General features: G+C 70.5%; 54 protein-coding genes, 1 tRNA gene and 1 pseudogene (1 of these 56 cut by a window edge). 35 read left to right on the forward strand and 21 right to left on the reverse strand.

Annotation, left to right across the window (positions count from 1 at the left end; genetic code table 11):
* Positions 1 to 107 precede the first annotated feature (107 nt).
* Both QL985_RS01970 and QL985_RS01975 read right to left on the reverse strand, forming a co-directional pair.
* On the reverse strand, positions 108 to 743 hold the full coding sequence (locus QL985_RS01970) for an endonuclease (RefSeq protein WP_047978507.1): 636 nt from the start codon (positions 741 to 743) through the stop codon (positions 108 to 110).
* A 108-nt stretch (positions 744 to 851) separates the two neighbouring features.
* Positions 852 to 1,124: a hypothetical protein gene (locus QL985_RS01975; protein ID WP_128973300.1), complete on the reverse strand. Its 273-nt coding sequence runs from the start codon at positions 1,122 to 1,124 to the stop codon at positions 852 to 854.
* Between QL985_RS01975 and QL985_RS01980 the strand changes: the two genes are divergently transcribed.
* The 4 genes from QL985_RS01980 (at position 1,123) to QL985_RS01995 (ending at position 4,229) form a co-directional block, all read left to right on the forward strand.
* Entirely contained in the window at positions 1,123 to 1,608 is a 486-nt protein-coding gene (locus tag QL985_RS01980; protein ID WP_102613227.1) for a pyridoxamine 5'-phosphate oxidase family protein, read from the forward strand. The two genes, QL985_RS01975 and QL985_RS01980, sit on opposite strands and share 2 nt — an antisense overlap.
* Positions 1,609 to 1,834: 226 nt before the next feature.
* Positions 1,835 to 2,200 (forward strand): PH domain-containing protein, encoded by a 366-nt coding sequence (locus QL985_RS01985; protein WP_019309538.1) that lies wholly within the window; start codon positions 1,835 to 1,837, stop codon positions 2,198 to 2,200.
* A 62-nt stretch (positions 2,201 to 2,262) separates the two neighbouring features.
* Positions 2,263 to 3,483, forward strand: coding sequence for a type III polyketide synthase (locus tag QL985_RS01990; RefSeq protein WP_039101699.1), 1,221 nt, complete (start codon positions 2,263 to 2,265; stop codon positions 3,481 to 3,483).
* Positions 3,483 to 4,229: a class I SAM-dependent methyltransferase gene (locus tag QL985_RS01995; RefSeq protein ID WP_121566611.1), complete on the forward strand. Its 747-nt coding sequence runs from the start codon at positions 3,483 to 3,485 to the stop codon at positions 4,227 to 4,229. The genes QL985_RS01990 and QL985_RS01995 overlap by 1 nt, the downstream gene beginning before the upstream one ends.
* Positions 4,230 to 4,249: 20 nt before the next feature.
* On the opposite strand, the gene QL985_RS02000 is transcribed toward QL985_RS01995, so the two are convergent.
* On the reverse strand, positions 4,250 to 5,062 hold the full coding sequence (locus tag QL985_RS02000; RefSeq protein ID WP_121566610.1) for a nitroreductase family protein: 813 nt from the start codon (positions 5,060 to 5,062) through the stop codon (positions 4,250 to 4,252).
* 3 nt (positions 5,063 to 5,065) lie between these two features.
* Positions 5,066 to 5,395 carry a hypothetical protein gene (locus QL985_RS02005; RefSeq protein ID WP_019309534.1) on the reverse strand — a complete coding sequence of 110 codons (330 nt, stop codon included), beginning with the start codon at positions 5,393 to 5,395 and terminating at the stop codon, positions 5,066 to 5,068.
* 177 nt (positions 5,396 to 5,572) lie between these two features.
* Between QL985_RS02005 and QL985_RS02010 the strand changes: the two genes are divergently transcribed.
* Together QL985_RS02010 and QL985_RS02015 are read left to right on the forward strand one after the other, a co-directional pair.
* A complete protein-coding gene (locus tag QL985_RS02010) occupies positions 5,573 to 6,352 on the forward strand; it encodes a glycosyltransferase family A protein (protein WP_052239317.1) in 780 nt (259 codons plus the stop codon).
* On the forward strand, positions 6,353 to 7,105 hold the full coding sequence (locus QL985_RS02015) for a glycosyltransferase family 2 protein (protein WP_121566609.1): 753 nt from the start codon (positions 6,353 to 6,355) through the stop codon (positions 7,103 to 7,105).
* Positions 7,106 to 7,228: 123 nt separating this feature from the next.
* On the opposite strand, the gene QL985_RS02020 is transcribed toward QL985_RS02015, so the two are convergent.
* Positions 7,229 to 7,471, reverse strand: a complete 243-nt coding sequence (locus QL985_RS02020; RefSeq protein WP_121566608.1) for an LppP/LprE family lipoprotein — start codon at positions 7,469 to 7,471, stop codon at positions 7,229 to 7,231.
* 92 nt (positions 7,472 to 7,563) lie between these two features.
* Complete coding sequence (locus QL985_RS02025; protein WP_053069398.1) at positions 7,564 to 7,935, reverse strand: LppP/LprE family lipoprotein; 372 nt, start codon at positions 7,933 to 7,935, stop codon at positions 7,564 to 7,566.
* Between the two features lie 556 nt (positions 7,936 to 8,491).
* Here QL985_RS02025 and QL985_RS02030 point away from each other — a divergent pair.
* The 5 genes from QL985_RS02030 to nrfD all read left to right on the forward strand — a co-directional run bounded on the left by QL985_RS02030 (position 8,492) and on the right by nrfD (position 16,450).
* Complete coding sequence (locus QL985_RS02030; protein WP_052239319.1) at positions 8,492 to 10,129, forward strand: UDP-N-acetylmuramoyl-L-alanyl-D-glutamate--2,6-diaminopimelate ligase; 1,638 nt, start codon at positions 8,492 to 8,494, stop codon at positions 10,127 to 10,129.
* 53 nt (positions 10,130 to 10,182) lie between these two features.
* Positions 10,183 to 10,512, forward strand: a complete 330-nt coding sequence (locus tag QL985_RS02035) for a hypothetical protein (protein ID WP_019309529.1) — start codon at positions 10,183 to 10,185, stop codon at positions 10,510 to 10,512.
* Between the two features lie 195 nt (positions 10,513 to 10,707).
* The gene (fdh, locus tag QL985_RS02040) at positions 10,708 to 14,091 is read left to right on the forward strand and encodes a formate dehydrogenase (protein ID WP_290147472.1); all 3,384 of its coding nucleotides are present in this window, start codon (positions 10,708 to 10,710) and stop codon (positions 14,089 to 14,091) included.
* Entirely contained in the window at positions 14,088 to 15,353 is a 1,266-nt protein-coding gene (locus QL985_RS02045) for a 4Fe-4S dicluster domain-containing protein (protein WP_290147474.1), read from the forward strand. Before fdh ends, QL985_RS02045 begins: the two co-directional genes overlap by 4 nt.
* On the forward strand, positions 15,350 to 16,450 hold the full coding sequence (gene nrfD, locus QL985_RS02050; RefSeq protein WP_290147476.1) for an NrfD/PsrC family molybdoenzyme membrane anchor subunit: 1,101 nt from the start codon (positions 15,350 to 15,352) through the stop codon (positions 16,448 to 16,450). The genes QL985_RS02045 and nrfD overlap by 4 nt, the downstream gene beginning before the upstream one ends.
* 78 nt (positions 16,451 to 16,528) lie before the next feature.
* Here nrfD and selD read toward each other — a convergent pair whose 3' ends face one another.
* Positions 16,529 to 17,566 (reverse strand): selenide, water dikinase SelD, encoded by a 1,038-nt coding sequence (selD, locus tag QL985_RS02055; RefSeq protein WP_290147478.1) that lies wholly within the window; start codon positions 17,564 to 17,566, stop codon positions 16,529 to 16,531.
* A 72-nt stretch (positions 17,567 to 17,638) separates the two neighbouring features.
* Here selD and QL985_RS02060 point away from each other — a divergent pair.
* From QL985_RS02060 to QL985_RS02095, 8 genes and pseudogenes are all read left to right on the forward strand, one after another.
* Positions 17,639 to 17,733, forward strand: a tRNA-Sec gene (locus tag QL985_RS02060).
* A gap of 17 nt (positions 17,734 to 17,750) precedes the next feature.
* On the forward strand, positions 17,751 to 19,058 hold the full coding sequence (gene selA / locus QL985_RS02065) for an L-seryl-tRNA(Sec) selenium transferase (RefSeq protein ID WP_290147480.1): 1,308 nt from the start codon (positions 17,751 to 17,753) through the stop codon (positions 19,056 to 19,058).
* Entirely contained in the window at positions 19,058 to 20,860 is a 1,803-nt protein-coding gene (gene selB, locus QL985_RS02070) for a selenocysteine-specific translation elongation factor (RefSeq protein ID WP_290147482.1), read from the forward strand. The genes selA and selB overlap by 1 nt, the downstream gene beginning before the upstream one ends.
* 348 nt (positions 20,861 to 21,208) lie before the next feature.
* Positions 21,209 to 21,409 carry a DUF3072 domain-containing protein gene (locus QL985_RS02075; protein ID WP_081477428.1) on the forward strand — a complete coding sequence of 67 codons (201 nt, stop codon included), beginning with the start codon at positions 21,209 to 21,211 and terminating at the stop codon, positions 21,407 to 21,409.
* 170 nt (positions 21,410 to 21,579) lie between these two features.
* Positions 21,580 to 22,059: a DUF2231 domain-containing protein gene (locus QL985_RS02080; protein WP_290147484.1), complete on the forward strand. Its 480-nt coding sequence runs from the start codon at positions 21,580 to 21,582 to the stop codon at positions 22,057 to 22,059.
* 224 nt (positions 22,060 to 22,283) lie between these two features.
* On the forward strand, positions 22,284 to 23,111 hold the full coding sequence (locus tag QL985_RS02085) for an alpha/beta fold hydrolase (protein ID WP_290147486.1): 828 nt from the start codon (positions 22,284 to 22,286) through the stop codon (positions 23,109 to 23,111).
* 266 nt (positions 23,112 to 23,377) lie between these two features.
* A pseudogene (locus QL985_RS02090) lies at positions 23,378 to 23,944 on the forward strand (EamA family transporter); the annotation flags it as partial.
* 102 nt (positions 23,945 to 24,046) lie between these two features.
* A complete protein-coding gene (locus QL985_RS02095; RefSeq protein ID WP_290147543.1) occupies positions 24,047 to 24,625 on the forward strand; it encodes a mismatch-specific DNA-glycosylase in 579 nt (192 codons plus the stop codon).
* Positions 24,626 to 24,656: 31 nt separating this feature from the next.
* On the opposite strand, the gene QL985_RS02100 is transcribed toward QL985_RS02095, so the two are convergent.
* Positions 24,657 to 26,012 carry a carboxylesterase family protein gene (locus QL985_RS02100; RefSeq protein WP_290147488.1) on the reverse strand — a complete coding sequence of 452 codons (1,356 nt, stop codon included), beginning with the start codon at positions 26,010 to 26,012 and terminating at the stop codon, positions 24,657 to 24,659.
* A complete protein-coding gene (locus QL985_RS02105; protein ID WP_290147490.1) occupies positions 26,005 to 26,226 on the reverse strand; it encodes a hypothetical protein in 222 nt (73 codons plus the stop codon). The genes QL985_RS02100 and QL985_RS02105 overlap by 8 nt, the downstream gene beginning before the upstream one ends.
* A 110-nt stretch (positions 26,227 to 26,336) precedes the next feature.
* Here QL985_RS02105 and QL985_RS02110 point away from each other — a divergent pair, with 110 nt between their 5' ends.
* Positions 26,337 to 27,023, forward strand: coding sequence for a TRIC cation channel family protein (locus QL985_RS02110; RefSeq protein ID WP_290147492.1), 687 nt, complete (start codon positions 26,337 to 26,339; stop codon positions 27,021 to 27,023).
* A gap of 69 nt (positions 27,024 to 27,092) precedes the next feature.
* On the opposite strand, the gene QL985_RS02115 is transcribed toward QL985_RS02110, so the two are convergent.
* Positions 27,093 to 28,169: an acyltransferase gene (locus QL985_RS02115; protein ID WP_290147493.1), complete on the reverse strand. Its 1,077-nt coding sequence runs from the start codon at positions 28,167 to 28,169 to the stop codon at positions 27,093 to 27,095.
* A gap of 42 nt (positions 28,170 to 28,211) precedes the next feature.
* Here QL985_RS02115 and QL985_RS02120 point away from each other — a divergent pair, with 42 nt between their 5' ends.
* The 3 genes from QL985_RS02120 (at position 28,212) to QL985_RS02130 (ending at position 30,786) form a co-directional block, all read left to right on the forward strand.
* On the forward strand, positions 28,212 to 29,102 hold the full coding sequence (locus QL985_RS02120) for a rhodanese-related sulfurtransferase (protein ID WP_290147495.1): 891 nt from the start codon (positions 28,212 to 28,214) through the stop codon (positions 29,100 to 29,102).
* A gap of 64 nt (positions 29,103 to 29,166) precedes the next feature.
* On the forward strand, positions 29,167 to 29,841 hold the full coding sequence (locus QL985_RS02125) for an MOSC domain-containing protein (protein ID WP_290147497.1): 675 nt from the start codon (positions 29,167 to 29,169) through the stop codon (positions 29,839 to 29,841).
* A gap of 96 nt (positions 29,842 to 29,937) precedes the next feature.
* On the forward strand, positions 29,938 to 30,786 hold the full coding sequence (locus QL985_RS02130; protein WP_290147499.1) for a uracil-DNA glycosylase: 849 nt from the start codon (positions 29,938 to 29,940) through the stop codon (positions 30,784 to 30,786).
* Between the two features lie 61 nt (positions 30,787 to 30,847).
* Here QL985_RS02130 and QL985_RS02135 read toward each other — a convergent pair whose 3' ends face one another.
* Entirely contained in the window at positions 30,848 to 32,065 is a 1,218-nt protein-coding gene (locus QL985_RS02135) for an IS110 family transposase (RefSeq protein WP_290147500.1), read from the reverse strand.
* 370 nt (positions 32,066 to 32,435) lie between these two features.
* Between QL985_RS02135 and QL985_RS02140 the strand changes: the two genes are divergently transcribed.
* Both QL985_RS02140 and QL985_RS02145 read left to right on the forward strand, forming a co-directional pair.
* Positions 32,436 to 32,822, forward strand: coding sequence for a YchJ family metal-binding protein (locus QL985_RS02140; RefSeq protein ID WP_290147503.1), 387 nt, complete (start codon positions 32,436 to 32,438; stop codon positions 32,820 to 32,822).
* Positions 32,823 to 32,872: 50 nt separating this feature from the next.
* Positions 32,873 to 33,391, forward strand: a complete 519-nt coding sequence (locus QL985_RS02145) for an O-acetyl-ADP-ribose deacetylase (protein ID WP_290147505.1) — start codon at positions 32,873 to 32,875, stop codon at positions 33,389 to 33,391.
* Between the two features lie 334 nt (positions 33,392 to 33,725).
* Here the strand turns inward: QL985_RS02145 and QL985_RS02150 are convergent, their stop codons facing one another.
* Positions 33,726 to 34,712 carry a malate dehydrogenase gene (locus QL985_RS02150; RefSeq protein ID WP_290147506.1) on the reverse strand — a complete coding sequence of 329 codons (987 nt, stop codon included), beginning with the start codon at positions 34,710 to 34,712 and terminating at the stop codon, positions 33,726 to 33,728.
* 139 nt (positions 34,713 to 34,851) lie between these two features.
* On the opposite strand from QL985_RS02150, the gene tpx reads away from it, so the two are divergent.
* Entirely contained in the window at positions 34,852 to 35,349 is a 498-nt protein-coding gene (tpx, locus tag QL985_RS02155) for a thiol peroxidase (RefSeq protein WP_290147508.1), read from the forward strand.
* Positions 35,350 to 35,433: 84 nt separating this feature from the next.
* Here the strand turns inward: tpx and QL985_RS02160 are convergent, their stop codons facing one another.
* Entirely contained in the window at positions 35,434 to 37,647 is a 2,214-nt protein-coding gene (locus QL985_RS02160; protein ID WP_290147510.1) for an NADP-dependent isocitrate dehydrogenase, read from the reverse strand.
* A gap of 224 nt (positions 37,648 to 37,871) precedes the next feature.
* Positions 37,872 to 38,504: a lipopolysaccharide assembly protein LapA domain-containing protein gene (locus QL985_RS02165; RefSeq protein WP_290147512.1), complete on the reverse strand. Its 633-nt coding sequence runs from the start codon at positions 38,502 to 38,504 to the stop codon at positions 37,872 to 37,874.
* A 271-nt stretch (positions 38,505 to 38,775) separates the two neighbouring features.
* Between QL985_RS02165 and QL985_RS02170 the strand changes: the two genes are divergently transcribed.
* From QL985_RS02170 to QL985_RS02180, 3 genes are all read left to right on the forward strand, one after another.
* Positions 38,776 to 40,557 (forward strand): ABC transporter family substrate-binding protein, encoded by a 1,782-nt coding sequence (locus QL985_RS02170; RefSeq protein ID WP_290147514.1) that lies wholly within the window; start codon positions 38,776 to 38,778, stop codon positions 40,555 to 40,557.
* A 109-nt stretch (positions 40,558 to 40,666) separates the two neighbouring features.
* Positions 40,667 to 42,202, forward strand: coding sequence for an ABC transporter permease (locus QL985_RS02175; protein WP_290147516.1), 1,536 nt, complete (start codon positions 40,667 to 40,669; stop codon positions 42,200 to 42,202).
* On the forward strand, positions 42,199 to 43,272 hold the full coding sequence (locus QL985_RS02180) for an ABC transporter permease (protein ID WP_290147518.1): 1,074 nt from the start codon (positions 42,199 to 42,201) through the stop codon (positions 43,270 to 43,272). Before QL985_RS02175 ends, QL985_RS02180 begins: the two co-directional genes overlap by 4 nt.
* Positions 43,273 to 43,283: 11 nt before the next feature.
* Here the strand turns inward: QL985_RS02180 and QL985_RS02185 are convergent, their stop codons facing one another.
* A complete protein-coding gene (locus QL985_RS02185; RefSeq protein WP_290147520.1) occupies positions 43,284 to 43,916 on the reverse strand; it encodes a PH domain-containing protein in 633 nt (210 codons plus the stop codon).
* 71 nt (positions 43,917 to 43,987) lie between these two features.
* Here QL985_RS02185 and QL985_RS02190 point away from each other — a divergent pair, with 71 nt between their 5' ends.
* Positions 43,988 to 46,099 (forward strand): ABC transporter ATP-binding protein, encoded by a 2,112-nt coding sequence (locus QL985_RS02190; protein ID WP_290147522.1) that lies wholly within the window; start codon positions 43,988 to 43,990, stop codon positions 46,097 to 46,099.
* Between the two features lie 163 nt (positions 46,100 to 46,262).
* Positions 46,263 to 46,961 (forward strand): maleylpyruvate isomerase family mycothiol-dependent enzyme, encoded by a 699-nt coding sequence (locus QL985_RS02195; protein ID WP_290147523.1) that lies wholly within the window; start codon positions 46,263 to 46,265, stop codon positions 46,959 to 46,961.
* A gap of 22 nt (positions 46,962 to 46,983) precedes the next feature.
* On the opposite strand, the gene QL985_RS02200 is transcribed toward QL985_RS02195, so the two are convergent.
* Both QL985_RS02200 and QL985_RS02205 read right to left on the reverse strand, forming a co-directional pair.
* A complete protein-coding gene (locus QL985_RS02200) occupies positions 46,984 to 48,123 on the reverse strand; it encodes a calcium:proton antiporter (protein WP_039101725.1) in 1,140 nt (379 codons plus the stop codon).
* Positions 48,124 to 48,251: 128 nt separating this feature from the next.
* Positions 48,252 to 48,800, reverse strand: a complete 549-nt coding sequence (locus QL985_RS02205) for a hypothetical protein (RefSeq protein ID WP_237573738.1) — start codon at positions 48,798 to 48,800, stop codon at positions 48,252 to 48,254.
* Positions 48,801 to 48,897: 97 nt separating this feature from the next.
* Between QL985_RS02205 and gatC the strand changes: the two genes are divergently transcribed.
* The 3 genes from gatC to gatB are packed head-to-tail and all read left to right on the forward strand — an operon-like array spanning position 48,898 to position 52,303.
* On the forward strand, positions 48,898 to 49,194 hold the full coding sequence (gene gatC, locus QL985_RS02210) for an Asp-tRNA(Asn)/Glu-tRNA(Gln) amidotransferase subunit GatC (protein ID WP_019309493.1): 297 nt from the start codon (positions 48,898 to 48,900) through the stop codon (positions 49,192 to 49,194).
* Positions 49,195 to 49,196: 2 nt separating this feature from the next.
* Positions 49,197 to 50,798 (forward strand): Asp-tRNA(Asn)/Glu-tRNA(Gln) amidotransferase subunit GatA, encoded by a 1,602-nt coding sequence (gene gatA, locus QL985_RS02215; protein ID WP_237573739.1) that lies wholly within the window; start codon positions 49,197 to 49,199, stop codon positions 50,796 to 50,798.
* Positions 50,798 to 52,303: an Asp-tRNA(Asn)/Glu-tRNA(Gln) amidotransferase subunit GatB gene (gene gatB, locus QL985_RS02220; RefSeq protein WP_102613190.1), complete on the forward strand. Its 1,506-nt coding sequence runs from the start codon at positions 50,798 to 50,800 to the stop codon at positions 52,301 to 52,303. Before gatA ends, gatB begins: the two co-directional genes overlap by 1 nt.
* 213 nt (positions 52,304 to 52,516) lie before the next feature.
* Here gatB and QL985_RS02225 read toward each other — a convergent pair whose 3' ends face one another.
* A complete protein-coding gene (locus QL985_RS02225; RefSeq protein ID WP_102613189.1) occupies positions 52,517 to 53,818 on the reverse strand; it encodes a CapA family protein in 1,302 nt (433 codons plus the stop codon).
* A gap of 173 nt (positions 53,819 to 53,991) precedes the next feature.
* Between QL985_RS02225 and QL985_RS02230 the strand changes: the two genes are divergently transcribed.
* Positions 53,992 to 54,834 (forward strand): hypothetical protein, encoded by an 843-nt coding sequence (locus QL985_RS02230; protein WP_223246050.1) that lies wholly within the window; start codon positions 53,992 to 53,994, stop codon positions 54,832 to 54,834.
* 184 nt (positions 54,835 to 55,018) lie between these two features.
* Here the strand turns inward: QL985_RS02230 and QL985_RS02235 are convergent, their stop codons facing one another.
* The 3 genes from QL985_RS02235 to QL985_RS02245 all read right to left on the reverse strand — a co-directional run.
* Positions 55,019 to 55,297 (reverse strand): DUF1540 domain-containing protein, encoded by a 279-nt coding sequence (locus QL985_RS02235; protein WP_039101730.1) that lies wholly within the window; start codon positions 55,295 to 55,297, stop codon positions 55,019 to 55,021.
* 188 nt (positions 55,298 to 55,485) lie between these two features.
* A complete protein-coding gene (locus tag QL985_RS02240; protein WP_019309487.1) occupies positions 55,486 to 55,788 on the reverse strand; it encodes an AzlD domain-containing protein in 303 nt (100 codons plus the stop codon).
* Position 55,789: 1 nt separating this feature from the next.
* A protein-coding gene (locus QL985_RS02245) for an AzlC family ABC transporter permease (RefSeq protein ID WP_102613187.1) crosses the window boundary here: on the reverse strand, positions 55,790 to 56,227 show its 3' portion. It continues 273 nt past the right edge of the window; the window shows 438 of its 711 coding nt (coding positions 274-711); its start codon lies off the right edge, out of view — the gene reads right to left on this strand; its stop codon occupies positions 55,790 to 55,792.

Below are 56,227 nucleotides of genomic sequence, written 5' to 3' on the forward strand. Positions count from 1 at the left end.
CGGCGGTCAGGGCACGCGGGTGCCGGAGCGGTGTGGGGTGAGGAGCAGGACACGGTGCGGTGGCCTTTCGGAGGGATCTGCAGAGGGGCGTGCGAGCAGACCGTGGCCTATCCCAACGGGTCGCCCTTCGTGCGGTCCAGGGCCACTCGCACCAGTGCGGAGGCCAGGACGGGCAGCTGCTCGGGGTCCACGAGGTCCGCCAGCGCGGCGGCGTCTTCCTGCAGGCCGACGCGGCGGGCACCGGCGAGCGCCTTCTTGTCGACGTGCGGAGCCAGCATCGGCCACACGCCCTGTGCTTCACGCGCGAAGATGGACGCGCCGGTGGGCCCGATGCCGGGGAAATCCTGCAGCCGGCGGAGAATCCCCGAGGCGTCGTCGGAGGCGTCCCGCAGCGCTCGCAGGTCACCGCCCCAGGTGTCCAGGATCAGGTCCGCGCCGTTGCCCAGCATGGTGGAGGTGCGCTCGTCGTAGCGCTTGTACCCGCCACGGCCCAGGGCGGCCACCCGCTGGCGCCAGGAGGAGTTTCGCATCGCCTCGGGGGTGCGGAACCCGGCGTCGAACAGCGCGCGGGCAGAGGCCACCGCCGCGGGTGCCCCGATCCGGGCGGAGAGCAGATTGGCCAGCACGAGCAACTGGTAGAGAGGAGCGGGAGCGTCCCGCAGCTCGATCCCCGCCTCCTGCGCGTATGTGCGGCCGTGCCGCTCCAGCAGCGCGTCCACGGTCTGCGCAGGGGTTCGGGCCACGGCGGCGGTCCTCTCGGTGCGGCTCGGCGGGTTCCGGCCCCCGGAGGACGACGACGCCGCGCGGCTCGCGGGGGTCGGCGTCACTGGTCGGCAGGCCGTTCGTCCAGCCTAGAACCGCTGAGCCCGGGAGGTCGAGCGGCCCGTGAGCACGTGCCGTGGGACGCCGTGGGCTGAGCGGGCGGCGGAAAGGCGGCCGATCGGCGTCGTGATGCGGCGGAGGATGGCGAGCAGGTGGGAGAGGATTCCGCTGGCGGCCAACTCCTCGTGGGGAAGGTCACTGATCAATAGACTGATGACCAACGCCGCCCCGTTCTGCGCGAGCAATCGAGCACTTCGAGGGCTGCGGTCGAACTGATTGGTCACGACGAAAGGCAGTGCCATGGCAGAGAGCAACGAGAACATCCAGAAGGTCCGCGACATCATCAAGGGCACGCGCATCGCCATGCTCACCCACGTGGACGAGAACGGCCGCCTGGTCTCCAAGCCCATGGCCACGCAGGAGGTCGATTTCGACGGCACGGTGCGCTTCATCGCGGAGCGCGCCTCCGACCAGGGCATGGACATCCAGAAGAACCCGAACGTGAACGTGGCCTACTCGGGCAACGGTGCCTGGGTGTCGCTGAGCGGCAAGGCACGCATCGTCAACGACACGGACAAGCTGCGTGAGCTGTGGAGCTCCTTCACCGGTTCCTGGCTGGAGGGCGGCCCCGAGAACCCCAACAACGTGCTCATCGAGATCGACGCGGACACCGCCGAGTACTGGGACACCCCGGGTGGCAGCAAGGTCACCCAGGTGGCCAACCTGATCAAGGCCAAGGTCACCGGCAACACCGTGGACGGTGAGAACGAGGTCGTGGACCTCTGATCGCATCGGAGTCGTTGCGGACCTGACCGGGCCGTGCTCGCACCGTGCGGGCGCGGCCCGTTGCCGTTCCACGGTTCGCCGCACCACCAGGTGGCATCCAGCTGGCCACCAGGTGCCGTGGCGGCTCCCGTGGGACGGTTCCTATGAGGGCGAGCCACAGGACCCGCTCACCCCGACCGCACCAGTGACCGGCTCCGAACGGGCCGAGAAGAGGAGCCCGATCACCATGGAGACGACCCCGAACAGTGTGTGGACCTTCCTCTCCCACGTGGAGTTCCCCGCCGAGATGGCCCCGTTCCTGGTGGCCGGTGAGGTCCCCGTGGCCTCTTTCAAGACCGTGCGGGACACCGCCACGTTCACCAACCGCCGTCTGATCGTGCGGGACGCCCAGGGGCTGCGCGGCAAGAAGATCGAGACGGTGTCCATTCCCTACTCCAGCATCAGCATGTGGTCCACGGAGAACGCCGGGACCCTGGACTTCAACGCGGAGATCCAGCTCTGGACGCGCGCCGGCGTCATGAAGATCAACGTGGGCCGCGGCATCGACGTCGTTGCACTGGACCAGCTCATCGCCCACTCCGTCCTCGGCTAGTCAGACCGCCCGCCCGCCCCGGCGGGTGACCGGAACCACGGCCGCGGTGCCTACCATGGGGCATGACCGTTCGCATGCTGTCGATTGAGACCGTGGTCCCCGAGACCGTCATCCGGCAGGAGGACGTCACCCGCCTGTTCGCGGGGCAGCCGGGTATGACGCGCCTGGGCTCGCGGCTCGTGCGCTCCGCGTTCGACGGCGCCGGGGTGGCCACGCGCCACACCGTGCTCCCCGAGCTGGCGGAGGCCACCGCCCGCGCGTCGCACGCTCCCACCGCTGGCCCGGAGGACGACCGGGAGCGGGGGCAGTTGACGCCCCCGCGGACGCCGCACGGGGAACCCCCGGGTGACGACGCCGCGGCGTCGCCGTTCGTGGATCCCGTCACCGGTCACCTGCTCTCACCCGGCACCCACGCCAGGAACCAGATCTACACGCGGAACGCCCGGGAGCTGTTCGTGGCCGCGGGCAGGGCGGCGCTGAGCGGCGTCGGCCCCGGGATCACCGCGGCGGACGTGACCCACGTGGTCACGGTGTCCTGCACCGGGTTCTTCGCGCCGGGCCCGGACGTGCGTGTGGCCAAGGACCTGGGGCTGCCCGCGGACGTCAAACGTGTGCACCTGGGATTCATGGGGTGCAACGCGGCCTTCCCCGCGCTGCAGACGGCGGCGACCGCGTGCCGCGCGGACCCGGACGCCGTGGTGCTCGTGGTGTGCGTGGAACTGTGCACCCTGCACCTGCACGTGCGCAACGATCCCGACACCGTGATGGGCAACGCCCTGTTCGCGGACGGCGCGGCCGCTGCTGTGGTGACCGCGCGCGACGTCGCCGTCCCCGGCGCCGCACTCGAGCTCGTGGACTTCGAGACCACCCTGGCGCCCGTGGGCGAGGACGAGCTCGCGTGGAGCGTGGGGGACGAGGGCTTCGAGATGATCCTGGGGACCTACGTGCCCCGCATCATCGACGACCACGTGACGGACGCCCTCGCGCCCCTGCTCCGGCGCACGGGTCTCGCTGTGGAGGACATCCCGCAGTGGGCCGTTCACCCGGGCGGGCGCAGCATCCTGGACAAGGTGGAGTCCCGGCTGGGGCTGAGCGCCGAGCAGATGGCGCCCTCGCGTGCGGTGCTCCGCGATGCGGGGAACATGAGCAGTGTGACCATCCTCTTCGTCCTGGCCCGCCTGCTGCACACCGGAATGTCCGGGCACGTGGCGGCCATGGCGTTCGGGCCGGGCCTGAGCATCGAGTCCGCCCTGCTCCGGCTGCTCCCCGCCGCGCAGCGCTGATGGATCTCCTCCTGCACCGCCGGTCCGTGGGCGAGCCCGAGCTCATGGACGACCCCGCGTGCGATCCCGTGGCCCTGGACAACACCTACCGGTTGTTTGGGGTGATCAACCCGCTCGTGGCGTCCTGGCGCCCGGTGTACCGCCGGCACCTGCGACCCGCCCTGCGGGCGGCCGCGCGGCAGGGACGCCCGGCCACGGTGCTGGACGTGGGGTGCGGGGGCGGGGACGTCGCCCGGGCCGTTGCGCGCTGGGCTCACCGGGACGGACTCGACGTGCGGGTCACGGGCATCGACCCCGACGAGCGGGCCACCCGGTGGGCCGCGGCCCACGACCGGGGGGCCGAAATCACCTACCGCACGGTGGCCAGCGGCGCGCTGATGGAGGCCGGGGAGAGCTACGACGTGGTGATCTCCAACCACATGCTGCACCACCTCACCCCCGCGGAGCTGGCCGGGGTGCTCTCCGACTCCGAGGCACTGGCCCGCGGGGTGGCGGTGCACAACGACCTGCGCCGCAGCCGCGCGGCGTGGCTCGTCTACTGGGTGGCCACGCTGCCCCTGGCCCGCGCCCGCACCTTCGTGCGCTTCGACGGGCTGCTCTCGATCCGGCGCAGCCACACTCCCGCCGAGCTGGCCACGGCTCTACCCCCTGGCTGGCAGGCCGTGGGGCAGCGGTTCTTCCGGCTGCTCGCGGTGCACCGCGCACCGGAGACGATGCCGCCCCGGACGGGCCGGGGCCGCGCGTAGCCGGTGCCACCGGGCAGGACTCAGGCGGAGCCGGGCCGCGTGTCCTGGTCCCAGCCCTGCTGCGGGGTGTCGCAGGTCTCACGGAACACGAACTGGGAGGGGCGCTTGCGCTCGCGGCTGGACCAGTCGATCGCGGGGCGGTGCGTGTGCTCGGGCACGTAGCCCAGCCGGTACACGGCCATGAGCTCCAGGTCGTCCGGGACGTGCAGCATGTCCACGATCCGCTGCCACTGGTGCGGGGCCTCCATGGGGAAGGACACGAACTGGATGCCCATGCCCAGCTCCACCGTGGTCAGCCACAGGTTCTCCATGGCCGCGCCCATGCTGAACACGGAGTAGAACCCCGAGAGCTCCTCCGGGCGGTACTCGCCGCGTTCGAGCATCACCCCGATCAGCAGGGGTGAGCCCGCCACGAGCTTGCGGTTCTCCTCACCCAGGGTCTGCGGGACGCGCAGCCTGTTCATGAGGGCCTGCCCGGACGGTGTGAACGCCCGGGAGGTGAACGGGCGCAGCAGGGCGGGCAGCTTGTCGAAGAGCATGCCGCTGCGCAGGGTGTCCATCTCCTTCTGGCTGAACCGGAAGTACTTCTTGTACCGGTCGAAGAACGTGCCCGCGCCCATCACCTCGGTCATGCTCTCGCCACTGATGCGGGCGACCGTCTCGATGGTGTCCCGGTCCTCGATCAGCACGAACCGCCACGGCTGGCTGTTGAACTGGGACGGTGCGGCGGCGGCCGCACGGATCAGCAGCTGCTGGTGCTCGGGGCTCACCGGGTCTGGTCGGAACGGACCGTTGGTGGTCCGCCGGTTGAACACGACATCCAGGAATTCCACGATTCACCTCCAGGCCAGCACGAGACCGGCCACGTAGCAGGGGGCCGCCGCGATGGCGTCCCGGGTGTGTCGCCGCAGCGGACGGGCGCCGTGGCGCTGCAGCAGGAACAGGGGAGCCAGGGCAGGGGCCAGCGCGAGCGGCGTCGTCGAACGCGCCCTCAGCCCGGCGGCGCACGCGGCCGCAGTGAGCGACGAGGTGGCGATGTACAGGCCGTGGTGGACCCAGCGCACGTTCGAGGTGTCGAGCAGGCCGAGGGCCACCGAGCCGCCCAGGGCGCAGTTCGCCGTGTACGACGCCGCCGCGGCCGTGACGAGCGTTCTCACCGGGTCCATGGCTCTCCTTCACGACGGCGTGCTCCTTCTGGCCATCGTGTCACAGGTCACGGCGCCGCCCGGGGACGCAGTGACCCGGAGCCCGGGGACTTGGGGCCACCGTGTGGGAGCGGTCGCGGCGCGCCTCACGGCGCTACGAGCCTCGGGGTTGCGGGAAGCAAGCACTACGATCGGGGCGTGGCCCCCGCACAGATCTTCTCCGTGATCATTCCCACCCTGCAGCGTTCGCGAGAGCTGCCCGAGTTGGTGGAGCTGTGCGCCGTGCATCCCACGGTCCTCGAGGTGATCGTGGTCAACAACCACCCGGACCCGCTGGACTTCGGCCGGGAGAATGTGCGCGTGCTGCAGCAGGAACGGAACATCTACGTGAACCCGGCCTGGAACCTGGGGGTGCGGGAAGCGCGGGCGGAGTATCTGGCGATCATCAACGACGATGTCTTGTTCGACCCGGCGCTCCTGGACCTTGCGGCTCGAGCCGTGACAGCGCCGTTCACCGGCCTCGTGGGCATCGATCCACTGCACATGAACCGGGCCGAGTCCCTCCCGCCCAAGATCCGCCTCGCCTCGCACCATCTGATCTGCTCGGGATTTGGCATGTTCATGTGCATGCCCAAGAGCAACTACGTGCCGATCCCGGAGGAGATGAAGATCTGGGGCGGGGACGACGTCCTCTACATGAGTCAGCGCTGGCCGAACAAGGTGATCATGGGCCCGTGGATCCGCTCCGAGGTGGGGACCACATCGTCCGACGCGACCTTTTCGCCGTTCCTGGAGCACGACGGGCGGATCTGTGAGCGCTATCTGCGTGACGAGGTGGGATGGCGGTGGTGGCACCGCCCTGAGGAGTGGGTGCTGGCCATCCGCAGGCTGCGACATCGTCTTGCGGGTCGTGGTGGTCGAGTTCGACACCTGGATCCGGCCGGCGGGGAGCAGGCACCCGGCACTGAGGTGGGATGAGTGGCCCCCGCACAGATCTTCTCCGTGATCATTCCCACCCTGCAGCGTTCGCGAGAGCTGCCCGAGTTGGTGGAGCTGTGCGCCGTGCATCCCACGGTCCTCGAGGTGATCGTGGTCAACAACCACCCGGACCCGCTGGATTTCGGCCGGGAGAATGTGCGCGTGCTGCAGCAGGAACGGAACATCTACGTGAACCCGGCCTGGAACCTGGGGGTGCGGGAAGCGCGGGCGGAGTATCTGGCGATCATCAACGACGATGTCCTGTTCGACCCCGTGGTCCTCGACGTCGCCGCCGAATTCGTGGTGAAGCCGCGCCGGGGGATCCTGGCCCTGGAGGGGACCTTCCTCAACCGCGAGCACGCCACGCGCCCCAGGCTGCGGGTGGCCGGGAGCAACCTGATCGGCAACAGCTTCGGCATGTTCATGTGCCTGCGCAGGGAGAACTACGTGCCCATCCCCGAGGACCTCAAGGTGTGGGGCGGGGACGACTGGCTCTTCTTCCACCAGCCGTGGCCCAACTGGGCGCTCATGGGACCCCGAGTGCGCAGCGAGGTGAGTGTGACCAGCTCTGAGGGGCAGTTCCAGCAGATGCTGGGTGAAGAGAGCTCACGCGCACAGGAGTACGTGCGGGACATGTATGGCTCCCGGTGGTGGCACCGCCCCGTGGACGCTCTGGTGGCCCTGAGGGTGGCGCGAGGGCGCGTGAAGGAAGCCGCAGCCCGTTGGCGAACCCGCACCCGCCCGGGAGGGTGAGCTTCCCTTCCGCACGCGTGCAGGGCCGCCCACCGGTGGGGTGGGTGGCCCTGCACGCGTGAGAGCGGCTCGCCCGTCGCCCCAGGGGGCCCGGGTGCGTGACTGGCACGCGCCTTCTTGGAGTTACTGCGGCGGGAACTCGCCGGTGTGCACCACGCTGCCGGATTCCTCGTCGTAGTAGAACTCGGAGACAGCCTGGCCCCGGGGCGCCGCGTTGGCGTCTCCCTCAAGCGGGTACCGGTAGGTGACCCTGAGGTTGGCGTCGTTAACGCGTTCCACCTTCGCCTCGAAGTCCGCACTGGGAGCTCGGCGCTGGATGTGCAATAGCAAACGCCGATACCGGAGGGATCGTCGTCTGTCCGCCATGGGGCGGGATCTGTCTCGCCGCACGTCAGGCGGCGGTTCCACTCGAGATCACGGTTGGGTCACACTTCTGGACGGTGGCCCGTCACCGGGCGTCAGCCGATGCCCGGGGGCCACTCGCCAGCGTGGTCGATGGACTCGGTGTCCGGGTTCCAGGTGTAGGTGGAGACGGCTCGGCCGCGGGCCTCTGCGTTGCTCTCGTCCCCCTCCACGTACGTGTAGGTGACCTGGATGGAGGAGTCGGTGAGCCGCTGCGTAGCGGGGTGGAAGCCGATGGGCTTGGACGTGGTGGTGCCCAGGTAGTCGCCCTGGTGGAAGAGCATCTGCTGCCGCGGGGACGAGCCCGTTCCGCCGCCGATCAGGGTGATCCAGGAGAGATCTGCGCACGAATCGTAGCCATCGCTGTCCTCAACGGTCCAGGACGAGGGATCGGCGACGCCCGGCACATCCGCCAGATGCGCGCTCACGGCGGCCTCGGCGCCGCTCGCACCGCACGTTTCCTGACCGGCCGGAGCGCTTGCCGAGGCGCTCTTCGCGCCAGACTCCTTGGTCGGCTCTGGCGCGGATTCCGTGGTGCGCTCCGGGGTCGGCTGCCCGGCTGGTTCCGACGACTCCTCGGGTGCTGGCGACGCCGCCTGCGAACGAATGCCCGACGTCGGGCCTGCCACCTGTGCGCTGGTGGCAGCAGACTGCGGCTCGTTCGACGAGTCGGACCCGCACGCGGTGAGTGAACCGACCCCGAGAATCAGCAGCGCCGATGCCGCGGTGAGTGTCCGAAATCGTTGCATGGTGGCCCCTTGAGCAGTCCTGGACCCGTGTTCTCACGGTCAGGATCAGGGTGCCCGCTTTCGTTCGCTTGTGCAATCTCCACATGTCATTGCATGGAATTATGTCGGCCCCGCGGGGTCACCGCGCCGTGCCAGCGCGGTCCTGGAATATCCCGGGGCCCTTCCCGCGCTTCCATCAGTAGTCTGATGATCCGGCGGGTGCCGGGTCCACCACCGTCGAGAGGGGAGCCGTGCCATGGGGACGTGCGGGGTGCACGGCCGGACCGTTGCGGAGCTGACGGCCTGTGCGGGTGCCGAGCTGCGTGCGGGCGACAGTGCCGCGGAGCAGGCCGGGAACGTCAGAATCCTCGGCGTCTCGGAAGTCCACACGGAGGTCCGCCCGGGGGATCTCTTCGTGGCGCTGCAGGGACGCCACCACCACGGGGCAAGCAAGGTCGCGGAGGCAGTGGCCGCAGGAGCGGGCGCGGTGCTCACCGACGCCGCAGGGGCGCGGTCCATCGGCCGCGACCCGGGGGTTCCGCTGCTGGTCGCCGAGCATCCCCGTGCCGTGCTGGGACCACTCGCCTCGCTCCTGAACGGCCACCCCTCCCACCACCTGCCCGTCTTCGGTGTCACGGGAACCAACGGCAAGACCACCACGGCCTACATCCTCGAAGCTGCCCTGCGACGTCTGGAGCAGCATCCCGGGCTCGTGAGCACCCCGGAGACCGTGGTGGGCACGCAGCGAGGGCCCAGTCGCATGACGACACCCTCGGCGCCGCACGTCCAGGACCTGCTGGCCAGGATGCGTGCGGCGGGCAACCGGTCGGCCGTGATGGAGGTCAGCAGCCACGCCCTGGACCAGGAGCGCGTCAACGGCGTGCGCTTCGACACTGTGGCCTTCACCAACCTGACCCATGAGCACCTGGACTACCACGGGGACATGGAGTCCTACTTCAACGCGAAGGCGAGGCTGTTCACGCCGGAGTTCGCGGCACGCGCGGTGATCGTGGTGGACGACGACGCCGGGCGGCGCCTCGACCGCCTGGCCCGCCGGAGAGGACTGCCCACCGTGACCCTGGGTACCCGGCCCGGGGGCGCCGCCACCTGGCACCTCGCCGGCGTCGAGGGCGCGGACGGGTTCGAGCTGCACGGTCCACGGGGCCCCATGCGGCTGCGTGCACCCCTGCCCGGGGAGCACAACCGCGTGAACACCGCGCTGGCCGCGCTGATGCTCCTGGGTGCCGGGCACCCGCTGCAGGAGGTGGCCCGTGCGCTCGACGGACCGGTGAGCGTGCCCGGCCGCATGGAACGGGTGGACCTGGGGCCTGGATGGCCCACGGTGCTGGTGGACTTCGCGCACACGCCCGATGCCACCGCCAAGTCCGTGTCCGCGCTGCGCGCCAGGACCCGGGGCCGCCTCGTGGTCACCGCCAGCAGCGGCGGGGACCGGGACACGTCCAAGCGCGAACTCACCGGGCGAGCGGTGGTCGAGTCCGGCGCGGACGTCGTCGTGGTCACGGACGACAACCCCCGCTCCGAGGATCCCGCAGCGATCCGTGCGGCCGTGATGCGGGGCGTCGACGCCGCAGTGCAACGGCTGCGTGCCGCGGGGCAGCCCGTACCGTACGTCGTGGAGGCGCCCACCCGTCGGGACGCGATTCGGACGGCTCTGGAACTCACGGGCCCGCAGGACACCGTGGCCCTGTACGGGAAGGGCCACGAGCGCTGGATGGAGATCGGCCCGCCCGGTGCACGGGTTCCGTTCGTGGACAGCGACGAGGTCCGGGCGGCTGCCGGGCAGATCGGCCACCGAGCGGCGTCGCCGGCCCAGGCAGGCCCACCCCCGGGGCGGGGCGGCAGCGGGTGGAGCGCGGCCCCGGTGGCGCCGTAGTCTGACGGTGCGCGTGACCGCGCGTCGGACGAGAACCTGGCAAGGAGCACCGCATGACGCAGCCCATCCCGGATCCCAATCCTCTGGACAACCCGGAGGCCGCAGGGGACACGTTCCGCGAGGACGACCTGATCGAGACCACGGGTGCCGAGGACTCCGCATGGGAGGAGGACGACGCCCAGTGGGGTGAGGACGCGGATCCCCTGAAGCACCCCGAAGAGGCGGACATCGAGCAGATCGCCGTGGGGGACTCCGACCCCGGGGCCGCGCTCGGGACGGAAGCCCCGGAGGTCGAGGCCCTCGTGGCGGACCCCCAGGCGGACCGCGAGGTCGAGCGCTCGTTGCAGGACGGTGCCCAGGATCCCACCGATCCCATGGAGTAGATGCCCGCCGGCTCCACCCCGGGAGGACGCCGCCGCGGGCCCCGAACGGGACGGCCGTGGTGGCCGGGACGACCCCCGGCCGCCACGGGTGTGCACCGTGGGACAGGCAGTGGCCGGGGTACGCGCCGGGGGCGTTTTGACCATGGCACACACGTGGTACCTGTGACTGTCGGACCACGGGTCTATCCTGGGCGCATGTCCAGATTCAGCCCGCTGGAGTGGCCGGTCATCCGCCAGCTCCGCACCGGGGACCACACAGGCCGCAGCAGTGCGGTGCAGTCCCGCAGGACCCAGGAGATCACCGCGCGCACCGCCACGGCGGACCGCGTGGTGCAGAGCATCTGCCCGTACTGCGCCGTGGGTTGCGGACAGAAGGTCTACGTCAAGGACGAGCGCGTCATCCAGATCGAGGGTGACCCGGACTCGCCGATCTCGCGTGGTCGCCTGTGCCCCAAGGGCTCCGCGAGTGAGCAGCTCGTGAACTCCCCGGGCCGCCAGACACAGGTCCTCTACCGTGCGCCCGGCGCCGCCGACTGGCAGCCCCTGGACCGGGACACGGCCATCGACATGATCGCCGACCGCTTCCTGGAGTCCCGACGCCGCGGCTGGCAGGACGCGGACGAGCAGGGGCGGCCGTTGCGGCGCACCATGGGCATCGCGTCCCTGGGCGGCGCCACCCTGGACAACGAAGAGAACTACCTGATCAAGAAGCTGTTCACCGCGGCGGGGGCCGTGCAGATCGAGAACCAGGCCCGGATTTGACACTCCGCCACGGTTCCCAGTCTGGGAACCTCCTTCGGGCGCGGCGGCGCCACCCAGTCCCTGCAGGACATGGCCAACGCGGACTGCATCGTCATCCAGGGCTCCAACATGGCCGAGTGCCACCCCGTGGGCTTCCAGTGGGTCACTGAGGCCAAGGCACGCGGCGCCCGCGTGATCCACGTGGACCCGCGGTTCACGCGCACCTCTGCCGTGTCGGACAAGCACCTGCCCATCCGTGCGGGCTCGGACATCGTGCTGCTCGGGGCGCTGATCAACCACGTCCTGAGCAACGACCTCTGGTTCCACGAGTACGTGCTGCACTACACCAACGCCGCCACCCTCGTCAGCGAGGACTTCGAGGACGCCGAGGACCTCGACGGCATCTTCTCGGGCTACGACCCCGAGACCGGCACCTACCACCTGAAGTCCTGGGGCTACGAGACCGAGGGCGAGGACCACGGGGAGCGGGCCGACGAGGAGGGCAACCAGGGGGGTCAGGAGCGCGCGGAGGCCGGCGGTCAGCAGTACGGCAGCGGCGGCGCCCCCGTGGGCTCCGGCACGCCGGTGCGGGACGAGACCCTGCAGCACCCGCGCACGGTGTTCCAGATCCTCAAGCGCCACTTCTCCCGGTACACCCCGGAGATGGTGCGGGAGACCTGCGGCATCTCGGAGGAGGACTTCGACTACCTCGCCCGCTCCGTCACGGAGAACTCCGGGCGGGAGCGCACCACGTGCTTCGCGTACGCGGTGGGCTGGACACAGCACACGCTGGGTGCGCAGTTCATCCGCACGGCCTCGATCCTGCAGCTGCTGCTGGGCAACATGGGCCGCCCGGGCGGCGGCATCATGGCGCTGCGCGGGCACGCGACCATCCAGGGCTCCACGGACATCCCCACCCTGTTCAACCTGCTGCCCGGGTACCTGCCCATGCCCTCGGTCACCGCGCAGAGCTTCTCGGAGTACGTGGACGGCATCCGCACCACCAGCCAGAAGGGCTACTGGGCGAATGCTGAGGCGTACTCGGTCAACCTCCTGAAGGCCTGGTGGGGGGATGCCGCCACCGCCAAGAACGACTGGGCCTACGACTACATTCCGCGGATCAACGGGGCCCACGGCACCTACCAGACGCTGATGTCCATGCTCAAGGACCAGGTGGAGGGGTACTTCCTGCTGGGGCAGAACCCCGCGGTGGGTTCGGCCAACGGGCGGCTGCAACGCATGGGGATGTCCCACCTCAAATGGCTCGTGGTGCGGGACCTCAACATGATCGAGTCCGCCACGTGGTGGAAGGACGGTCCGGAGATCGCCTCGGGCGAGCTGAAGACCGAGGACATCGACACCGAGGTCTTCTTCATGCCCGCGGCCACGCACGTGGAGAAGTCCGGCTCCTTCACCCAGACCCAGCGTCTGGTGCAGTGGCGCCACCAGGCCGTGGCACCGCCGGGGGACGCCCAGAGCGAGCTCGAGTTCTTCTTCGAGCTCGGCAACCGGATCCGCGAACGCCTCGCGGACTCCACGGACCCCCGGGACCGGCCCTTGCTGGACCTCACGTGGGACTACCCGCTGGACGAGCAGGGTGAGGTGGACCCGGTGTCCGTGCTGGCCGAGATCAACGGCCGCTTCGAGACCGGGGAGCAGGCGGGTGAGCCGCTCAGCAACTACGGCCAGATGCGCACGGACGGCTCCACGTCCGGTGGCTGCTGGATCTACACGGGCATCTACGCGGACCGCGTCAACCGGGCGGCCATGCGCGTGCCCGGGTGGCAGCAGGACGAGATCGCCTCGCAGTGGGCGTGGGCGTGGCCCGCGAACCGCCGCATCCTCTACAACCGCGCCTCGGCGGACCCCGAGGGCAAGCCGTGGAGCGAGCGCAAGAAGCTCGTGTGGTGGGACCAGGAGCAGGGGCTGTGGACCGGCAAGGACAATCCGGACTTCCCGCTGGATCGTGAGCCCTCCGCGCGGCCGGGCCCGGAGGCAACCGGGCCGGACGCCCTTGCCGGTGACGACCCCTTCATCATGCAGGCGGACGGCAAGGCCTGGCTCTTCGCGCCCAAGGGCATGATGGACGGGCCCCTGCCCACGCACTACGAGCCGCAGGAGTCCCCGGTGGACAACCCGCTGTACGCGCAGCAGCAGAATCCCGCGCGGATCATGTTCCCGCGGGAGGACAACCTGTCCGCGCCCAGCGGGGAGGCGCCGGGCACCGGGGTCTACCCGTTCGTGTTCACCACCTACCGGCTCACGGAGCACCACACGGCCGGTGGCATGAGCCGGTGGCTGCCGTACCTGTCCGAGCTGCAGCCCGAGATGTTCTGCGAGATCTCCCCGGAGCTCGCTGAGCTCAAGGGGCTGGAACCGTACGGGTGGGCCACCATCATCTCGCCGCGCTCCGCGATCGAGGTCAAGGTGCTGGTCACGGACCGCATGACGCCGCTCACCGTGGCGGGCAGGACCATCCACCAGATCGGTCTGCCGTACCACTGGGGTGCGGGCTCGGACGCGGTGGTCACGGGTGACGGCGCCAACGACCTGCTGGGCATCACGCTGGACCCCAATGTGCAGATCCAGAACTTCAAGACGGGTTCGTGCGACATCGTCCCGGGCCGCCGGCCGCGCGGCGAGGCGCGGCTGGAGCTGGTGCGCGAGTACCAGGAGCGGGCCGGGCTCACCGTGCGCACGGGCATGGAACGCATCACGGATCCGGAGCGGGAGCTCAACCAGGATCCGCTGCGAGGACGCGACAGCGGGGACATCGCGGGACAGTCCACGGCCTGGCGGCCGGACACCCCCGCGACGGACCAGGAAGAAGAGCAGTGAGCACGGACCACCTCACACCCACCCCCAGTTTCGCGGACGACACCTACTGGGAGCATCCGCACCACCGGCGCGGGTTCTTCACGGACACGTCCATCTGCATCGGCTGCAAGGCCTGCGAGGTGGCGTGCAAGGAGTGGAACCGCAACCCGGTGGACTCGGACTACGAGATCCTGGGCTCCTCCTACGACAACACCGGTGGTCTGGGCGCCGACACCTGGCGTCACGTGGCGTTCATCGAGCAGTCCCAGGAGCGTATCGAGCGGGCCCGCGAGTCCGGGCGCGCGCTCGTGGACCTGGGGATGCCGCGCGTGGGTCCGCCGGCGGCGTCGCCCGCCCCTGCCACGGGCGGTTGCGCATGCGGTTCCGTCCCCGCTGCGGCCCACGCCGCGGGGTGCGCGGGCGGTACGGCACCGGCGAACAATGCCGCGGGGCCAGGGTGCGCGTGCGGAGCCGTCCCGGCGGACGACGCCGCTGGGCCCGGTGGCGCGTGCCCGTCCCGGTCCACACCGGGCGTCACCGCGCCGGTGGGCTGCGGATCGGCGGGCGGCTGCGGCTGCTCGCCCGGTGGCGGGGCGGCTCCCGCGGCGGCCACCGGTGGGGACGATTCCCCGGTGCTGGACACCCCCGACTTCCGGTGGCTGATGTCCTCGGACGTGTGCAAGCACTGCACCCACGCCGGATGCCTGGACGTGTGCCCCACGGGGGCGCTGTTCCGCACCGAGTACGGCACCGTGGTGGTGCAGGAGGACATCTGCAACGGCTGCGGAACGTGCGTGGCCGGGTGCCCGTTCGGTGTGATCGAGCGCCGCAACGACGGGCTGGTGGAGCCGAAGACCCAGCGGGGTGCGCCGCCCATGCCGGACACCGTCAAGGTTCCACAGGACGGCATCGCCCAGAAGTGCACGCTGTGCTACGACCGCATGAAGAACGACCAAACCCCGGCGTGCGCGCAGGCGTGCCCCACCACGTCCATCAAGTACGGGGAGCGGGAGAGCATGCTCGCCACGGCCCAGCAGCGGGTGGCCCAGCTGCACGAGCAGGGCAGGACCGAGGCACGGCTGTACGGCGCGAATCCCCAGGACGGTGTGGGTGGAACCGGGTCCATCTTCCTGCTGCTCGACGAGCCGGAGGTCTACGGGCTTCCGCCGGATCCCCAGGTTCCCACCAAGGACCTGCACCGCATGTACAAGCGCGCGGGCGTGGCCGTGATGGGGATGCTGGCCCTCGGAGCGGCGGCGTTCACGGTGGGTGACCGCTCATGAGCATCTCCCCGTACGACAGCTACCGGCCGCCCGAGGAGCCTCGGCGCAAGCGGCGCCGCCGGAACCGTGGACCGGGCGGCGGCGCGTTCCGTCGCGGTGGCGGGGACGGTTCCCGCGAGATGCCCATGGTGCCGGACACCGAGTTCACCTCCTACTACGGCCGCCCGATCGTCAAGGCGCCGCCGTGGGACTCCAAGATCGCCTCCTACCTGTTCCTGGGCGGACTGTCCGGGGGTTCGGCCATCCTCGCCCTCGGCGGGTACCTGACCGATAAGCCCGCGCTGCGCCGCAACGCGCGACTGTCCGCGCTCACGGCCGCTGGTCTCGGCGGGGTTCTCCTGGTGGCGGATCTCGGCCGCCCGGAACGCTTCCTCCACATGATGCGCACGTTCAAGCCCACCTCGCCCATGAGCGTGGGCTCGTGGGTTCTCGCCTCGTTCTCCACGAACGCGGGGGTTGCCGCGGCAGTGGAGGTGGACCGGATAACGGGGGAGCGGCTGCCGCTGGGCCCGCTGCGTCCGGTGCTGCACGCCGCGGAGCTGCCCACGAGCGTGGCCGCAGGCGTGCTCGGGGCCCCGATGGCCACCTACACTGCCATGCTGCTGAGCGACACCGCCGTCCCCACGTGGCACGAGATGCACGGGCACCTGGCCTTTGTGTTCGCCAGCTCGGCGTCCTTGGCGTCAGGGGGACTGGCCATGATGACCACGCCGGTGGCGCAGGCCGGGCCCGCCCGGTTCTTCGCGGTCGCCGGAGTCGCCGGGGAGCTCGTGGCCATGCACGTGATGAAGGACGCCATGGACCCCGTCACGGTGGAGCCGCTGGAGCAGGGCAGGCCCGGACAGTGGATGGAGTGGAGCGAGCGTCTCTCGGTGCTCGGCGGGCTGGGCGCACTGCTCGGCGGACGACGACGCTGGGTCGCCGCGGCCTCGGGGCTCGCCCTCGTCTCGTCCTCCGCACTCACACGCTTCGGTGTGTTCTGGGCCGGCAAGGAGTCCGTGAAGGACCCCAAGTACACGGTGATCCCGCAGCGCAACCGGTTGAACAAGCGCCGCGCGCAGGGCATCACGCACGACTCGATCACCACGGCGGGCTGATCCGCCGGGACACGTGCCGGGGCTGTGACCGGGGTAGCCGCGCACGGCCGCCCCGGTCACGCCGTGCACTGTCCCGGTTCAGCGCACGGTGACCAGGGTTTCCGTGGTCTCCGGGAGCGCCGTGGTCTCGCCGATCACGGGATAGCCCGGGACTTCGCCCACCACGAGCAGCCCGCCCGAGGTCTGGGCGTCCGCGAGCAGCAGCAGGGTGTCCTCCGAGATGCCGTGGCCCGCAGCGAGGTGCGGACGCACCCAGTCGAGATTGCGCCGGGTGCCGCCCGAGACGAACCCGTCCCGCAGGGCGTCGGCGGCGCCGTCCACGAGGGGCACCGCGGCGGCAGCGATCGAGGCGCCCACGCCCGAGGCACGGCACATCTTGTAGAGGTGGCCCAGCAGGCCGAATCCTGTGACGTCCGTGGCCGCCTCGACCCCGGCCGCCAGTGCGGCGCGAGAGGCGTCCCGGTTGAGAGCCGTCATCGTGTCGACCGCCGCGGGGAAGACCTCGCCCGTGGCCTTGTGCCGGTTGTTGAGCAGTCCCACGCCGATCGGCTTGGTCAGGGTGATCGGCAGACCGGGCCGGGCGGCGTCGTTGCGCAGCAGGCGCTGCGGGTCCGCCGTGCCTGTGACGGCCATGCCGTAGGTGGGCTCGGGGGCGTCGATCGAGTGGCCGCCGATCACCGGGCAGCCGGCCTGGGACGCCACGTCCAGACCGCCCTGGAGCACCTCGGACATCAGCTCCATGGGCAGCAGCTCGCGCGGCCAGCCCACCAGGTTGATCGCGACCACGGGTGTGCCGCCCATCGCGTACACGTCCGAGAGGGCGTTGGCCGCGGCGATCCGCCCCCAGTCGTAGGCGCTGTCCACCACGGGCGTGAAGAAGTCCGCCGTGGACACCACCGCGAGGTCGGGGCGCACGAGCACGGCCGCGGCGTCGTCGCCGTCGTCCAGGCCCACCAGGACGTCCGGGGCGTTCTGGCCCGTGAGGCCACGGACTGCGTCCTCGAGCTCGCCCGGCGGGATTTTGCACGCGCAGCCTCCGCCGTGGGCGTAGCTCGTGAGGCGGTCGAGACCCGGTGCGGTGTCCTGGGCGGGGGCCTCCGTGGTGCGTTCACTCATGCGGCCAGTCTAGGAACGGGCGCAGACAGCCGCCGGGAGATGGCCTCCGGGGGCGGTGGTACATTCGGCCGCGGAGGCGTCCGTGTCCTGGTGGGCACCCCGGTCTTCAAAACCGGTGAGACCGAGCACCTCGGTCTGGCGGGTTCGATTCCCGTCCGCCTCCGCCAACCAGCCGAGGAGCACCGTGAGCACAGAGGACCCCCGCCGCCGCATCCCCCGCACGGATCGCGTCCTCGCGGACCCGGCCGTGGTGGCGGCGACCGGACATCTCGGCGACACCGCCGTGCGGGCCGCCGTCGTCCGCGCCCAGGACCGCGCGCGGAACGGGGAGATCGCCCCGGAGGACGTGGTCGACGCCGTGGCCGCCGACCTCGCGTCCCGCCGCACGAGCTCCCTGACACCGGTGCTCAACGCGACGGGAGTGGTGGTGCACACCAACCTGGGCCGCGCGCCCCTGTCCGACGCCGCGCGGCAGGCCCTGCTCGACGCCGCCGGCTACGTGGACGTGGAGCTGGACCTGGACACCGGCCGTCGGTCCGCGCGCGGCGTCCCGGCGCGGCAGGCGCTGCTGGAGGCGTGCCCCGCGGCGGAGGACGCGCTGATCGTCAACAACGGTGCAGGCGCTCTCGTGCTCGCGACCACCGCGCTGGCCGGTGCCCGGGAAGTGGTCATCAGCCGCGGCGAGTTCGTGGAGATCGGCGCGGGTTTCCGGCTCTCGGACCTCATGGAGTCCACGGGGGCCAGGCTGCGCGAGGTGGGCACGACCAACCGCACGCACCTCGGGGACTACCGCGCGGCCCTGGGCCCGGAGACCGGGTGCATCCTCAAGGTCCACCCCAGCAACTTCCGGGTGGACGGGTTCACCTCCTCGCTGCCGCTGCGCGAGCTGCGGTCCCTCGCGGATGCGCACGGCGTCCCTCTCGTGGTGGACGTGGGCAGCGGTCTGCTGAGCCCGGACCCCGCGCTGCCGGACGAGCCGAGCCTCTCGGAGGCGCTGGAGGCCGGAGCGGACGTCGTGATCGCCAGCGGGGACAAGCTCCTCGGCGGTCCGCAGGCCGGTCTGCTGCTCGGCCGGGCGGACGCGGTGCAGCGCCTCGTGCGGTTCCCCCTGGCCCGGGCCGTGCGCGCGGACAAGCTCACGCTCGCGGCCCTCGAGGCAACCCTTCGCGGCGGCACCGCACCGGTGACCGCGGCTCTCCACGCCAACCCCCAGCGGTTGCGGGAGCGGACCGAGGCCCTGGCGGCTTCCGTCGGAGCGGAGACCGTCCCGCACGAGGGACGCGTGGGCGGCGGTGGCGCCCCGGGCGTGCCCCTCCCGGGATGGGCGATCAAGCTGCCCGAGGCGGCGGCCCGCCCCCTGCGCGTGGGCCGTCCCGCCGTGCTTCCCCGGGTGCACGACGGTGCCTGCCTGCTGGACCTGCGCTGCGTGCCCGAGTCGCAGGACGGCGTGCTGGCCGACGCCGTGGTGGCGGCGCTCGCGGAGGCGCACTGATGCACGTGGTGGCGACCGCGGGTCACGTGGACCACGGCAAGAGCACTCTGGTCCGGGCGCTCACGGGCATCGAACCCGACCGCTGGGACGAGGAGAAGCAGCGCGGGCTCACGATCGACCTCGGGTTCGCGTGGACCGAGCTGCCCTCGGGAGCTCACGTGGCGTTCGTGGACGTGCCAGGCCACGAGCGTTTCCTGGGCAACATGCTCGCGGGGGTGGGCCCCGCACCCGTGGTCGTGTTCGTGGTGGCCGCGGACGAGGGGTGGCAGGAGCAGTCCGACGACCACCGGGACGCCGTGGCCGCCCTCGGGATCGCCCACGGCCTGGTCGCGGTCACCAAGGCGGACCGTGCCCCGCAGAACGTGGACGCGGTCCTGGCCCGGGCCCGCGCGGAACTCGCGGCCACGGGACTCGGGGATGCACCCGGCGTCGTCGTCTCCGCGCGGGAGGGCACCGGCCTGGACGCGTTCCGCGAGGCGCTCGACGGCGTGCTGGCCCGTGTCCCTGCGCCGGACCCGGACGCTCGGGTGCGGCTGTGGATCGACCGGGCGTTCACCATCTCCGGCGCGGGCACCGTGGTGACCGGAACGCTCACCGCGGGGACGCTGCGCGTGGGGGACCGGATGACGCTGCGCGGGCCCGCGGGGGAGCAGAGCGTCACCGTGCGGTCCCTGCAGAGCCAGAACTCCTCGGTGGCGCAGATCGGGCCCACCCACCGGGTGGCCGTGAACCTGCGTGGCACCGGCAAGGACCGGATCCACCGTGGTGACGTGCTGCTGAGCCCGGACTCCTGGCCGGCCACCGACGTTCTCGAGGTGCGACGCCACGGCGGAGACCCGTTCACGGAGGTCCCCGAGGAGCTCGTGGTGCACGCGGGCACGGCGGGCGTGGGGGCACGGATCCGACCGCTGGACGAGGACCATGCCCGGCTCCACCTGGACCACCTCCTCACCCTGGTGCCGGGGGATCGACTGGTGCTGCGCCACCCGGGGGCCCGCGTGGCCGTGGGCGGCGCCCGGGTGCTGGACATCGACCCGCCCGCCCTGACCCGCCGCGGTGCGGGCACCCGCGAGGCCGCCCGGCTCGCGGGGATCCCGGACACCGGGGATCCGGTGGCGGAGACGGTCAAGCTCGGTGCCGTCCCGGTCTCCCGGCTGCGGCTGCTGGGGTTCGACGTGTCCGACACCGCTGCCGTCCCGCCCGCCGAGGACGTGGTGGTCGACCAGGGCTGGTGGATCCACGCGCGGCGTCTCGCGCAGTGGGCCGCGGATCTGACCCGGGCCGTGGACGCCGCCCACGAGCGCGACGCCCTCTCCCGGGGACTGCCCCGGGGAGCGGCGGCAACGGTGCTCCCTGGGGCGCCGGGTGCCGAGCTCCTGGACACGGTGGTGCGCGCGGCCGGGCTGGTGGAGCGGGACGGTTTCCTCACCTCCCCGGGACGGGAGAACGGACTGGGCGCCGCAGAGACCGGGGTGACGCGGGTCGAGCAGCGGCTGCGGACCGATCCCTTTGCTGCGCCCGAAGCGTATGAACTGGCAGACCTTCAGCTGGGCCCCCGCGAACTGGCCGCGGCGCAGAGGCTCGGCAGGCTCCTGAGGCTGCCGGGCGACGTCGTGCTGCTGCCCACCGCGCCCGCGCTCGCCATGCGTGAGCTCGCCCGGCTGCCGCAGCCCTTCACCACCAGCCAGGCGCGGCAGGCGTGGGGCACCACGCGCCGCGTGGCCATCCCGCTGCTCGAGCACCTCGACGCGAAGGGGTGGACGCGGCGGGAGGACGGCACCCGCCGGAGCATCGTGCGCTGACCGGTGCGACTCGTCGACCGCGGCCGGGCTGCGCGCCGTGAGCGAAACCCCCTCCCCGGGGCGGCCGCGGAGCACTAGCCTCGGGGACACGACATCGGGCAACGCAGCACCGGACGAGCCCGTGCCACCCCGCGCGGCACCCCGTCCGCGGCGCGTTCCCGTGAGACCGGGGTCGGAGCAGACCGGCCCAGGAGACGATGGAGGAGCACCATGACCGACACCCCCGCCCAGGACCCCCAGATGCAGAACGAGCAGCCTCCCCTCGAGAACGGCACCCCGGACGGCTCGGTGCCCCAGGGCACCGCGCAGAACGGCGCACCCCAGAACGGTGCGCCGCAGGGCGAGACCATCGGCGCCACCGGGGACGCCCAGGACTCCACGCTGGAGAAGGACCCCTCGGACTGGGTCAGTGGCGACGAGCCCATGACCGGCGCGCAGAAGTCCTACCTGGACACCCTCGCCAAGCAAGCCGGTGAGGAGCTGCCCGCGGACCTGACCAAGGCCCAGGCCTCGGAGCACATCGAGCGGCTCAAGGGCTCCTCGAACTGACCCCGCTGCCGGAACCACGCCCCGCGCGCGCCTGACGTCCAGGCCGCCGCGGGGCGTTTCCCATGCCGTGCACAGCTCCACCCGGTGTGCCGGGCCATCCTGGGTGTTTGCCGAGACAGGAAAGCCTCAACTTGCTTGTGGGCAACCGATTCCCGGTCGATGATCATCGCGTGTTCGCATCGATCGCGGGACTGCCCGCCCATCCGCTCCTCGTCCACCTGTCCGTCGTCGCCGCTCCCGTGGGAGCGCTCCTCCTTCTCCTCTGGGCCACCGCGCCGCGCTGGCGCGCACGTCTCGGCACCTTCACGGTGGGGGTCAGCGCCGTGGCCTTCGCCGCCTCCCTGCTCGCCAAGAGCACGGGCGAGGCCCTGCTGCCCGCCATGGGTCTGAGCGAGCACGCCCCCGGTCAGGTGGGTCCGCACGCGCAGTACGCAGACCTGCTGGTGGTGGCCGTGGGGCTGTGCCTCGGGATCTCGGTGCTCCTCTACGCGGCGCAGCGCTGGCTCACCGCAGTCCGCTTCGCCCGCCGGGACACCGTGCTGCTGGCCCTGCGGGTGCTCGCGGTGCTCGCGGCGGTCTTCTCCCTGGTGATGGTCGCGCTCACGGGCCACGCCGGTGCCCAGCTGGTGTGGGGGAACTTCCCCGGCTGACCCGCGCGCGGCACGTCGCCGCGCCGGCGCCGCTGCCGCCCGTTCTGTCTCCGCGCCGCCCACGCCCTGTTCTACGCCGCCCACGCCCTGTTCTACTCCGCTCCGAGCCCCGACCTGGGTGCCGGGGCCCGGGCCCGAGGGGGCCCGGGCGTGCGACGGCGGGGCGGGCCGGGCGGCGTCGGCGGCTTTGGTGCGGGTTGGCGCGGCGCAGTAGATTGACGCCCGTGCCTCAGGATCCCAAACCCACACTGAAGACCACGCTGATCGGCTCCGGGGAGCACCGCGTGGTGTTCCTGCACGGGCTGTTCGGACGCGGCAAGAACTTCACGAACATCGCCAAGGGGCTGCAGCCCGAGTTCAGCTGCCTGCTCGTGGACCTGCCCAACCACGGGGACTCCGCATGGACGGAGTCCTTCGGCTACGCCGCCATGGCGGACACCGTGGCCGAGCAGCTGCGTGCCGACTTCGCCGCAGCCGGCCCCGTGGACGTGGTGGGGCACTCGATGGGCGGGAAGGTCGCCATGGTGCTCGCGCTGCGGCACCCCGAGCTGGTGCACCGGCTCGTGATCGAGGACATCGCTCCCGTGGACTCCCAGGAGGCGGACACCACCTCCTCGCGCGGCAACTTCGAGCACCTGCTCGGTTCCTTGAAGCGCCTGGACCTCTCCGGCATCACCCACCGCTCCCAGGCCGACGCCGCCCTGCGCGCCGACATCCCGGACGACACCGTCCGCGGGTTCCTCCTGCAGAACCTGCGCCACCGGGACGGCGGGTTCGGCTGGCAGCCCAACCTGGACCTGCTGCACTGCGAGCTCGGGGACATCGGGGCGTGGCCCGCGGACGACGTCGCGGGGCGCACCTACACGGGGCCCGTGCTGTGGGTGGCGGGGGAGAACTCGCCCTACATCCAGGCCGAGGACGCGCCCGCCATGCGCGCGCTGTTCCCCAGGACCGTGCGGATCACCGTGCGCGGCGCCAGCCACTGGGTGCACGCGGACCGCCCCGAGGAGTTCATCATGGCCCTGCGGACCTTCCTGCTCAAGGACCGCTAGTCGTGGCCCGTCCGGGCGGCTCCCCCCGTGCCGACGGCACAGCACAGGGGGTGACCCTGGTGGTGGCGGCTGCCTTCGTCACCCAGACGGGTGCGGCCATCGCCGTGGGGCTGTTCGACGAGGTCGGTGCCCTGGGGGCCGTGTTCCTGCGACTCGCGCTGGCCGCGGTGCTGCTGTGCGCCGTCGTCCGCCCTCCGCTGCGTGCCGTGACCCGGCAGAACGTGGGTGTGGTGCTGGGATTCGGGGCGGCGCTGGGCGGGATGAACATGCTCATCTACCAGGCCATCGCCCGGCTGCCGCTGGGGGCGGCGGTCACCATCGAGCTGCTCGGTCCGCTGGTGCTGTCCGTGGTGCTGTCCCGCAGGCTCAGTGGACTGCTGTGGGCCGGGCTCGCGCTCGCGGGGGTGCTGCTGCTCAGCGGTGTGGGCCCGGGGACGGAGATCCCCGATCTGGCGGGGGTGCTGTTCGCGCTCGCCGCGGCGGGGATGTGGGCGTGCTACATCCTGCTGTCCCGACAGGCGGGGCGGTCGTTCCCCGGCATCCAGGGGCTGGCCCTGGCCATGGTGGTCGGGGCGCTGCTCGCGGCCCCGTTCGGGATCGTGAGCGGCGGCGCGGCACTGCTGCAGCCGCACGTGCTGCTCGTGGGCGTGGCCGTGGCGCTCCTGTCCTCGGCGCTGCCGTACGCGCTCGAACTCGCGGCGCTGCGGCGGCTTCCCGCAGAGACCTTCTCGATCCTCGTGAGCATGGCGCCCGCGGTGGCCGCGCTCGTGGGGTGGCTGATCCTCGGGCAGGGCATGGGGCCGGGGGAGATCGCGGGCATGGCGCTCGTGATCGTGGCGAGTGCGGCGGCCGTGCGGTCCGGGCGGAGGCCGCCGTCTCGTCAGCCCGGCAGCCGTCGAGGCTCGAGTCCGCCCCAGGCCCTATCCTCGGGTGCCATGGGCTTCACACGCGCAGAACTGGACTCCTTCAGGGACCGCACTGTTCCGGACCTGATCCCGCACCCGTTGCGGCTGCTGTTCGTGGGGATCAACCCGGGGCTGTGGACCGCGGCCACCGGGGCGCACTTCGCCCGCCCCGGCAACCGCTTCTACCCCGCGCTGCACCGGGCGGGCATCACGAGCGCCCGGATCGACGCCGCGGACGGCTACGACCCCGTGGAGTTGGCGCAGCTGACGGACCGGGGCATCGGGATCAGCAACGTGTGCCCCCGCGCCACCGCCCGGGCGGATGAACTCACCACGGAGGAGCTGCACGAGGGAGCGAAACGACTGGACCGGCTCATCCGGCGGGAACGTCCCGCCGTGGTCGCGGTGCTGGGGATCACCGCCTACCGGGCGGCCTTCGACCGTCCGAAGGCCACAGCCGGGCGGCAGGAGTCACCGTGGCCGGGCACCGAGCTGTTCGTGGCGCCCAACCCGAGCGGACTCAACGCCCACTCGTCCCTGGACGACCTGGCCCGGGTGTACGGGGAGATTGCGCGAGCCGCCGGAGTGGTGGACACCCAGAGCGACTGACCGGGCAGCGGGTGGATCTCCCGCACTGGAATCACCTCAGCGGGAAGACCCTCAGCCCGGCCTGCGCATCGCTCACCGGGGCGTGACCCCGCGCGAAGTCCGCCCACGCGCGGCGCAACCGGGCGCCGTCGTGCACCACCTGGGACCACGTGTGGCCGTCCACCAGCGGCGTGTGCTCCCACACGTCGTGACCGGGGAACAGCAGGGGCAGCTCGGAGATGTGGGCGCCGGCCACGGGGTTGCGGCCCACGCCCCACGAGAACTCGTAGCGTCGTCCCGCGCCACCGGCCTCCGCGTGACGACGGGCAAAGCGCACGGCGCCCTTCCCGTAGAGGCGCTGGGTGAACGGGGTGATGACCAGCCGTTCCACACGCCGGGCCTTGCGCGGATGCTGCATGCGGGTCAGCAGGGGTGGAATGCGAGCCGTGAACAGGGCGGCCTCACGGGTGGTGTTGCCCACCAGGACCTCGACCTCGGGTGCGGCCGCCTGCCACGCGGCGTCGAGCTCGTTCTCCGGGGGCAGGGGATCGTGGCCGTACTGCAGTCCGAAGGGCATCTGGCCCTTGAGGCCGTGACGCACGGCGGCCTTGGCCACCCGCTGCTGCATGGCGCGCACCTCGTACAGCTGGGCGTCGCGCGCCAGGGGTGCCGCCGTGGCGGCCATCAGGGCGCTCATCTTCGCGCGACCGGCCAGCAGCCCGAAGGGCGCGCTCTGGATGATCGCCCGCCGGAACAGGCCGCGGGCCTGCGGGACGAGCATGAGGTGCGCCACGGCGTCGCCGCCGGCGGACTGGCCGAACAGGGTGACGTTCTCGGGATCCCCGCCGAACGCGCTGATGTTCTCCCCGGTCCACCGCAGCGCGGCCACCATGTCCAGCAGGCCGAGGTTTGCCGGGATCTCCTTGCCGTCGCCCAGGAAGCCCAGCAGTCCCAGCCGGTACGTCACCGCCACTACGATCACGTTCTGCTCCGCCACGAGCGCACCAGGATCGTAGAACGGCGCATCCCCGCCGCCGGCCGCGTACGAACCGCCGTGGATCCAGACCATCACGGGCAGCCGCGCGTCCACCGGAGTGCCGGTGGGAACGGTCACCGACACCCGGAGGCAGTCCTCGTCCTGGGGCAGGTCCCCGATGTTGCTGCCCACGATGTCGTCCAGGAACGGCATGGGCGGCTGGGGGCACGCGGGCGCGGGCTCGGTGGACAGGACCGGGGTCGACGCCGCGGCCACCGGTTGCGGCCGCTCGTAGCGGCCCGCACGGGCGTACCGGATGCCGGTGGCCCGGTCCACGGCGCCGTCCTTCCGCCCGATGACCGTTCCGCACGGGGCCTGCCAGCGGGGCGCTCCGGCCGCGGTGGTTCCTGCGGTCCCGAAGCTCTCACCCACGGGGTTCCTCCAGTCTCATGCTCATCCCGATGGTGTGCGGCGCCCTGTCCTGGAACCCGTAGCGGACGTGGACGGCAGCCCACGCTCCGTGGATCCCAGCCTCCGCCTGATCCTCGGTCTTGGGGTGCATGCCGCTGTCCCGGCGCAGGGTCAGGTAGTCGGCCACGGAGGGTGGGGAGTCCACCAGGGTGTATCCCGGACGCACGTCAGTCATGTGACCAGTCTGACGGCTCCGTCCGACACGCGCAGGGGGCTGGCCGGCATCCGCTGACCCTATGCTGGTCCCCGGACTTTCGGCGGACACGGCACAGGAGGAGGCACCCGGTGGACATCGAGGCTGAGGTGGTCTTCGACCTCGTGGACCTGCTGGGGGTGCTCACCAACGGCATCCTGGGCGGCGTGGTGGCCCGGCAGCTGCGCATGGACCTCGTGGGTTTCGTGGTGCTGGCCATCGTCTCCGGCCTGGGCGGGGGCATGCTCCGGGACACGCTCCTGCAGCAGGGCTTCCCCGTGGCGCTGACCAACCCCGCGTACCTCACCACGGCGCTCGCCGGTGCGCTGATCGCCTACCTCCTGGTGTTCGACAGCAAGTGGACCTTCCGGGCGCTGTTCGTCGCGGACTGCCTCTCCGTGGGCTGCTGGGCCGCCACGGGCACCGTCAAGGCGCTGGGAGCGGGCCTCGCGTGGCCCCCGGCCATCCTGCTCGGGGTGGTGACCGCGGTGGGCGGCGGCATGATCCGTGACATCGCCGTGGGACGGCAGCCCGCCATCTTCGGCGGCAACACGCTCTACGCCACGAGCGCCCTGCTGGCCAGCGCGCTGATGGCGCTGCTCTCCGAGCTGGGTCACCCCACGTGGGGCATGGCCGGGGCGATAGTGCTCAGCGCCGTGGTCAGCGTGTCCGCGCGGCGCTTCGGCTGGCGCCTCCCGGGTCCGGCGAACCTCAGCCCCAGCGCCCTGAAGAAGTTGCGTCTGCGTCCTGTCCTGGGCAGGCGCACGCGACGTGAGTGACGCGCTCGTGGCCGGGCACGGCGCCGTCGACGACGCCGCGCAGCCGCCTGACGTCGCCGCTACGGCAGGTCACCGGACCAGGGACTTCCAGCGCATCGCAGGTTTCTCCACCACGGTCCAGGACACCCACGCCGCAGCAAGGGCGCACAGCAGGGACGCGATCGAGTATCCCCAGTACCCCAGCACCGTGTGTGCGCCCATGACAGCCAGGAGCTGCTGGAACGGGAAAGCGTAGATGTATGTCCCATAGGACAGATCCGTTCGAGTTCCCACGCGCGTGGGGAGGACCGCGCCGAGCCAAAGAGTCCCGTAGGCGATGGGCACGGCCATGAGGGCCCAGCTCCACGGGGCCGGAGTCCACTGCAGGGCGATGACCGCCAGACAGGCAGGGACCCCGAGCCACCACCGCACAGGAACCCGGTCGCGCGCGGCCCAAAGGGTCATCCCCGCCAAGAAGAAACCGGCAAGGCGCAGGGCCTGGAGGTAGCGTCCCGTCGAGACATCCAGAGGACCCAGGGCGAGCACCTGCAGGACCAGCACCACCAAGAGCAGACCCGTAAGAAAAGGCAGCGGACGGCGACGCACCAGCCCAAAGCTCAGCAGCACTCCGGCCATCAGGTACGCCATGCCCTCGAACCACAGGGTCCACAGTGACCCGTTCCAGGCACCCGGGTATGGAACGGACTTCAGGAGATCTTCGATGGGCCATTGCCGGATGTAGAGAGTGGCGTTGTTGAGGACATATCCGACAGCACTCTGGGCAACCCAACTCTCACCCCCGATAAGTGCGGCAAGGGGGGCCAAGACGAACGCCGTCGTGATCAGAGCGACCCAAAAACCGGGATAGATGCGAAGGGCGCGCCGCCACAGGAACCCCTGCAGAGACGTGCGAACGCGCGACCCCGCAATCAGGTAGCCGGAGATGGCGAAAAAGCCGTTGACTGCTGTACCGCTGAAGTCGTGCCAGTTGTGAGAGGGGAAGCCTCCCAGCGGGCTGCTGTGGCCGAACACCACCAGCGCGGCAAGAAAAAGCCGCACCAGGTTCAACGCATTGTTGTGTCCGGCCAAAGTCTGACCGAGGACGGGAAATGAGAGGGGGCGCTGTCTGGGGGATCGAGCTGAGGCGCGCGGGGGAGCGGAGGTCACGCGCGAAGCCTAACCGTTCCCAGGCTGTCCTACGCTGGACCCATGTCCCTCCCCAAGATTGTGCTGCTCTACGTGTTCACCCCTCTGGCGGACCCGGAGGCCGTGAAGCTGTGGCAGCTGAACCTCGCGCGGCGCACCGGGGTCAAGGGCCGGATCATCGTCTCGGAGCAGGGCATCAACGCCACCGTGGGCGGGGACATCCAAAACGTGAAGGCGTACGTCCGCGGGCTCAAGGAGTACGCCCCGTTCAAGCACGCGGACGTCAAGTGGTCCGACGGTGCGGGGGACGACTTCCCGCGGCTGAGCGTGAAGGTCCGCCCGGAGCTCGTGACCTTCGACGCCCCGGACGTCATCCGGGTCTCGGAGAACGGCGTGGAGGGCGGAGGCACGCACCTGAAGCCCCACGAGTTGCACGAGCTCGTGGAGCGGCGCGGTGAGGACGTGGTGTTCTTCGACGGCCGCAACCAGCTGGAGGCGGAGATCGGGAGGTTCCGCGGCGCCGTCGTACCCCGCACCGAGACCACGCGGGACTTCCTGCGGGAGCTGGATTCCGGCGCCTACGACCACCTCAAGGGCAAGGCCCTGGTGACCTACTGCACCGGCGGGATCCGCTGCGAGGTGCTGAGCGTGCTGCTGCGCGACCGCGGCTTCCAGGACGTGTACCAGCTGGACGGCGGGATCGTGCGCTACGGGGAGGCCTATGGGGACCGTGGCCTGTGGGACGGCTCCCTCTACGTCTTCGACGAGCGCCGGCACACGGAGTTCTCACCCGGGGCCAGGTCCCTGGGGCGATGCGTGCAGTGCGGGGAGGCCACACCCCGGTACGTGAACTGCGCCAACCAGCAGTGTCGGCAGCTGTTCCTGTGCTGCGGGACGTGCACGGAGACCGGGGCCAGGACCCGGTGCGCGGACTGCGTTCCGGTGGCCGTTTGACCCACCAGCCGGTCGCACGCACCCGTGGCGGCCTCCGGCGCCACCTCGAGATCAGGAGACCACCGTGGAGAATCCTCAACCCACCGTCACCGACGCCGCGGTGACCGCCCTGCACACCGGGGAGGTGCGGGCTCACCGGTGGGACGGCCGGGAGCTGGAGACCGCCGCCGAGAAGTCACCGCGAACGGGGAGGCTCTTCCTGAGCGGAACCGGGTTCATCGGGGACGAGCAGGGCGATCTCAAGAACCACGGCGGCCCGGACAAGGCGGTGTGCTGCTACGCGGCCGAGAACTACGACGCGTGGCGCGCGGAGGGGCGGGACCTCGGCCCCGGTGCGTTCTCGGAGAATCTCACCCTGCGAGGCGCCACGGAGGACCGCGTGTTCCTGGGCGACACCTTCCAGGTGGGCACAGCGCTGGTCCAGGTGACCCAGCCGCGCACCCCCTGCAACACCATTTCCCGCCGCTGGTCGGACTGGGACCTGCCGCGGGACATGGAACGGACCGCCCGCACCGGCTTCTACCTGCGGGTCCTGCGGGAGGGCCACGTGGGCGCCGGGGACGCGTTCGAGTTCGTGAGCCGACCCTCGGGCGCGGTGTCCGTGGGCGACGTCGTACGCATCATGGCCGCCGGGACCGCGGACCGGGAGGCATACCGTGGCCTGGCGTCCGCGCCCGAGTTCCCGCAGCAGTGGCGCCGCAAGATCCTGCGCCGGCTCGGGGAGGATGGTCTGCTGTGAGCACACGACGACGACGCCGCCGGCCGGGCCCGCACGCGACGGCAGCCCGGTGAGCAGCCACCGAGCCGACACACCGAATCCCGAGGACGACGCCACATGATCCAGGACAACGCATCCCAGTTGCCCCACCCCCTCACCCGGCAGCTGTTCCCATCCCCGGTGCCGCCCGGCATGGGGTGGCCGGAGGACCCCGCGCCGGCGGACGCCCCCGTGGCGCACGACGCCGCCGCGGTGCGCCATCTCGCGGCCACCGCCTCGGACGTGGACCAGCTCAACGGAATGGCCAGCGTGTGCCGTGCGTGCGACCGTCTCGTGGAGTGGCGCGAGGACGTGGCAGAGCGCAAACGGGCCTCGTTCGCCGGTGAGCCGTACTGGGGCAGGCCCGTGCCGTCCTACGGGGACCCGCTGGCGCGGGTGGCGATCATCGGGCTGGCCCCCGCTGCCAACGGAGGCAACCGCACCGGGCGCATGTTCACGGGGGACCGGGCGGGCGACTGGATCTACGCGGCGCTGCACCGCGCCGGATTCGCCGAGCACGAGACCGTGAGCACCGCGGGTGACGGTCAGGCCCTGCACGGGGTCCGCATGGTCGCCCCCGTGCGCTGCGCCCCGCCCGCCAACAAGCCCACCCCAGATGAGAAGGCCGCGTGCGGTGGCTGGTTCGACCGCGAGATCGGCCTGCTCACCGAGCTTCACGGCATCCTGGCCCTCGGAGGCATCGCGTGGCAGACGGTCCTCGCCGCGGCCGTGCGCATGGGCTGGGAGGTGCCCCGGCCGCGCCCGAAGTTCGGGCACGGCGTCGTCGTGCCCCTGCGCACCCCGGACGGCCGTGACGTGCGGCTCGTGGGCTGCTACCACGTGAGCCAGCGCAACACCTTCACCGGCCTGCTCACGGAGCAGATGCTCGACGACGCCCTGGCCCTGGCCGGGGAGCCGCCCGCCTAGCACGGGCCCCACCGATGACGCCCACAGCCGGCCCCGAAGGGGGGTGTCCCTATGTTCCGAGTCAAGCCGCGAGAGCGGTTGGCTCGGGGGTTGGGGTGGGTGGTTGGTAGTAGGTGCCGTTGCGGAGCATCGCGAAGATGACGTTGCAACGACGACGGGCCAGGCAGATCACGGCGGCGTTGTGTCGTTTACCTTCGGCTCGTTTGCGATCGTAGTAGGCCTTCGAGATCGGGTCGCGATTCGAGGCGATCCACGCGGAGTAGAACAGTGCGTTCTTCAATCGTTTGTTGCCCGAACGGGCGGGGAACTCACCACGGATCGACGTCCCTGATCGTCGTGTGACCGGGGCGATGCCCGCATACGCGGCCAGGTGGCCCGCGGTCTCGAACCCGGTGCCATCACCGATCGCGAGGAGGATCTGGGCGGCGGTCTTGATGCCGATCCCCGGCATGCTCATCAAGACCGAGGCGAGAGGGAAGTCCTCCAGCATGGCCTCGACTTCGTGGGCGACCGTTTCCCGTTGCGCTTTCAACTCCCTGACCTGCCCGGCCACCCTGGGGATCACGAGCTCGACCGCCGCGGTCGCCGGCACTGTCACGGTCTGCTCGCCCAGCGCCGTGAAGATCTTCTCGACCAGCGCTGAGGGATCGCGGCGAGAATGGGAACGAGCGAACCTCAGAACCCGTCCCCGCCCAGCGGAGGTGAACCCGGTGGGGCCTCCGAACTTCTCTAGCAGCTCCAGCACGAGGTCGGTGGAGAGGGTCCCGCCGGGGAAGACACGTTCTAGTGCGGGGTGGATCTGGGTGAGCAGCGAACGGATCCGGTTCAACGCCCTGGTGGTCTCGTGGGCGAGGTCCTCGTCGAACCCGGCGAGGACTTTCAGCGCGGAGAGGACCTCGTTGTCATGGTCGACCTGCCGCAGCGTGTGGGGCATGGTGCGGGCGGTGTCGGCGATGATGAACGCGTCTCTGGCGTCGGTCTTCGATCTTCCCGGATACAGGTCTGCTGCCTTTCGCATAGCCAGCCCGGGAAGATAAGCCACAGCGCAGCCGGTGTCTCTGGCCACCGCGATCGGCAACGCCCCGATGGTGTTGGGCTGGTCCACGACCATCAGCACCTCACCACGCTCCTGCAAGCTGGTGAACAACTCACGCAGCTGGGTCTCGTCCTGCGGGAGGGGTTTGTCGAACAGTCTGTGCCCGGTCGCATCCAGCGCGCACCCGTGGTGGGCGGTCTTGCCCACATCCAGGCCGATGATCACCGCGAAACGGTTCTCCATGATGAGCCTCCTTGGCACACCATCGCTGGTCGCAGTCTTGACACCCGATGCCGGCACCCACGTTACGAAGAGACCTCGCCACCACGGCGGCGGGCCGTGTCCCTATCAGCGGTCAACGCGTGTCTCTCGACCGGGCGGCAACACCCCCCGGACCATCAATGGCAGGGCAACAAAGCCATACCCGGCCGAGCGACCAGACCCCCGACCATCGGAGGCACTCACAAGGTAACGGGCGTGCTACGGCACGTGGACCCGCCCGAGGCGCGACGACGGGAACTCGACTGCCCGGTGGAGTGCCCGGCCGGCCGGTCCGTGCCCTGCGGCAACGGTCGCTCCGCGCAGGAAGCGGGTGCGGGTACTCTCGGGGACCATGAACGTGTGTCCCTGCGGTGGCCTGCCTGCCGGTGCGTCCCTGAACGAGTGCTGCGGTCCTGCGCTGAGCAACGAGGCGTGGCCGGACACGGCTGAGGCGCTGATGCGCTCGCGGTACACGGCCTACGCCATGGGTGCGGAGGACCACCTGTTCCGCACGTGGCACCCCCTGACCCGCCCGGCGGAGGTCTTTGTCGACCCCGACACCCGGTGGGTCGGCCTGCGGGTGGACAGCACCGTGGACGGCGGTCTCGAGGACGAGCACGGGATCGTGGAGTTCACCGCGGCCCACGTGAGCGAGGGGCGGTCGCTGGAACTGCACGAGGTGTCCGAGTTCGCCAGGCGCGCGAAACGCTGGATGTACGTGGGCCCCGCCTACGAGTGAGCTGCGCCGTGACGGGGAGCCACCGTCGTCGTGCGCAGTAGGGTTGGCTCATGAACATCGAGATCCGCAAGGGCGACATCACCAGGGTCGAGACAGACGCGATCGTCAACGCCGCCAACTCCAAGCTGCTCGGCGGCGGGGGAGTGGACGGTGCGATCCACCGGGCGGCAGGCAAGCAGCTGCTGGCGGAGTGCAGGCAGCTGCGGGAGACCACGCTCAAGGAGGGTCTGCCCGCGGGTCAGGCTGTGGCCACGGACGGCTACGAGCTCCCGGCGCGCTGGGTCATCCACACGGTGGGGCCGGTCTACGCCAAGACCAAGGACAAGAGCGACATCCTCGCGTCCTGCTACCGGGAGTCGTTGCGCGTGGCGGACGAGATCGGTGCAACGTCCGTGGCCTTCCCCGCCATCTCCGCGGGCATCTACGGCTGGCCCATGGACAGCGCCACGCAGATCGCGGTGAACACGGTGCTGGACGCGGACACCCAGGTGGAGACGGTGGTGTTCGTCCCGTTCTCGGCCGACGCGGAAGCCGCCTTCCAGGCAGCCTTCGACGCCGCGCGGGCCTGATCCGGCCCGCCATGGACCCTGGTCGGGATCTCCGCGCAACGCGGCCCCCGACACACCACCACCGTTGCGGCCTCCGGGGAAGACGCTGTCGTGTGGAGCAAATGCAGAAGAGCGAGCGCAAATCTGCATTAGCGGAGTTGTTGCACTGGGAGGACGACGGAGGGAAGCAGCAGGGAACTGCTGCAGGGCCCCCGCGCCCGCACCACCCAGGATTAAGTGCAGCTTCTGCCCAAAATCGACCGAGTTTCGGCAAAAGCTGCACTTTTTCCTGGGGGTGGCCGCGTCCACGAGCGGTGCGGACCCAGCTCCGGTACCTCGGCACCCTCGCGGGCGCTCAGATCAGGCCCAGCTCCTCCACCGCCGCGCGCTCCGACTCCAGCTCCGCCACGGACGCGTCGATGCGCGCACGCGAGAACTCGGAGATCTCCAGGCCCTGCACGATGGACCAGTCTCCGCCGGACGTGGTCACCGGGAAGGAGCTGACCAGTCCCTCCGGCACGCCGTAGGAGCCGTCCGAGACCACGGACATCGAGGTCCAGTCGCCGCGGTGGTTGCCCAGCATGAGGTCCCGGGCATGGTCGATCGTGGCACTCGCCGCGGACGCGGCCGACGACGCCCCGCGGGCCTCCAGGATGGCGGCACCCCGCTTGGCCACAGTGGGGATGAACGTGTCCTCGACCCACTCGCGGGTGACCAGGTCCAGGGCCGGGCGACCAGCCACTCTGGCGTGGTCCAGGTCCGGGTACTGCGTGGCGGAGTGGTTGCCCCACACGGAGAGGTGCTTGACGTCGTTCACCGCCGCCCCGGTCTGCGCCGCGAGCATGGCCACGGCCCGGTTGTGGTCCAGCCGGGTGAGCGCGCTGAACCGGGAGGCGGGGATATCCGGGGCGTTGCGCTGGGCGATCAGCGCGTTCGTGTTGGCGGGGTTGCCGGTGACCACCACACGGATGCCGTGGTCCGCCACCTCGTTCAGGGCCTTCCCCTGTTCGGTGAAGATCGCGCCGTTGGCCTCCAACAGGTCACCGCGTTCCATGCCCTTGGACCGTGGGCGTGCCCCGACGAGCAGGGCCAGCTGCGCGCCGTCGAACACCTTGCGGGGATCCGAGCCGATCTCCACGTCCGCGAGCAGCGGGAACGCGCAGTCCTGCAGCTCCATGACCGTGCCCTCCAGAGCGGGCAGCGCGGACGGGATCTCCAGCAGCCGCAGCCGCACCGGGCGCTCACGACCCAGGAGGTCTCCGTGCGCGATCCGGAAGAGCAGGCTGTAGCCGATCTGGCCGGCAGCGCCGGTGACGGCCACGGTGACGGGTGTGAGGCTCACGGGTTTTCCTCCTGGAACGGGTGACGCCTGTGTGGTGCGTCACACGAGGGTGCGGTGGTTCCGAGGCTATCAACCGCACCTGTTCAGCGCACGGCGGAAGCTCCTGTCGGCGTGTGCCGCGCCCGGTCAGAATGGGGTCATGGCTGAAACCGCATTCCAAGGAAATTCCGTGCACACCGTGGGCGAGTTGCCCGCCGAGGGCACGTCCGTCCGCTCCTTCGACCTGGTCGGCGCCGATCTGGGGCCCGTGGCCTCGGACGAGTTCACCGGTCAGCGCATGGTGCTCAACGTCTTCCCGTCCCTGGACACCGGCGTGTGCGCCCAGTCCGTGCGCGAGTTCAACAAGCGCGCGTCCGAGCTGCAGAACACCGCCGTGCTGTGCGTGTCCAAGGACCTGCCGTTCGCCCAGGCGCGCTTCTGCGGTGCCGAGGGTCTGGACAACGTGGTCACCGCGTCCGCGTTCCGCTCGTCCTTCGGCGAGGACTACGGCGTGACCATGACGGACGGCCCGCTGCAGGGTCTGCTCGCGCGCGCCGTGGTGGTCGTGGACGAGAACGGTCAGGTGGTCCACAGCCAGCTGGTCCCGGAGATCTCGCAGGAGCCGGACTACGACGCCGCCGTGGCCGCGCTCTCCTGACCCGCGCCTCCCACACCGACTGACAAACGACGCCGCCGCGCCCCCGGGAAGGGGACGCGGCGGCGTGGTCGTGCGCGGAGCGGATCAGGCCGTGAGCGAGTCCATGATCCGGTTCAGCGTGGCGGACGGGCGCATGACGCCCGAGACCAGCTCCGGCTTGGGCCAGTAGTAGCCGCCCAGGTCCGCGGGGGAACCCTGAACGCCCAGCAGCTCGGCGTTGATGGTGTCCTCGTTGGCGCGCAGCTCGGAGGCAACCTCCTGGAAGGCCTGGGCCAGCTCGGCGTCCTCGGTCTGCTGGGCGAGTTCCTCGGCCCAGTACATGGCCAGGTAGAAGTGCGATCCGCGGTTGTCCAGCTCGTTGACCTTGCGGGACGGGGACTTGTTCTCGTTCAGGAACGTGCCGGTGGCCCGGTCCAGGGTGTCCGCGAGGACCTGCGCCTTGGCGTTGTCGAAGCGCGTGGCCAGGTGCTCGAAGGACGCCGCGAGGGCCAAGAACTCACCGAGGGAGTCCCAGCGCAGGTGGTTCTCCTCCTGCAGCTGCTGCACGTGCTTGGGGGCAGAGCCGCCGGCGCCGGTCTCGAACAGGCCGCCGCCGTTCATGAGCGGCACGATCGACAGCATCTTCGCGGAGGTGCCCAGTTCCAGGATGGGGAACAGGTCCGTGAGGTAGTCGCGCAGCACGTTGCCGGTCACCGAGATGGTGTCCTCGCCGCGGCGGATGCGCTCGATGGTGAACTGGGTGGCCTCCACGGGGGAGAGGATGCGGATGTCCAGCCCGTCGGTGTCCTCCTGCGCGAGGTAGGTGTTGACCTTCTCGATCAGGTTGCGGTCGTGCGCACGGGACTCGTCCAGCCAGAACACCGCGGGCATCCCGGACTCGCGGGAGCGGCGCACGGCCAGCTGCACCCAGTCCTTGATGGGCGCGTCCTTGGCCTGGCACGCACGCCAGATGTCACCCGGCTGAACGTCGTGGGACATGAGCACGTCCCCGGCGGAGTTGACCACCTGCACGGTGCCTGCCTCGGCGATCTCGAAGGTCTTGTCGTGGGAGCCGTACTCCTCAGCCTTCTGGGCCATGAGACCGACGTTGGGCACGGTGCCCATGGTGGTGGGGTCGTACGCGCCGTTCTCGCGGCAGTCGTCGATCACGGTCTGGTACACACCGGCGTAGGAGGAGTCCGGCAGCACGGCCAGGGTGTCCTTCTGCTCGCCCTCGCGGCCCCACATCTGCCCGGAGGTGCGGATCATCGCGGGCATGGAGGCGTCCACGATCACGTCCGAGGGCACGTGCAGGTTGGTGATGCCCTTGTCCGAGTTCACGTAGGCGAGCTCGGGGCCGTTGTCGATGGCCTCCTGGAACGCAGCCTTGATCTCGGCGCCGTTGTCCAGGGCGTCGAGGCCCGAGAGGATCCCGGCCAGGCCGTCGTTGGGGGAGAGCCCGGCCTTGGCCAGGTCCGCGCCGTAGCGCTCCATGACGTCCTGGAAGAACGCGCTGACCACGTGGCCGAAGATGATGGGGTCCGAGACCTTCATCATGGTGGCCTTGAGGTGGGCGGAGAACAGGATTCCCTCCTCCTTGGTGCGGGCCACCTGGGCCTTCAGGAACTCGTCCAGGGCGGCGGCGCTCATGAACGTGGCGTCCACCACCTCACCGGCGAGCACGGGCACCGACTGCTTGAGCACGGTGGTCCTGCCGCCGCTGACCAGCTGGATGGTGAGGGTGTCGTCCGCCGGCATCACCACGGACTGCTCGTTGGTGCGGAAGTCGTCGTGGCCCAGGGTGGCCACGTTGGTCTTGGAGTCCTTGGACCACGCGCCCATGGTGTGCGGGTGCTTCTTGGCGTACTCCTTGACGGCCTTGGGTGCCCGGCGGTCCGAGTTGCCCTCGCGCAGCACGGGGTTCACGGCGGAGCCCTTGACGCGGTCGTAGCGGGCGCGGATGTCCTTGGCCTCGTCCGTGGAGGCGTCCTCCGGGTAGTCCGGCAGGTCGTAGCCGTCCGCCTGCAGCTCCTTGATGGTGGCCTTGAGCTGCGGGATGGAGGCGGAGATGTTGGGAAGCTTCACGATGTTGGCTTCCGGGGTCTTTGCGAGCTCACCGAGTTCCGCGAGGGTGTCCGGGACGCGCTGCTCCTCCGTGAGCCGGTCCGGGAACTGCGCCAGGATGCGGGCGGCCAGGGAGATGTCCCGGGTCTCGACCTCCACCCCGGCCGTGGACGCGAACGCCTCGACCATGGGCTTGAACGAGTACGTGGCCAGCATGGGCGCTTCGTCGGTCTCGGTGTAGATGATCTTGGGCATGGACAATGACTCCTTGCATCGACGGTCACTGGGGCTACCCTCCAGCCTACCCGCAGTGGGACCCCGCGAACCCTGCCGCTACGGGCCGTGATCGGCCGGCGGGCCCACGCTGCCGGGCGCCGCCGTGCCGCTGCGGTGCCCGCCGCCGGGATGACGACGGCGCACGGCACCGCCCCGGGGGTCGGTCGCCGTGCGCCGTGGTCGGCAGTGGCCGCCGCGCGGGGTCAGCCCTGCAGGGCGTGCTTGATCCGCTCGCGCTCCCTTTCGAGCTTGCGCAGCCGGTGGCTCAGCGTGAACATCCGCACGGAGCCCACGAGCGCCATGATGAGCGCGCCCGCAATGGCCGAGAGCAACATGGCCACCCCCAGGGGCAGGGAGAAGCTCCAGGCGAGGAACTCGAACTGGGTGGCCACGTTGTTCTGGATGATGAAGACCAGCAGCAGGATCAGCACGACCACGCCCACGACCAGCGCGGCCCACACCGTCCCGGAGACGCCGCGCTTGGCGGGGGTGTCCAGAGCGGGGTCCACCACGGGGTCGTAGGTCCCCGCGTACTCGCTCGTTCCCGTCTCCTCACCGCGCGCGGTGCCTCCGGTGGGCGACGCCGCCCGCCCGGCTTCCCCGGACCCGGTTCCGGTGGGTGCGGCGCCCGTGGCGCCGGCGGCTCCGCCCCGGGGTGCGCCGGCTTCCGTGACCGGGTGCCGGTCGAGGGCGCCGTCGGCGTGGTCGTCACGAGCCGGACCGCGGCTTCGCTGGGGCTGACCGCCGGGAACGGGACCGGCGCCGGAGGGTGCGGCAGCGGCGTCGTCGGCGGGGACGCGGGGTGCGGCGGAACGTTCGTGCGGGGTGTTGCTCACTGGGTGCCTCCCGGGGATCGCGTGTCGGTGGGTCCAGCGTAGGCCAGCAGCGCCCCGGGCACAGGGGCGGGGCGGAGCAGCGCGACACGCCCGAGAAATCGCGACACGCTTGCAATCTGCTGACATGTCGCCCGGAATCGGTTATCGCTGGGTAACCTTTCGTTCATTGTGAGACGCACCACAATCAACGGTGACGCCAGTCACGGCTCGGGGTGACCACTTCCGAGGGTGCAACGCACATTCCATGGGCACCACATCAGGAGGAAACGACATGGGCAAGTACACCTTCAAGGGGAAGGCCGCCGTGTCCGTCGCGGCAATCGCAGCACTCACACTGACCGGCTGCGCCAGCGTGGGCGGCGGCGGGGACGAGGGTGGCGGTGAGAGCAGCGCGGCAGGCCAGGAGGGCGGCGTCGTGACCGTCGCGGAGACCAACGCGTTCACCGGCGCCAACCCGAGCTACGTCAAGACCAACCTGGACATCAACAACAAGATCGCCCAGATGACCCGCGAGGGCTTCTACACCGTGGACACGGAGCAGAAGATCCAGCCCAACGAGGGCTTCGGCACCTACAAGAAGATCTCGGACGACCCGCTGACGGTGGAGTACGAGCTCAAGGAGCCGCAGTGGTCGGACGGCAACAAGATCGACAAGGCGGACCTGCTGCTCGAGTGGAGCATGCTCTCCGGCTACGCCAACGACGCCAGCGAGGACGGCAAGACCGGCAAGGACTACTTCTCGATCGCCGGCTCCACGGACATCCTGGGCACTACCGAGATGCCCACCTTCTCCGAGGACGGCAAGAAGATGACCCTCACGTGGGGCAAGCCGAACGCGGACTGGGAGATCGGCTTCGGCGGCGTGACCGAGCCCGCCCACGTGGTGGCCAAGAAGGCCGGCATGACCGAGGACGAGCTGCTCAAGGTGCTCGAGAACCAGAAGAAGGGCGATCCCAAGAAGCCCCAGAAGCAGCCCGAGCTCGAGAAGATCGGCAAGGCCTGGGACACCGCCTTCAACTTCACCTCCATGCCGGACGACAAGGACCTCCTGGTCTCCAGCGGCCCGTTCAAGATCGAGAACATCGTGGAGAACAACTCCGTCACGGTGAAGAAGAACGAGAACTACAAGGGCGAGATGCCCGGCAAGCTGGACGAGATCACGGTGCGCACCATCTCCGATCCCACCGCCCAGATCCAGGCGCTGCGCAACGGCGAAGTGGACATCATGCAGCCGGGCAACGTCAACAAGGACACCCTGGACCAGGTCCAGCAGATCGAGAACGTGAACGTCCAGAAGGGCGACCAGCTCGCGTACGACCACCTGGACCTGAACTTCGGCTCGGACGTGTTCAAGGACCAGAAGGTCCGCGAGGCGTTCCTCAAGACGATCCCGCGCCAGCAGATCGTGGACCAGCTCATCAAGCCGGTCAAGGACGACGCCTCCGTGCTGAACTCCCAGATGTACGTGTCCAGCCAGAAGGACGAGTACGGCAAGGCCGTGGAGAAGAACGAGGCCGAGTCCATGTACGGGGACGTGGACATCGAGGGCGCCAAGGAGCTGCTCGGCGGCAAGACGCCCACCGTGCGGATCCTCTACAACAACCAGAACCCCCAGCGCGTGGACACCTTCCAGCTGATGAAGGAGTCCGCGGAGAAGGCCGGTTTCAAGGTCTCGGACATGGGTGACCCCAACTGGTCCGAGAAGCTCTCCGACGGCGACTACGACGCCTCCCTGTTCGGCTGGGTCGCCCCGGGCGTCGGCACCGAGATGCTGTCCCAGATCTTCAAGACCGGCGGCGGCGGCAACTACAACAAGTACTCCAACGAGGACGTCGACAAGATCGTGGACGAGGCGCGCACCAACCTCGACGACGAGGCCCGTGTGGACCAGATCGTGGAGGTCGACAAGCACACCTTCGAGGACGCGTACGGTCTGCCGCTGTTCCAGTCCGTGGGCTACGTGGCCACCTCGGACGAGATCGCCGGTGTGGACACCTACCAGCCCAACCAGACGGGCGTGTTCTGGAACGTCTCCGAGTGGAGCCGCAAGTAGGACTGCCGAGCTCCTGTTGACCGAGGCACTCCCCTCATGAGCACTGCGCGGGCGCGGATCTGCTGCGCCCGCGCAGTGTCGTGACCACCACTCGTACAGAGGCTGCGACATGATTTCTTACATTCTCAGACGGCTCGTCACCGCCGTCCTCATCCTGCTGGGTGCATCGTTCATCGTGTATCTCATGACGGCGGCGTCCGGAGATCCCCTGTGGGACCTATACGGCAACCCCAACGCCCAGCAGCTGATCCCGGCGCGCGTGGAGGCCCTGCACCTGGACACCCCACCCGTGCTGCGCTACTTCACCTGGCTCGGCGGCGCCGCCGGGTGTCTGGTGCCCTTCGCGGACACCTGCTCCCTGGGCGTGAGCCGTGACGGCCAGGAGGTCACGGACCTGCTGGCCTTCGCCATGACCCAGACCATCATGCTGGTCACGGTGGGCACCATCCTGGCCATCGTGGTGGGCATCACCCTGGGCATCGTCTCCGCCCTGCGCCAGTACTCCGGTCTGGACTACGGCATCACGTTCTTCACCTTCCTGTGCTTCTCCCTGCCGAGCTTCTGGCTCGCGGTGCTGCTCAAGGAGATCGTGGCCATCCAGTTCAACGACTTCCTGCAGGACCCCGTGCTGTCCATGGGCGCGATCGCACTGATATCGCTCGTGGCGGGAGTCATCTGGTTCCTGGTCTCGTTCGGGCAGATGCGCACCCGCCTGCTCATGGGCCTGCTCGGCTTCGCGGTGACCTTCGGGATCATCTACTTCGTGCTGGCCACCAACTGGCTCAACCACCCGTTCCTGGGCATCCCGCTGATCGCCCTCACGGGCATCCTGGTGGCGGTGATCTCCACCGTGCTGATCTCGGGGCTGCGCAACAAGCGCGCCCTCTACGCGGCACTGGGCACCGTGGTGGTGGGCCTGATCCTCTACTTCCCGGTGCAGTACCTGTTCGCGGACGGCGGTCTGCTGACCGTGCTGCTCCTCACCGTGGTGATGATCGGCGTGGGCGTGGGAGCCGGCTTCCTGGCCGGCGGCTACGACCGTGGCCAGGGCGCACGGGTGGCCGGTGTCACCGGCTTCTTCGTGGCGCTGCTGATCATCCTGGACCGGTTCATGCAGTCCTGGCCGGACTACGTGAACTCGAGCCACATCCGCGGCCGCCCGATCGCCACGGCCAACTCGGCCACCCCGGGCTTCACCGGTGACTTCTGGACCACCGGACTGGACCGGTTCACCCACCTGCTGCTGCCCACCATCTGTCTGACGCTGCTGGCGCTCGCCTCCTACTCCCGTTACTCCCGGGCCTCGATGCTCGAGATCATGGGCCAGGACTACATCCGCACGGCACGTGCCAAGGGCCTGTCCGAGCGCACCGTGGTCATGCGCCACGCCTTCCGCAACGCGCTGATCCCGCTGGCCACCCTGGTGGCCTTCGACATCGGCGGTCTGATCGGCGGCGCGATCATCACGGAAACCGTGTTCGCGTTCACCGGCATGGGCCAGCTGTTCGTCCAGGCGGTGCGCAACGTGGATCCCAACCCGGTGATGGGCGTCTTCCTCGTCACCGGCATCGTCGCCATGATCTTCAACCTGATTGCAGACCTGGTGTACTCCGTACTCGACCCGCGCGTGAGGGTGAAATCATGAGCCAGCCCCAACCCATCGACATCCCGCAGACCGTGGAGCAGCATCCCGAGGCGGGTCAGAAGCCCCAGGACGTGCGCGGCAAGAGCCAGGGACAGCTGGTGCGCGGACGTTTCTTCGGCAACACCGGCGCAGTGGTCTCACTGGTCGTCCTGCTGTTCATCGTGCTGCTGTCCGTCACGTCCATCGGCATCGGTCCCATCCCGGGCTGGTGGAAGTGGGACCCGGACACCACGGGTCCCGTGGTGGACGGCGGCGTGCCCACGCTGACCCTGCTTCCCCCGAGCATGGGGGACCACCCGTTCGGCCAGGACAACCTGGGGCGCGACCTCTTCGCCATGGTCATGCAGGGCACCCAGTACTCGCTCATCGTGATGCTCGTGGTGGGCCTCATCACCGGCATCGTGGGCACCGTGATCGGCGGCCTGGCCGGGTACTTCCGCGGCTGGGTCGAGGCCGTGCTGATGCGCCTGACCGACGTGATCATCATCATCCCGCTGGTCATCATGGCCGCGCTGCTGGGACGCATGGCGATCTCCTGGGTCCGCGCCCACGGGCTGCCGTCCTTCGCCACGGTCATCGCACTGGGTCTGCTGATCGGCCTGGCGGCGTGGCCCGGCCTCGCCCGTCTGGTGCGCGGCGAGTTCCTGTCCCTGCGCGAACGCGAGTTCGTGGACGCCGCCCGCCTCGCGGGCGCCTCCAGCGGCCGGATCATCTTCAAGCACATCCTGCCCAACACCGTGGGCGTGATCACCGTGAACATCACACTGCTGATGTCCTCGGCGATCCTGCTGGAGACCTCGCTGTCCTACCTGGGCCTGGGCATCCAGGCCCCGGACTGGTCCCTGGGCCGGCTGATCAACGAGAACCAGACGGCTTTCGCCACCCGGCCGTGGCTGTTCTGGTGGCCGGGTGTGTTCATCGTGGCCATCGCGCTGACCATCAACTTCATCGGTGACGGTCTGCGGGACGCCTTCGATCCACGCCAGCGCAAGTTCAACCCGAAGCGGGCCCGCGAGGCGGGTGCCGGTCGCGTGGCCGCTCCTGCCGCCTCACCGCAGGCGGCGCAGTGACCCGCCTGAGCTCACACCGAGTACAGGACCACGCTCGCGGCGGTCAGCACCACGACCGCCGCGAGCGGGCCGGCCACCACGCGGGTGGTCACGGGGTGGTGCTCGCCCTCCCGTGCGAAGACGTCCAGCTCACCGGATTCCACCCGGCGCTGCCACTGGACGCGCACACGGTGGGCCGCGGCGCCGGACGCGGTGGACGTGAGGTCTCCCACGCGCACGGCTCCCTCGGGGCGGGCAATGGGGTGGTTGCGGTTCACGGCGCCGGCGTCGGAACGGAACGCGGCCCCCGCACCAGCGGAGGGCAGCGCGAAGCTGGAGTACGGGCCCTGGTCCGTCACCACGGTCACCGCGAAACGGGTGCGCACGTCCACGATGCGCGCCCACGGGATGCTCACGGTGCGCACCGGGTTGACCAGACGCACACCGTTCTCGAGCACCTCCAGACGCGGGCGCCAGTACAGGGTGTAGGCGAGCGCCACCAGCGCGAGACCACCGCACACCGCCCCTGCGTGCTGGGCCGCGGTGTAACCCCATCCGCCCACGAGCACCAGAGCTCCCAGGACCACCAGGAATCCCGTCAGCCACGGCGTCGACGTCGCGCGGAAGGTCTCGTGGTCACGGGCGGGTCCCTCGGTTTCAGGCATGACCACCATGCTAGGCAATGCGCACGAGCCACGGCCGCGCGCCCAGTTCTCGACACGATGGAGCACACACGATGAGCACCTCGCACCAGCCCGACGGCATCCCCGAGGGCACTCCCGAGCCGAACGGCCCTGCCGAGAACCCGTCGGCGGCGGGGCACGACGACGCCCGGGCCGCGGGCGCGCAGTCCGGCCCGGCGGCGTCGTCGGCCGGAGCCGCCGAGACCGCGTCCGGTGATCCCACTGCCGCTGAGCACAACGCACCCTGGAACGGCGCGCAGGCCGGAGACGGCCGTGTGGCGTCCCCGGATGCCGCCCCCGCCACGGGGGAGGGCGCCGCCGTGGCCGGAGCCACTGCGGCGGGTGCCGAGAAGAAGCGTGGCCGGCGTGCCCAGCGCAGCGAGCCCGGGACACGGCGGGGCAAGGCCAGGACGACCGTGGCGCGCGGTGAGCCCGTGCTGAGCGTCCGCGGGCTGTCCGTGGACTTCGGCGTGGACCGCGAGTGGGTTCCGGCCGCGATCGACCTCACGTACGACGTGGCCGCGGGCGAGGTGCTCGCGATCGTGGGCGAGTCCGGCTCCGGAAAGTCCGCGAGCTCGATGTCCATGCTCGGGCTGCTGCCCTCCAACGCCCGCGTGAGCGGCTCCGCCAAGCTCGGGGACACGGAGCTGATCGGGCTGCGCGGCAGCGGGCTGCGGCGCGTGCGCGGCGAGGAGATCGCCGTGATCTTCCAAGAGCCCATGACGGCACTGAACCCCGTGTACACGGTGGGCCAGCAGATCGTGGAGACCATCCGGCTGCACCGGGACCTCTCGCCGGCGGAGGCCACCGAGCATGCGATGCAGATGCTGACCATGGTGGAGCTGCCGGATCCGCAGAAGGCCTTCCGCTCCTACCCGCACCAGCTCTCAGGGGGTCAGCGCCAGCGCGCGATGATTGCGCAGTCGCTGTCCTGCGACCCCAAGCTGCTGATCGCGGACGAGCCCACCACGGCTCTGGACGTGACCGTGCAGGCCGAGATCCTGGACCTGATCCGCAACCTCAAGGACCAGCTGGACTCCGCGGTCATCCTCATCACCCACGACATGGGCGTGGTGGCGGACCTCGCGGACAAGATCGCCGTGATGCAGAAGGGCGTGATCGTGGAGCAGGGCTCGGCGGAGCAGATCTTCGCCTCACCCCAGCACCCCTACACGATCTCCCTGCTCAAATCGGTGCCCCACCTGGGCGAGGGCGGCGAGTCGGACGAGTCCGTGGACCTGGCGGCGGTGCTCGAACAGTCCATCGCGTCCCCCACGATCGTGGACCGCAGCACCGCGGAGGAAGCGTCCATGGACACCCTCGCGCAGCGTGTGGTGGCCCCGGTGCTGCAGCTCAAGGACGTGGCCATCGAGTACCCCAAGCAGGGCCGCAACCCCGCCTTCCGCGCGGTGGAGGGCGTGAGCATCACGGTGGCCTCGGGCGAGACGGTGGGCCTGGTGGGCGAGTCCGGTTCCGGCAAGACCACCATCGGACGCGCGGCCGTCGGGCTGCTGCCCGTGGTCGAGGGCTCCCTGATCGTGGACGGGGTGGAGCTGGCCGGTGCCTCGCGTTCCACGCTCAACAAGGTGCGCAAGGACGTGGGCATGGTGTTCCAGGACCCGTCCTCGTCCCTGAATCCGCGTCTGCCCATCGGCGAGTCGATCGGTGAGCCCATGTACCTGGCCGGCGTGGCCAAGGGCGCGCAGCTGCAGACGAGGATCGAGCAGCTGCTGGACCAGGTGCGCCTGCCGCGCAACTACCGCAACCGCTACCCCCACGAACTCTCGGGCGGTCAGAAGCAACGTGTGGGCATCGCCCGGGCGCTGTCCCTGAAGCCCAAGCTGCTCGTGGCGGACGAGCCCACCTCTGCGCTGGACGTGTCCGTGCAGGCCACGGTGCTGGACCTCTTCGAGGAGCTGCAGGCGGAGATGGGCTTCGCGTGCCTGTTCGTGACCCACGACCTCGCGGTGATCGACCGGCTGGCCAACCGGATCGTGGTCATGCAGCACGGGCACATCGTGGAGCAGGGCTCGCGTGAGGCGGTGCTGCGCCACCCGGAGCAGGAGTACACCAAGCGACTGCTCGCGGCCGTCCCGGTGCCCTCACCCGAGGCGCAGCGCATCCGCCGTGAGGTGCGGCAGCAGATGGCCCAGCACGTGTCCTGAGCCTCACCGGCTGCACGCGGCCCGGTCCACGCCCCCCGTGGTGGACCGGGCCGCGTCGTGCCGCCATCCGGCCCGCCCGGACGGGCCCACCCGTTCGGGGCGCGGGCCGGACCGCGCGGGCTCACACATGCGGCTCCCGGGTGAGCCACCTAGACTGCCCAGCATGACTGACACCACACGTCTGACCGCCGTCCTCGACCGCCTGCTCCGGGAGCGGGACTCATTCCTGGCCTCCGCCGAGGCACTCTCGCCCGAACAGCTGCGCGGTCCGTCCGACTGCGAGGACTGGGACCGCGCCCACGTGGTCGCCCACCTCGCGTCCAACTCCCGCGCCCTCGTGAACCTGGTGGACTGGGCCACCTCGGGGGAGCCCAAGCCCATCTACTCGTCGCGGGACGAGCGCAACCGTGAGACCGACGAGCTCGCGCAGCTGCCCCCGGAGCAGCTGCTGCGGACTTTCGTGGAGAACAGCCAGTACTTGGCAGAGCAGTGCGAGCGGCTCGAGGGCCCGCTCGAGGTGGCGGAGCTGGACCTCAACGGCAAGAAGGTTCCGGCGGAAGGGATCCCCACGGTGTGGATCTCGGAGCTCGTGCTGCACCACCAGGACCTGAACACCGGGTGGACCGTGGCGCAGGCGGAGCCCGAGTCCCAGCTCAACGCCCTGGAGGGCGCGGTCCGTGCCATGCGGGCCAAGGGTGCACCGGGCATGACGCTGCGCACCACCGAGCACGACGAGTGGATCCTCGGTGACGGCGGTCAGCTCGTGACCGGCGACCGGGTGGGCATGATCATGTGGCTGGCCCGCGGTGACGCGCAGGGCGTCTCCTCCGAGGGACCGCTGCCGGAGCTGCCCGCGTGGTGATCCGTGGCCGGTAGACGCCGGCTCAGGAGAACAGCGTGAGCACGTAGGCCGAGAACAGCACCAGGTGGGCCGCCCCGTGGACGGCGGTGACCCGGGGTGCCGCGAACGTGAGGGCGGAGAGCAGCAGGCTCAGTCCCAGCAGCATCAGGTTCACGGGGCTCTCGGCGAGCACCACGGGCTGGCCCGTGAGCAGGCCGATCACGAGCACCGCCGGGATCGTCAGTCCCAGGGTGGAGACCAGCGCCCCGTGGCACAGGTTGCTGACCCGCTGCACCTGACCGGCCCGCGCGGCGCGCACCGAGGTGATGGACTCGGGCAGGAACACGATGGCGGCGATCAGCACCCCGGCCAGGGCGGGTGGGGCACCCAGCCGGCCCAGGCCGTCGTCGAGCAGGGCGGCCATCTCGTGCGAGAGCAGCACCACCGGCAGGGCGGTCGCCACCAGGACCGCGAGCCGCGCGGGCACCTCGCCGTGCGGACCGGTGGGGGAGCCTCCCCGTTCCGTCTCCTTCGCAGCCGCGGCCGGCTCCGGTCGGAAACGGGGGTCCACCTCCGTGAAGTCCGCCGCCTGCGCGCCGGTCTGGCGGACCAGGAAGAACGAGTAGGTTCCGACGGTGAGCGCGACCACCGGGATCTGCTGCCAGGTGCGGTAGGCGCCGTCCGTCCCGATGGCCGCGGGCAGCGCGAAGGCGAGCGTGCCCAGCACCGTGAGCAGGCACAGGTACACGGAGACCCCCGTGCGGTGGTGCTCCAGGTGGCCGTGCCGCAGTCCTCCCACCAGCAGGCACACGCCGATCACGAGGTTCAGGATGATCATGGACACGGCCGTGACGGAGTCCCGGGCGATCGTGGCGTGCTCACCGGGGCCCAGCATCACAGCGCAGATCAGCACCACCTCGATCACCACGATCGACAGGGTGAGCACCAGGGAGCCGAACGGGTCGCCCAGCCGGTCCGCGAGGCGCTCGGCCTCGTGGACCACGCCGCCGGCGGCCACGAGGATCACGCCCACGATCAGCACGAGAGCGGTGACCAGCTGTCCGGCGGGGACGGGCGGGAGCAGGAGGTCCCCGACGAGCTGCAGGACGAGGACGGCGCCCCACCCGGAGAGCAGGCGCGCGATGGCCGTAGGAGTCAGGACGTGGTGCAGGGTGGTCGTCACGAGGGACCTCGTTCCTCGGGCCCCGCGCGGGTGGGCCCGGTCGCGGGGTCGTCCCCAGGCGGTGTCAGACAGGTGGTGTCAGACGGTGCGGGGCACGGGTCGTCCCGTGTCCCGGCGCGCGAGTGCGCTCAGTCGCGCACGCCGAACAGCCAGGGCTCGGCGCGGTCCGTGTGGGGGTCGTCGAAGTTCACGAACGTGCGGCCCTTGGCCTCCACGGCCTTGTACTCCTGCACGACCTCCAGGCTCAGGCGCTCGCGGTGCTCGACCTCCGCGATCACGGCCGAGGCGCCGGAGCGGTCGGGGAGGGTGGCCGGGTAGGCCAGTGCGGCCACCAGGATGGTGGGCGCCTTCTCCCGGGCGGTGGCCCGCAGGGAGTCCAGGATCTCCTCGGGGGACAGGCCCTCGGGGTCCACGGAGTCGAGCTCGAACTCGCCGTCCTTGCCGCCCGTGACCAGGAAGGCCGGGAACGCACCGAACTGGGAGACCTGGTCCTCCACGACCGCCTGCACGTGGCTCAGCGCGGTGTCCACCGACTCCACGGCGGAGTCGGAAACCCACTGCCGCCAGGCGTTGTCGTGATCGGCCCGGGCGCGGGCCGCCTCAGCCCTGGTCATCCGGGACGTGCCCCGGGACGGCGTGGAGCGGCGTCGTGAAGAGTGTGCGGAGGACTGGGCCACGGAGGAGGACTCCTTCGGAAGACAGGGGTGTGCTCAGTCCAGGGTAGGCGCTCGCTAGACTGGATCGGAACCACTGAAGCCAATCCCAGGAGCATGCATGTCTGCGATCGATCGCGAACAGGTGGCGCACCTGGCGGAGCTCGCACGGATCGAGATGACGGACGAGGAACTGGCCCGGGTGGCCGGGGAACTCGAACTCATCGTCTCGTCCGTGGCCTCCGTCAGCCAGGCCGCCGGACCCGACGTCCCCGCCACGAGCCACCCCCTGCCGCTGCAGAACGTCTTCCGCGAGGACGTGGTGGGGCAGACGCTCACCCAGGAGGAGGCCCTCCTGAACGCCCCGGACGGCCAGGACGGCAAGTTCCGTGTTCCCGCGATCCTGGACGGTGAGTGAGCATGAGCGAGCAGATCATCGAACTTTCCGCCGCTGAGCTGGCGGGCAGGCTCGCCGCCGGCGAGGTGTCCTCCGTGGACGCCGTGCAGGCGCACCTGGACCAGATCGAGGCCACGGACGGCGCCGCGCTGGACGCCTCCGACCGCTCCCGCGGCACGGACGGGCTGAACGCCTTCCTGCACCGCAACACCGAGGAGGCGCTGCGCGTGGCCCGCGAGGTGGACGAGGCCCGCGCCCGGGGCGAGGAGCTGCCCGAGCTGGCCGGCGTGCCGGTCGCGGTCAAGGACCTCATCGTCACCAAGGGCCAGCCCACCACGGCGGCGTCCCGGATGCTCGAGGGGTTCATGAGCCCCTACGACGGCACCGTGACCCGCAAGCTGCGCGCGGCCCGGATGCCCATCCTCGGCAAGACGAACCTGGACGAGTTCGCCATGGGCTCCTCCACGGAGCACTCCGCGTTCGGCCCCTCGCGCAACCCGTGGGACCTCACCAAGATCCCGGGCGGCTCCGGTGGCGGCTCGGCCGCGGCCGTCTCCGCCTTCCAGGCCCCGCTGGCCCTGGGTACGGACACGGGCGGCTCCATCCGCCAGCCCGCGGCCGTGACCGGCACCGTGGGTGTGAAGCCCACCTACGGCTCGGTCTCCCGCTACGGCGTGATCGCCATGGCGTCCTCCCTGGACCAGGTGGGGCCGTGCTCGCGCACCGTGCTCGACGCCGCCCTGCTCCACGAGGTCGTGGGCGGCCACGATCCCGCCGACTCCACCTCGCTCACGGATCCCGTGGGCGGCTACGCGCAGGCCGCGCGTGCCGGCGCCGCGGACGGCGGGCTCAAGGGCCTGCGCGTGGGCGTGGTCAAGCAGCTCACGGGCAAGGGCTTCCAGGCTGGTGTGCAGCAGCGCTTCGAGGAGTCCCTCGAGCTGCTGCGGGCGGCCGGTGCGGAGATCGTGGAGGTGGAGACCCCCAACTTCCAGTACGCGCTGGGCGCCTACTACCTGATCATGTCCTCGGAGGTCTCCTCCAACCTGGCCAAGTACGACGGCGTCCGGTTCGGTCTGCGCGTCACGCCCGAGGGCACCCCGACCATCGAGAAGGTCATGGGCGCCTCGCGTGCCGCGGGCTTCGGGGACGAGGTCAAGCGCCGCATCATCCTGGGCACCTACGCCCTGTCCGCCGGGTACTACGACGCCTACTACGGCTCCGCCCAGCAGGTGCGCACGCTCGTGCAGCGGGACTTCGCCGCGGCCTTCGACAAGGCGGACGTGCTGATCTCGCCCACCGCGCCCACCACGGCGTTCGACATCGGCGGCGTGGACGAGTCCGCGGACCCCATGCAGATGTACCTCAACGACATCGCCACGATCCCCACCAACCTGGCGGGCATCCCCGCGATCTCGCTGCCCGGTGGACTGGCACCCGAGGACGGGCTGCCCGTGGGCATCCAGTTCATGGCACCGGCCCGGGAAGACGCCCGCGTGTACCGCGCCGGCGCCGGGCTGGAGCGGCTGCTCGCCGAGCAGTGGGGCGGCCCGCTGTGGCAGCACCGCGGGGACGTGGCCGGGACCGTTCGTGACTTTGCGGCCACCGCCGCGCAGGGAGGCAAGTGATGAGCCAGGACGTGCTGTCCTTCGAGGAGGCCCTCGAGCGCTTCGACCCCGTGCTGGGGTTCGAGGTGCACGTGGAGCTGAACACGAAGACCAAGATGTTCGACGCCGCGCCCAACGTGTTCGGGGACGAGCCCAACACCAACGTCACCCCGGTGTCCCTGGGGCTGCCCGGTGTGCTTCCCGTGGTCAACGGCAAGGCCGTGGAGTCCGCAATCAAGCTGGGGCTCGCGCTGAACTGCTCGATCGCGGACAAGTGCCACTTCGCCCGGAAGAACTACTTCTACCCGGACACGCCCAAGAACTTCCAGACCTCGCAGTTCGACGAGCCCATCGCGTTCGACGGGCACCTGGACCTGGAGCTGGAGGACGGCACCGAGTTCCGTGTGGAGATCGAGCGCGCGCACATGGAGGAGGACGCCGGGAAGCTCACCCACATGGGCGGTGACGCCGGGCGCATCCAGAACGCGCAGTACTCCCTGGTGGACTACAACCGGGCGGGTGTGCCGCTCATCGAGATCGTCACCAAGCCCATCGTGGGGGCGGGGGAGCGGGCTCCCGAGCTGGCGCGCGCCTACGTGGCGGCCATCCGCGAGATCGTGAAGAACCTGGGCATCTCGGACGCCCGCATGGAGCGCGGCAACGTGCGCTGCGATGCGAACGTGTCCCTGATGCCCAAGGGCGCCACGCAGTTCGGCACGCGCTCGGAGACCAAGAACGTGAACTCGCTGCGCGCCGTCGAGCGCACCGTGCGCTACGAGATCCAGCGCCACGCCGCGGTGCTCTCCGCCGGGGAGAAGGTCACGCAGGAGACCCGCTTCTGGCACGAGGACACCCGCTCCACCACGGCGGGCCGCCCCAAGTCGGACGCGGACGACTACCGCTACTTCCCCGAGCCGGACCTCGTGCCCGTAGTGACCACCGCGGAGTGGATCGAGGAGATCCGGGCCACGCTGCCCGAGCCCCCCGCCGAGCGCCGCAAGCGGCTCAAGGCGGACTGGGGCTACTCGGACGAGGAGTTCCGGGACGTCGTGAACGCCGGCGTGCTGGACGAGATCGAGCGCACGATTGCCGCGGGCGCCTCGCCGGCCACCGCGCGCAAGTGGTGGATGGGCGAGATCGCCCGCCTCGCCAAGCAGCGCGAGGTCGAGATCGCGGAGCTGCCCGTGACCGCGGAGCACGTGGTGGAGCTGGACGGGCTGATCTCCGAGGGCAAGATCAACGACAAGCTCGCCAAGAAGGTCCTGGGCTTCGTGGTCGAGGGTGAGGGCACCCCGGCGGAGATCGTCGAGGCCCGCGGTCTCGCGGTCGTCTCCGACGACGGCGCGCTCTCCACGGCCGTGGACGACGCCATGGCCCAGATGCCGGACGTCGTGGAGAAGATCAAGGGCGGCAAGGTGCAGGCCGTGGGCGCCCTGATCGGCCCCGTCATGAAGGCCACGCGCGGTCAGGCGGATGCGGCTCGCGTGCGGCAGATCATCCTGGAGAAGCTGGGCGTGCAGGGCTGACGCCCTCGCGCTTCTGTCGGCAACGGCCCGGCTCCCCGAACGGGGGGCCGGGCCGTTGCGGTCTCGCGAGCGCCACGCATCCCCTGCCGACCGGCGGGGACCGCGCCGATGGTGTGCAGTGCTCGGGGGCGGACCCAAAGGTGCATGGCCAGCGAACCAGCGGGTGCTGGTGGGGCCCGGACACCGCCCGACGGGGCCCAGGGTGCCCGGGGCTCAGCCCGTGCGGTCCTCGCTGAGTCTCCACTCGTGCAGCCCGCTCTGCTTCGCGGAGTCCGTGCTCACGATCCCGTCGATGCGCTCGCGGATGGCACGGTCCTCCGCGTCCGAGCGGCACACACCGGCGGGGGCGTCCGAGGCCACGGGGCACCACGTGTACGCCCCGCCCCGGGTGTTGGAGCTCGGCGCCCACGCCAGGTCACTCACCCGCCACTGCCCGTCTGCTCCGCAGGCGAACTGGAAGCGGGCCACGATCCCCTGGTTGTTGCTCTCGGTCGAGGGCGGTGCGGACTCGGTGACGTTGTTGCCCACTCCGTAGACGATCCACGTGCCGTGGTAGTTCTCGATGGGCTGCACGCTGTGGGAACCGTGGCCGTACACGGCGTCGAAGGCCCCGGACTCCGCGAGGGCGTGAGCGGTGCGCTGCTGGTAGGCGTCCGCGGTGTCCGTGTACTCCGTGATGGAGTGCATTGCGGCGACCACCACGTCCGCACCCTGCTCGCGGGCCTTCTCCGCCTGCGCCACGGCGTGCGCCACGTCCTGGGCTGCGGTGTCCTCGCCCACGCGCGGGTCCGCGCCGTCCCGCAGGCGGTCGATCCGCCACGGGGTGTCCTGGGGCTTCTCGTTGAGACTGTTGGTGCCCGTGACGATCGCCATCCGCCCGGTGGGGGTGTCCACGATCATGGGCTGCCCGGCGTCCTGCTCGTTCGCGTAGGTCCCGGTGTGCTGCAGCCCGGCGGCATCCAGCGCGGAGACGGTGCGCTCCACTCCCGCCACCCCCTGGTCCACCGCGTGGTTGCTCGCAGAGGTGCAGGCGTCGTATCCCGCGTCCTTCGCGGCCCGCAGGATCTCCGGGGGCACGTTGAACTCCGGGTAGGCCGAGTACGGCCCGCCGGCTTCTGCCACGGGGGTCTCGGCCTGGCACACGGCCACGTCCGCCTCGTCCAGGTAGGGCTTCTGCTGCGCGAACAGGGGAGCGAAGTCGAAGTTCGCGCCGCCGTGCGTGGCGGGGTCCACGGCGAACCGGCTCCACAGCCCCTCGTGGAGCAGCAGGTCACCGGAGACCGCCAGGCTCATGCAGGTGTCCTCCGGGCACTCGGGTCCCTTGCCGGGTCCGGTGGCCCGTGACGTGGTCTCCTCGGGGGTCGACGACGCCGCGGGGCCGCCGCTCTGCCCGGGGTCCGGGGTCGTCCGGGGCGCGGAGCACCCCGTCAGCAGGAGCGCCCCCGCGCAGAGGACCGCAACGCCGGTCCGCAGGGCGAGCCGCGGCGATGAACGGGGGCGGGAGAGATCGGCCATCCGGCGATGCTATCGCGAACGCGGGTGACGGGGACCACCCCTGAGGGGTCGCACACGGACACGACAGCATTTAGGTCATGCACATCTGACGAAATTGCTGTTTCGGCTTCCGTTTCGGCTCCTCAAGAGGTTAGGCTTCCCTAAGTTCTGAAGTCGAGTGAGCGGGGACGGTCGTGGATCGAAGCACCAGCGGGCGGCACCACGGGATGGCCTGCGTGGCGGACCGCGCGGTGTCCCTGGCCCACCGGATGCTGTCCGGTGCCGGGCAGGCCACTGTGGTGGCATACCGGATGCCCGGTCAGCCGGTGCTGACCTCCGTGGCGCACGGCCTCACGGCCAGCGGGGAGCTGGTGCTGGCCGCCACCGTGGACCCCGCATCGGTGGAGCCGGAGCTGCTGGTCACGGGGGAGTCCCTGGACGTGCGGATGGACATCACCAAGGTGGCTCCCGAGCCGGGGGTCCGGATCGTCGCCGCCACCGCCCACATGCTGGCCCGCCTGGAGTGGCTGGACCCCCTGGACGCCGAGCTCCTGGTGGGCACCGGCGAGGTGCCGGAGCTGGTGGCCGCCGTGGCCGCGGCACCGCGCGGGATGCTCGCCGTCCTGGACGTGGAGCGGGTGCTGCTGCACGACGGCTCGGGCGTGACGCCCATCGGGTACGGCGCCCTGCTGGAGCACCACGGCAGCGGGTGCGCCGGGACCGCGCAGGAGATCGAGGCCGCGGGTTTCGACGTGGTGGTGGACGTGGACCGGCTGGACCTGGCCAGCGTGTGCGACGCCGCGGAGCAGGGCTGGGTGCCGTCCCACCTGCTCACCCGCAAGCCGTCCGAGGGTGGGTGCGCGCACACGGTCGAGCGCGACTTCGTGGTGGACGTGGACCTCACGGGGGTCACCATCCTTCGCCACGGGGCGCGGCTCACGAGCGTCTACTTCGTCCCGTTCGTCTCGGAGTGCACCGGAGCGGCGGATCTCACCGACAATCTGCGCGAGCTGCTGGGGGCGCGTGTCGCGGCCTGAGCCGCCAGCGGGTGCCGGCCCCGCAGCGAATGACGAAGACCGCGAGTCGGGTGACTCGCGGTCTTCGTCATGGGTGAGGGTTCGGGCCGGACGCGGTGCACGTGCTCCGGTGGGTGGGCCGCGGTGCCCGCTGGAACGGCCCGGGAATCGCTGCGGTGGCCGATGGGCCGCCGCAGAGGGGGGCTTACGCAGCCTCGTAGCTGCTGCAGTCCGCGTCCGCGGTGACCTCGATGGAGGATGCCGTGCACATCAGGTCCTTGTTGTGCGTGCACTCGAGGCGCTGGCACGCACCCACCTGGCCGTTGGCCGTGGGGAGCCCGCCGCGGGCGTCCAGGGAGATGAACGTGGTGCAGGACGCAGCGGCGCCCTGGCCGCCCACCGTGATGGCGGGGGCGGTGCAGCCGTTGTCGTTGAAGGCGCAGCCGGCGGCGGTGCAGGTGGAAACAGCGGTGAGAGTTGCCATGATCTTCTCCTTCTGGTGCGGGTGGGCGGTGCCCGTCCCGGTGGTCGTGAAAGAAGAATATGGGCATTCCAAGAATTCGGCTAGTAAGCAAAACCTTAGGGTACGGCATTGTTTTCTAATACCGCCGTGGGTTGCCCCAGTAAATTCAGGCAGGACTCAGCAGATTAGGAAAACGCATTGTTTCTTAATCAGGTCAGCACCAGACCGGACAGGGAGTACGCCGCGAAACCCGCGATGAAGCCGATCAGGAAGTTGCGCGAGGCCAGGTTAACCAGCACGGACACCGCCGCTGCGAGCACCAGACGGGACAGCTGCACCCCGGAATCCGCCTCCAGCAGCGTGTAGGCCACCAGGATGAGCATGAGTCCCGCCGGAAGCAGCGCGGACAATTCCTGCAGGTCCTCGCGGTCGCGGTATCTGTGCGCCAGCTGCACGGGAATGAATCGCAGCGCAAAGGTGACGGCGGCGCACACTGCGATGGCGGCGAGCATCTCACACCCCGCTCTCGGGGGTGGGCACACCGTGGCCGGAGCGCGGTCTCTTCACCATGAGCACGCACAGCAGGGCGTAGCAGAGCATGGCGCCGAGCAGGAACAGGTCCCGGGGGAGCAGCAGACCCACGCCGATGGAGGCGAGGGCGGCCGCCAAGATCCTGGTCCGCTGCGCGGCCGCGGTGATGGCGCCCATGAACAGCAGGGAGAAGAGTCCGGTGAGGGCGAAGTCGAATCCGTCCCACGAGGCGGGGACGAGCCCGCCGGCCACAGCGCCCACGGCCGCGCCGAGCACCCAGTACAGGTGGGAGACGCCCTGGATCAGCATCAGCTCGCGCTCGGTGGTGGGGCGCACGCCGCTGGTGATGAGCGCGTAGGCCTCGTCGGTCAACGCGTAGGGGCCGTAGAACCTGGCGAACGGTGTGCGCAGCAGGTGTGT

It is taken from the genome of Kocuria sp. APC 4018 (assembly GCF_030407675.1).
Taxonomy (GTDB): domain Bacteria; phylum Actinomycetota; class Actinomycetes; order Actinomycetales; family Micrococcaceae; genus Kocuria; species Kocuria rhizophila.

Bases quoted from the DNA above. Each gene is read 5' to 3' on its own strand.
- QL985_RS02225 (WP_102613189.1), bottom strand. From the start codon at position 53,818: ATGGCCGATCTCTCCCGCCCCCGTTCATCGCCGCGGCTCGCCCTGCGG.
- QL985_RS02135 (WP_290147500.1), bottom strand. From the start codon at position 32,065: ATGGAGAACCGTTTCGCGGTGATCATCGGCCTGGATGTGGGCAAGACC.
- nrfD (WP_290147476.1), top strand. From the start codon at position 15,350: ATGAGCATCTCCCCGTACGACAGCTACCGGCCGCCCGAGGAGCCTCGG.
- QL985_RS02195 (WP_290147523.1), top strand. From the start codon at position 46,263: ATGACTGACACCACACGTCTGACCGCCGTCCTCGACCGCCTGCTCCGG.
- tpx (WP_290147508.1), top strand. From the start codon at position 34,852: ATGGCTGAAACCGCATTCCAAGGAAATTCCGTGCACACCGTGGGCGAG.
- QL985_RS02240 (WP_019309487.1), bottom strand. From the start codon at position 55,788: ATGCTCGCCGCCATCGCAGTGTGCGCCGCCGTCACCTTTGCGCTGCGA.
- QL985_RS02020 (WP_121566608.1), bottom strand. From the start codon at position 7,471: ATGGCGGACAGACGACGATCCCTCCGGTATCGGCGTTTGCTATTGCAC.
- QL985_RS02170 (WP_290147514.1), top strand. From the start codon at position 38,776: ATGGGCAAGTACACCTTCAAGGGGAAGGCCGCCGTGTCCGTCGCGGCA.
- QL985_RS01990 (WP_039101699.1), top strand. From the start codon at position 2,263: ATGACCGTTCGCATGCTGTCGATTGAGACCGTGGTCCCCGAGACCGTC.
- QL985_RS02140 (WP_290147503.1), top strand. From the start codon at position 32,436: ATGAACGTGTGTCCCTGCGGTGGCCTGCCTGCCGGTGCGTCCCTGAAC.
- QL985_RS02130 (WP_290147499.1), top strand. From the start codon at position 29,938: ATGATCCAGGACAACGCATCCCAGTTGCCCCACCCCCTCACCCGGCAG.
- gatC (WP_019309493.1), top strand. From the start codon at position 48,898: ATGTCTGCGATCGATCGCGAACAGGTGGCGCACCTGGCGGAGCTCGCA.
- gatB (WP_102613190.1), top strand. From the start codon at position 50,798: ATGAGCCAGGACGTGCTGTCCTTCGAGGAGGCCCTCGAGCGCTTCGAC.
- QL985_RS02095 (WP_290147543.1), top strand. From the start codon at position 24,047: ATGGGCTTCACACGCGCAGAACTGGACTCCTTCAGGGACCGCACTGTT.
- QL985_RS02030 (WP_052239319.1), top strand. From the start codon at position 8,492: ATGGGGACGTGCGGGGTGCACGGCCGGACCGTTGCGGAGCTGACGGCC.
- selB (WP_290147482.1), top strand. From the start codon at position 19,058: ATGCACGTGGTGGCGACCGCGGGTCACGTGGACCACGGCAAGAGCACT.
- QL985_RS01980 (WP_102613227.1), top strand. From the start codon at position 1,123: ATGGCAGAGAGCAACGAGAACATCCAGAAGGTCCGCGACATCATCAAG.
- QL985_RS02190 (WP_290147522.1), top strand. From the start codon at position 43,988: ATGAGCACCTCGCACCAGCCCGACGGCATCCCCGAGGGCACTCCCGAG.
- QL985_RS02145 (WP_290147505.1), top strand. From the start codon at position 32,873: ATGAACATCGAGATCCGCAAGGGCGACATCACCAGGGTCGAGACAGAC.
- QL985_RS01985 (WP_019309538.1), top strand. From the start codon at position 1,835: ATGGAGACGACCCCGAACAGTGTGTGGACCTTCCTCTCCCACGTGGAG.
- gatA (WP_237573739.1), top strand. From the start codon at position 49,197: ATGAGCGAGCAGATCATCGAACTTTCCGCCGCTGAGCTGGCGGGCAGG.
- QL985_RS02160 (WP_290147510.1), bottom strand. From the start codon at position 37,647: ATGCCCAAGATCATCTACACCGAGACCGACGAAGCGCCCATGCTGGCC.
- QL985_RS02005 (WP_019309534.1), bottom strand. From the start codon at position 5,395: ATGGACCCGGTGAGAACGCTCGTCACGGCCGCGGCGGCGTCGTACACG.
- QL985_RS02105 (WP_290147490.1), bottom strand. From the start codon at position 26,226: ATGACTGACGTGCGTCCGGGATACACCCTGGTGGACTCCCCACCCTCC.
- QL985_RS02120 (WP_290147495.1), top strand. From the start codon at position 28,212: ATGTCCCTCCCCAAGATTGTGCTGCTCTACGTGTTCACCCCTCTGGCG.
- QL985_RS02235 (WP_039101730.1), bottom strand. From the start codon at position 55,297: ATGGCAACTCTCACCGCTGTTTCCACCTGCACCGCCGCCGGCTGCGCC.
- QL985_RS02180 (WP_290147518.1), top strand. From the start codon at position 42,199: ATGAGCCAGCCCCAACCCATCGACATCCCGCAGACCGTGGAGCAGCAT.
- QL985_RS02035 (WP_019309529.1), top strand. From the start codon at position 10,183: ATGACGCAGCCCATCCCGGATCCCAATCCTCTGGACAACCCGGAGGCC.
- QL985_RS02185 (WP_290147520.1), bottom strand. From the start codon at position 43,916: ATGCCTGAAACCGAGGGACCCGCCCGTGACCACGAGACCTTCCGCGCG.
- QL985_RS01975 (WP_128973300.1), bottom strand. From the start codon at position 1,124: ATGGCACTGCCTTTCGTCGTGACCAATCAGTTCGACCGCAGCCCTCGA.
- QL985_RS02175 (WP_290147516.1), top strand. From the start codon at position 40,667: ATGATTTCTTACATTCTCAGACGGCTCGTCACCGCCGTCCTCATCCTG.
- selD (WP_290147478.1), bottom strand. From the start codon at position 17,566: ATGAGTGAACGCACCACGGAGGCCCCCGCCCAGGACACCGCACCGGGT.
- QL985_RS01995 (WP_121566611.1), top strand. From the start codon at position 3,483: ATGGATCTCCTCCTGCACCGCCGGTCCGTGGGCGAGCCCGAGCTCATG.